The organism is Streptomyces sp. NPDC090127, from assembly GCF_044746945.1.
In the GTDB taxonomy this organism is placed as follows: Bacteria; Actinomycetota; Actinomycetes; order Streptomycetales; family Streptomycetaceae; genus Streptomyces.
On the sequence record NZ_JBIVDE010000006.1, the window covers coordinates 541698 to 586691 of the forward strand.

Consider the following 44994-nt stretch of genomic DNA (forward strand, 5'->3'; position numbering starts at 1 on the left):
TCTCGCCGTTGCCGGCGCCGCCGTTCTCCGTCTCACAACCAGCGGGGTCCGTCTCGCAGCCCGGGTCGTCGCCGACCTGGACCTCGACGCCGGCGCCGAGGCCGGCGATCTCGATCTCGGCACCCACGGCCTGCGCCGCGCCGGCCGCCGTGAGCGAGGCGCCGGCGGCGATCACCGCACCAGCAGCGATCCGGGCAAGGCGGACGCGCGTCTTCTTCGTCATCTGGCTGCTACCCCCAGTAGCTCAATCTCGTCATTGGAGCAGCGCTCGGGGCCTCGGGCATCGGGAGCGGCGTGTCACTCAGCCAGCCCCCGTTAACACACGCCCCAGAGATTCGCATGCCGCGTGCCACCCTTCCGAGTTTCCGAGTACGCGTCAAGGACGTTGCGCGTGCGATGCCCGAAAGATCAGTAGTTGCGCACCATGTGGGGATGCAACTGTGACGTAAACGTGGAACTACCGCTGCCCCAAGGGCGGTTACCTTGTCGACAAAGCGTCAGGTGCGGTGGCTTCCCGCTTGCGCTCGCGAAGATCCCGGGCCCGGGCGCGCGGACAGGGCGCGCGCGAACGACGTCGGGCCCCCGCGTGCGTACACGTGGGGGCCCGGCGTCGTGGTGAGCGGGAGGCTACTTCTCCTGCTGCTTGCGCCAGCGGATGCCCGCCTCCAGGAAGCCGTCGATCTCGCCGTCGAGGACCGACTGCGGGTTGCCGACCTCGAAGTCCGTGCGGAGGTCCTTGACCATCTGGTACGGGTGCAGGACGTACGAGCGCATCTGGTTGCCCCAGGAGCTGCCGCTGTCCTTCAGCGCGTCCATCCGGGCGCGCTCCTCCTGGCGCTGGCGCTCGAGGAGCTTGGCCTGGAGGACGTTCATGGCGCTCGCCTTGTTCTGGATCTGGGAGCGCTCGTTCTGGCAGGAGACCACGATGCCGGTCGGCAGGTGCGTGATGCGCACCGCGGAGTCCGTGGTGTTGACGCCCTGGCCGCCCGGGCCCGACGCGCGGTAGACGTCGACGCGCAGCTCGGACTCGTCGATCTCGACGTGGTCGGAGGACTCGACGACCGGCAGGATCTCGACGCCCGCGAACGACGTCTGACGGCGGCCCTGGTTGTCGAACGGGGAGATGCGCACCAGACGGTGCGTGCCCTGCTCGACCGAGAGCGTGCCGTACGCGTACGGCGCCTTGACCACGAAGGTGGTCGACTTGATGCCGGCCTCTTCCGCGTACGAGGTCTCGTAGATCTCGGTGGCGTAGCCGTGCCGCTCGGCCCACCGCAGGTACATGCGCTGGAGCTGCTCCGCGAAGTCGGCGGCGTCCACGCCACCGGCCTCGGCGCGGATGTTGACCAGCGCCTCGCGCTCGTCGTACTCGCCGGAGAGCAGCGTACGGACCTCCATCTCGTCCAACGCCTTGCGGACGGAGGTCAGCTCCGTCTCCGCCTCGACGCGGGTGTCCGGGTCGTCCATCTCCTCGGCGAGCTCGAAGAGCACCCCGACGTCGTCGATCCGGCCGCGCAGGGCCTCGGCCTTGCGCACCTCGGCCTGGAGGTGCGACAGCTTGCTGGTGATCTTCTGCGCCGCCTCCGGGTCGTCCCAGAGGGACGGGGCCGCGGCCTGCTCTTCGAGCACGGCGATGTCTGCCCTCATCTGATCGAGGTCCAGTACGGCCTCGATCGACCCCATGGTCGAGGAGAGGGACTTCAGCTCTTCGGATACATCGACGACTGCCACGCGTCCAGCGTAACGGCTCGCCGCGAATCCCCCGCCCCCCAGGCCCCGACGGCCCGCAGGGGGTGGCACCCCCTGACCTCAGGCGGCCCGCAGGGGTTGGCGCCCCAGGCCCCGATGGCCCTCAGGGGTTGGCGCCCCAGGACCTCAGCCGGCCCTCAGGGGTTGGCGCCCCAGGACCTCAGCCGGCCCTCAGGGGTTGGCGACCCCGGACCTCAGCCGGCCCGCAGGGGTTGGCGACCCAGGACCTCAGCCGGCCCGCAGGGTGCGTCGACCCCCGGGCCCCCTAAGGCCCGACGCCCCCTACGGCTCCGTCGACGTCTTCGAGTCCTGCGGCGGTACGTCCGACTCCTCGGCCGTCGCCAGGTAGCCGCCGACGCCCAGGGCGCCCGCGACCACGACCGCCGCGATCGACAGGGTGATCCGGCGCTTGCGGACCTGCTCCGCCTTGTGGCGGGCCGAGCCGGGGCGCCGGGCGCCCGAGGGGCGTGGGGCGCGGGCCGTGCCGAGGGGGCCGCCCGCGAGCTCGTCGGGGGCGGGGACGCGCATGGAGGTGTGGGTGTCCCGGTTGGAGTCCGGCGACGCGCCGGGCACCAGGGGCACGGCGGCCCTGCGCGGCGCGTTCGCTCCACCGGCCGCGCCCGCGCCCGTGCCCGCGCCCCCGCCCGTCGGGTACGGGTCCTCCTCGCGCGGCTCCTGCCCCTGCTGGTCCGCGTCGTCCGGCTCGTCCACGTCCAGCGGCGGCAGCCCCGCGAGCAGCGGCAGGCACTCCCGCAGCCGGCTGCCGAGCTCCGAGGCGCGCAGCCGGGAGGCCGGGGCCTTGGCCAGGCACTGGACGATCAGCTGCCACAGCTCCTCGGGGATGCCCGGCAGCGGGACGACCGTCTCCGTGACGTGGCGGCGCAGCACCGCGCCCGGGTGACCCCCGCCGAAGGGCGTGAAGCCGGCCAGGAGTTCGTACAGGACGGTCGCGAGGGCGTAGATGTCGACGGCGGCGCGCGGCGGCAGGCCCTCGACGATCTCCGGGGCGAGGTAGTCCGGCGTGCCGATGATCCGCGTCGCCTTGGTCCGGCCCGGCGTGTCGATGAGCTTGGCGACGCCGAAGTCGGTGAGGAGCGCCGGGTGGGCGCCGCCGGGGCCGAGCGGGCCCTCCATGTCGAGCAGGATGTTCTCGGGCTTGACGTCCCGGTGGACGACTCCGGCGGCGTGCGCGGCGGCGAGGCCGTCCGCGACGTCGGCGATGATCGCGACGGCCGCCTCGGGCGCGAGGCGGCGCTCACGGTCGAGCCGGGTCCGCAGGTCGGTGCCGCGCACCAGGTCCATGACGAGCGCCAGGTCGTTGCCGTCGACGACGAGGTCGCGGACGGCGACCACGTGCGGGTGGTCGAGGCCGAGCAGGGCGGTGCGTTCCTGGACGAAGCGGCCGACGAGCTCCTGGTCCGAGGCCAGGTCCTCGCGCAGCAGCTTGATGGCGACGGGGCCCTCGGGGCCCTCGCCGAGCCACACCGTGCCGGCGCTGCCCCGCCCGAGGATCTGGTGGGCCGTGTAGCGGCTGCCGATATTCCGTGCCAAGACTGCTCCCTCAGCGGCTGGCGGACGCGTCAAAGTTACGCGTCCTCAGCCGCTGGTCGTCACTTCCGCGGGGAAATCACCCCTCGGAAGTCGATAAATCGGCAGTACTACTGCCCCGTACCGCCGGTAGTGGTACCGGTCCCGGAGCCCGAGCCCGAGTCCGCGAGGCCGGAGACCCAGTCGGTGAAGGACGAGATCCCGTCCCCGATGGCCTGCCAGTAGCTCTTGCCCTCGGCGATCCAGCTCTGGAGCGGGGTCAGCTCCCAGATGAGCCAGCCCGCGACCACGAACAGCAGGATCGAGAAGAGACAGCCCTTCAGGCAGCCGAGCCCGGGGATCCGCATCGGGTTGGCGCTGCGCTGGCGCGGCTGGCGCGGCTCGCGGGGAGCCGGCGGCTGCGGAGCCTGCGGCTGCGGCGGGCTGTACGCCTGCTGGGGCGGGTGGTACGCCTGCTGCGGGGCGGGCGCGTACTGCTGCGGCGGAGGCTGCTGCTGGTACGGGGGCTGCTGCTGGGGCTGCTGGTACTGCTGCGGCTGCTGCTGCCGGCCCTGCGGGGGCTGCCGGCGGGGCTGGTGCTGCGGAGGCTGCGGCTGGCGCTGCGGGCGGCGGCGCAGCGGGTCCTCGCTCGGGTCGAGGTACTGGATCTGCGTCTGCTCGTTGCGGTCGCGCGCGGCCGCGAGCTGGCTCTGCCAGGGGTGCGGCTGCTCCTCGTTCCCGGCGACGTGCGGCGGCTGCGGCGGTACGGGAGGCATGACCGCCGTCGGGTCGGCACCGCCCGTCGGGCCGCCGCCCGGGCCGCTGGTCTGCATGACGCTCGTCGGCGCGGCGGGGTCGTACTGTCCGGCGTTGCTCGGCAGCACCTGGGTCGGGTCGGCGGCGCCGGGCGCCCCCGGGACCGGCGCGGGCGCCGGATCGGGCGCGAGCAGCGCGCCGACGCCGTCGGCGGCCTCGATCTGCGCGGGGGTGGAGTGCACGCCGATGCCGGCGGCGACCGTACGCAGTCCACGGGCCAGGTTCTCGGCGCTGGGCCGACGGTCGGGGTCCTTGCTCAGGCAGCGCTCGATGACCGTCCACAGCGGGCCGGGCACGGTCGAGGGGCGCCGCGGCTCCTCGCTCAGGTGCCGGTGCAGCACTTCGAGGGCCGTGCCGCCGGCGAACGGCGGACGGCCGGTGACCAGCTCGTAGAGCAGGATGCCCGCGCCGTAGATGTCGACGGCGGAGGTCTGCGGGCGGCCCTCGGCGGACTCCGGCGCGACGTACGCGGGCGTGCCGACGAACTCGTGCGTCCGGGTCAGGCCCGGGGAGTCGGCGAGGCGCGCGATGCCGAAGTCCGTGAGCATCGGGTGCATCTGGCCGTGCTGCTCGGCGAGGAGCACGTTGGCGGGCTTGAGGTCGCGGTGGACGACGCCGTCGGCGTGGCTGGCGGCGAGCGCGTCGGCGATCTGCGCGGTGAGGAGCGCGGCGGCGACCGGGGTGAGCGGGCCGTTCTCGCGGAGGTACCGGTGCAGGTCCGGGCCGTCGACGAGGTCCATGACCAGGGCGAGGACGTCGCCCTCGACGACCAGGTCGCGGGTGCGCACGATGTTGGGGTGGGTGAGCCGGAGGAGCACGGACCGCTCGCGCAGGAAGCGCATCACGATGTCCGCGTCGTTGGCCAGCTCCTCCTTGAGGACCTTGATCGCCACGGTCTCCCCGGGCTGGCCCTGGACGGCCGCCTCGGCGCCGGCCGCCTCACGCTGGCGGGCTCGCCAGACGGTGCCCGTGGCGCCGCGTCCGAGCGGCTCCTCGAGCAGGTACTTGCTGCCGATTGGCCGCACGTCACGCGCTCCCTGCTGATCGTGGTCCTGGGGTTCCCGGGTTCCTGTCATGAGTTGTGACCCGTCCGGGGTGTCCGACCCACTTTAGTGCCGCCGAACGGGTCACCGGTCGACCACAGGACGGCTGATTCCGGCATCCGACTTGTCCGAAAACAAGACGCGGTTGTCGTACCGGTGGTTGCCGGGCACGTCGAAAGGCGTACTCAACCAGGCACTTTTAGGTCTACAGCCGACCATTCAAGATCACTTGGAGGCGACCCGCGGGCGGGTTGTCAGTGGCAGGTGCGAGGATGCACACAGCACGTCGCGTAGCGGGTCGGGAGCCCCCTGCGAGCCGTGCCGACCTGTACCGGACGACGCGTCCGTGCCGGGTGGGGGGAGGCACCGGGCGGTTCCCCTGCCGGCACCCGCGCAGAAGGGACCGCTGACGGCGATGCAGATCCGGCTGACCGTCCTCGCGCCGCACGCCGGGCACGGCGCCGGCCGAGCCTGCGACGTGCTCGTCACCGCCCCGGCGGGTACGGCCCTGGCAGCCGTGGCCTCCGGTCTCGCCGCGGCCGTCTCCGGTCCGGACACCTCCCTGTCGGGTTCCACCGTGCTGTACGCCGGTCGGGAGCGGCTCGACGCGCGACGGTGCTCGCTCGGAGAGCCCCCGCTGGTCGACGGCGCGATCCTGACCCTCCACGTCCCCGGCGAGGACGACCTCCCGGCCGAGGACCCCTCGGCCCGGCTGCACGTGGTCGCGGGGCCGGACGCGGGCGGGGTGCACCTGCTGCACGCGGGACCGATCAGAATCGGCCGCTCCATGGACGCGGACGTCCCGCTCGACGACCCGGACGTCTCCCGGGTGCACTGCACGGTGACGGTCGGGGCCGACGGCCGGGTCACCGTCGCGGACCTCGGCTCCACGAACGGCACGACGCTGGACGGCACCCCGGTCGGCGACCGCCCGGTCCGGCTGTCCCCGGGCGCCCTCCTGCGCCTCGGCGAGTCGGCCCTCCGCCTGACGGGCCCGGAGGACGGCGGTACGGACACGCTGCCGACGGCCCCGGACGGCGAGGGCCACCTGCGGGTGGGGCTCGCGAACCCGACGGACGCCGCGGGGACGGCAGCGGGGGCGGAGGCTGTGCCGTTCGGCGCTGGCGCTGGCGCCGACGCGGGTACGAGCGCGAGCGCGGGCGCTGGTACGAGTTCGGGTTCGGGTTCGGGGATGCGTACAGGTGCGGGTATGGGCCCGCGTACCGCTCCGGGTACGCGTGACGCACTCGGCGGAGGCGCGGTCTCGCCGGACGCCACCCACGCCGGTCCGCCCTCTTCCCCTCCGCACGCACGCGTGGCCTACTCCATGGACATGGCCACGGGCGCGGGCACGGGCACGGGCACGGGCACGGGCACGGGCATCGACAGGGGCGCGGGCCTGGACGCGGACGGCGAGGGCTCGGGCGAGGCGCACAGCAGGACCCGGCGGACCGAGCGCCAGGCGTCGACGGCGCCCCCGCGCGGCAGGCGGGGGATAGGAGCATGGGCCCGCCGGTTCACCGGCCCCAGGGAGGACGCCCCGGCCCCGGGCGCCCACGCCGGCGGTACGGCCCCGGGCGCCCGGCAGTCCGACGGGGACCCGGCCGCCGGGCCCGCGACGCCGTCCGCCGAGACCTGGCCGGACCCGGCGGCCGTGCTGCTCACGGCGCTCGGCCCCGGGCCGCGTCTCTGGGAGCGCGGGGCGGATCATCGCGAGGCCCTGGTCGTCCGGCTCGGCACGACCGACCGCGCGGAGCTGTCCGGGGTGCCCGTCACCGTCGGGCTGCGCGAGGCCGGTTCGCTCGGGCTCGCGGGCCCCGGCGCGCGTCTCGCCGGTCTGGCGCGCTCCGTGGTGGCCCAGCTCGCGGCCCTGCACTCCCCCTCCGACCTGGAGATCGTGCTGATCAGCGCGGACCGCGGCCGCTCCCTCGAGGAGCGTCGGCGCGCGTGGGGGTGGCTCGGCTGGCTCCCGCATCTGCGCCCGGCGCACGGCCAGGACTGCCGCCTGCTCCTCGCGTACGACCGCGATCAGGCCCACGCCCGTACGGCGGAGCTGACCCGGAGACTCGACGACGGGCCGCTCGGGCCGAGCTGGCCGAGCGCCGACCGCGCGGCGGTCGCCGAGGCGGCGGCGCGGTACGAAGGGCCGGTCACGGTCGTGATCGTGGACGGCGACCCTGGTTCGGCGGCGCTGCGCGAGACCACCGCGCGGCTCGCAGGGGCGGGCGCGGCCGCCGGGATCCACCTGCTCTGTCTGGCCGAGGCGCCGGCCGCCTCGCCGGTCTCCCCGGTCGCCGCGACGTACGAGAGCGCGTGCGCGGCCTCGCTGGCGTTCCGCGAGTGCGGGGCGGTCGCCCTGCTGAGCGGCGACGTGGCGACGGCGCTGCGGCTGCTGCGTACGGCGGGGGGCCGGGCGGCCGGCCACGGGACCGTGGGCGTGGTGGACGCGGTGTCGGTGGCCTGGGCGGAGCGTTTCGGACGGGCGCTGGCGCCGCTGCGCACGGACGCCCCGGCCGCGCGGGGCCGGACGGCCGCGACGGCGCTGCCCCGGTCGGCGCGGCTCCTCGACGAGCTGGGTCTGGCCCGGGCGACGCCCGCCTCGCTGCTGGCGCGGTGGGCGGCGGCCGGGGACGGTACGGCCGTCCTGGGCGCCGGGCCGCGCGGGCCGGTCTCCGTCGACCTGACGGAGGAAGGCCCCCATCTGCTGATCGAGGGGCCTGCGGGCAGCGGCCGCACGGAGCTGCTGCGTTCGATCGCGGCGTCCCTGGCGGCCGGGGGCCGCCCGGACCGACTGGGGCTGCTGCTGGTGGACGGCGCGGGCGGCGAGCGCGGCGAGGGGCTCGCGGCGTGTACGGAGCTGCCGCACGTCACCGAGCACCTGGTGGCGTCCGACCCGGTGCGGATGCGGGAGTTCGCGCAGGCGCTGGGCGCGGAGCTGAAGCGTCGGGCGGAGATCCTGGGCGACGGGCACTTCGCGGACCGACAGGCGGCGGCGCGCATGATCGGCCAGCGCGCGCCGAGCGCGGCGGAGTCGCTGCCTTCGGGCGGCCGGACCACGGCCCGCATCCCGGACGCCCGCACCGGCGACGCCGGCGACCGGCCGATCGGCCGCACCCTGCGCACGGGCGAGGGCCACGTCGGCGACCGCCCGGGCGACGACAGCCCGGCCGCCGGCCGCGCGCCCCGCACCGGCGCTGGCGCTGGCGCTGGCGCTGGCGACCTGACGTACCGCCCCAGCGGACGGACCGCCCGCACGGGCGACGGCTCGATCGGCGACCGCCCCAGTGGGCGCCTGCCCCGCCCCGGCGACACCGGCCTCGGCGACCGCACCCCCCGCCCCGGCGACACCGGCTTCGGCGACCGCCCCGGCAGCCGAACCCCCGCCCCGGGCGCCGACGACCTCACCTACCTCCCCAGCGGCCGCACCCCCCGCACCTCCGCCGACGACCTGGGCGACCGCCCCAGCAGCCGGGCCCCCCGCCCCGGCGATACCGGCCTCGGCGACCGCCCCGGCAGCCGGACCCCCGCCCCGGGCGCCGACGACCTCACCTACCTCCCCAGCGGCCGCACCCCCCGCACCTCCGCCGACGACTTGATCGACCGCCCCAGTGGGCGCCTGCCCCGCCCCGGCGGCGAGGCCGGCCCGCGCGGGACGTCGGAACCTCACCGCTCATGGTCGGAGCCGGGCGACGAGGCGGCCGCGCTCCCCCGGCTCGTCGTGCTGGTCGACGACTTCGACGCGCTCGTGGCGCCCGCGCTCGGCTCCCCCGGGCGGCCCGCCGCCGGCTCCGTCGTACGGGCGCTGGAAGCCGTCGCGCGCGGCGGAGCGCGCCTCGGGGTTCACCTGGTCGTGACCTCGGCACGCCCGGACCGTACGGCGGACACGGAGCTGGCCCACGGCGCCCGGCTGCGGATCGTGCTCGACGCGTCCCCCGCCGCGCCCGGCCCCGACGACCCCGCGCCCGGCAGGGGACGGCTCGGGCACCCGGACGGCCGGGTCACGCCGTTCCAGGCCGGCCGGGTCACCGGCCGCATCCCGCGCACCGCGACCCTCCGGCCGACCGTCGTCCCGCTGGAGTGGGAGCGGATGGGCGACCCGCCCACCCGCAGACCCGTCCGCGAACTGGGCAACGGCCCGACCGACCTGGCTCTCCTCGCGAGCGCGCTCGACCGCGCCGCCCGCTCCCTCGACGCCACCCCGATCTCGCCCCTCACGCCGGCGACGCGCGCCTGACCCACGGCCGACGCGAACCGGTCGCCCACCGACAGCACCACCCACACCCTCACCGACAGCACCACCCGCCGCACCACCCACGCCCCCCACCGACACCACCCGCCGCACCACCGACAGCACCACCCACGCCCCCCACCGCACCACCGACAGCACCACCCACGCCCCCACCCACACCACCCGCCGCACCACCGCCGCCCCACCCCAGCCCCCGCACCCCCTCCCCCTCCCCCTCCCCCTCCCCCGCAGCCTGACGGCACGTCACGAGCCCATCACGATCTCCCCGTCGGCACCGAAGGCGGTATTGCGGCGCCCGGTCCCCCGGCGTAGACCTGAGCGCACGGGACACGCACCGCGCACAGGAGAGACGGGGCAGAAATGCGTACAACTCCTCGTACACGCAGGGCCGTACGGGCCGCACGGACCGCCGCCGCGGTCACCGCGCTCGCCCTCGCCGCCACCCTCGCCGGTTGCGGCGGGGGCGAGGACAAGGACTCGGGCACGAAGGAACCGGGTCCGCCGGCGACCTCCGGCGGCTCGCTCGCCCTGCCCGACCTCAAGGGGCAGAAGATCGAGGTCGCCGCCGTCTGGACCGGCCCCGAGCAGGAGAACTTCACCAAGGTCCTGAAGGAGTTCGAGAAGCGCACCGGCGCCACCGTCACCTTCGTGCCCGCCCAGGACCCGATCGTGAACTTCCTCGGTACGAAGATCGCCGGCGGCTCCCCGCCCGACATCGCGATGCTCCCCCAGGTCGGCGCGATCCAGCAGGCCGCCGCCCAGAAGTGGCTCAAGCCGGTCGGCCCCGAGGCCGAGGCGCAGCTCGCCAAGAACTTCTCACAGGGCTGGCGCGACCTCGGCGCGGTCGACGGCACGCAGTACGGCGTGTACTTCAAGGCCGCCAACAAGTCCCTGATCTGGTACAACAACGCCGCCTTCGAGAACGCGGGCGCCACCGAGCCCACGACCTGGAAGGAGTTCCTGACCACCGCGGAGACGATCTCGGCCTCCGGCGTCACGCCGGTCTCCGTCGGCGGCGCGGACGGCTGGACGCTCACCGACTGGTTCGAGAACATCTACCTCTCCCAGGCGGGTCCGGAGAAGTACGACCAGTTGGCCAAGCACGAGATCAAGTGGACGGACGCGTCCGTCAAGCAGGCCCTCACCACCCTCGCCGAGCTGTTCGGCAAGCCGGAGCTGATCGCGGGCGGCGCGGACGGCGCGCTCCAGACGGAGTTCCCCGTCTCGGTGACCCAGACCTTCACCGGCGGCGACCAGCCCAAGGGCGCCATGGTCTTCGAGGGCGACTTCTCCGCCATCAACATCGCGCAGACGAGCGCCAAGATCGGTACGGACGCGAAGGTCTTCCCGTTCCCGGCGGTGGGCGCGGAGTCCCCGGTCGTCACGGCGGGCGACGCGGCGGTGGCCCTGAAGGACACCAAGGGCGCCCAGGCGCTGCTGACCTTCCTCGCCTCACCGGACGCGGCCGCGATCTGGGCGGGCGCGGGCGGCTTCCTCTCCCCCAACAAGAACCTGGACCCGAGCGCGTACCCGAACGACGTCCAGCGCGAGATCGCCAAGGCGCTCCTGGAGTCCGGGGACGACTTCCGCTTCGACATGTCGGACCAGATGCCGCAGTCGTTCGGCGGCACGCCCGGCAAGGGCGAGTGGAAGGCGCTGCAGGACTTCCTGAAGAACCCGAAGGACATCGCGGGGACCCAGGCGCGCCTGGAGGCCGACGCGGCCAAGGCGTACAAGGGCTGACGCCGTGGCGACCGCTCCCGAGGTCACTCCCGGGGCCGCCGGGGCTCCCAAGCCTCCCGGCGCCGCCCGCGGCGGCCCCTCCAGGGTCACCGGCTCGCGCAGGACGATCGCGGTGGGGTTCCTGCTCCCCGCCCTGGTCCTGCTCGGCGCGCTCGTCGTCTACCCCATCGGGTACTCCGTCCAGCGCTCGTTCTTCGACAAGTCCGGGGACTCCTTCGCGGGCCTCGACAACTACATCGCCCTCTTCACCGACGACACGATCCTCACCGCCGTCCGCAACAACGCGATCTGGGCGGTGGCCGCGCCGGCCGTGGCGACCGCCCTCGGCCTGATCTTCGCGGTGCTCACCGAACGGGTCCGCTGGGGGACGGCGTTCAAGCTGCTCGTCTTCATGCCCATGGCGATCTCGATGCTGGCGGCCGGGATCATCTTCCGGCTGGTGTACGAGCAGGATCCGGACCGGGGCGTGGCCAACGCCGTCTGGGTCGGCGTCCACGACACCTTCGCCGAGTCCTCCGGCTTCCCCCGGGCGCGCCCGCTGCCGGTCCATCCGCTCAAGGCGGCGGGGGGCGGTGCGTACATCACGAAGTCCCCGGTCCGTTCGGGGGAGGTGGCACGGCTCCCGTTGATCGGCGTACCGCCCGCGCAGATGCCGGGGGACGCCCGGCCGGCGCACGAGCCGGACGCGGCGTCCGGGCAGGGCGGCGGGATCACCGGCACGGCCTGGCTGGACTTCACCCGGGGCGGCGGCGGGAAACCGAACGCCGTCGACCCGAAGGAGGTCGGCCTCAAGGGGCTGCGGATCGAGGCGGTGAAGGACGGCACGGTGGTGGCCACGACGCAGGCGGCGGCCGACGGCTCGTTCACCCTCCCGCCCTCCGCCGACGGCGCCCTGCTGCGGCTGCCCGCGAGCAACTTCCGCGAGCAGTACAACGGGGTGGAGTGGCTGGGCCCGTCGCTCGTCACCCCGGCGATCATCGGCAGTTACGTGTGGATGTGGGCCGGGTTCGCGATGGTTCTGATCGCGGCCGGTCTCGCGAGCGTGCCACGGGAACTGATGGAGGCCGCGCGGGTCGACGGGGCGAACGAGTGGCAGGTCTTCCGCCGGATCACCGTGCCGCTCCTCGCGCCGGTCCTGGCGGTCGTCCTCGTGACGCTGATGATCAACGTGCTGAAGATCTTCGACCTGGTGTTCATCATCGCGCCGGGCTCGGCCCAGGACGACGCGAACGTGCTCGCGCTCCAGCTGTACCGCTCGTCGTTCGGGACGGACGCGGATCTCGGGGTGGGCTCCGCCATCGCCGTGCTGCTGCTTCTGCTGGTGATCCCGGTGATGGCGTTCAACATCCGCCGGATGCGACGGGAGGCCCGCAGGTGACGGCGTCGAACGAAGGCGACCTCGGCCCCGAGCGAGGCTCGGGACCCGCTGCCGGGGTCGGTACCGAGGGCTCCGGCGCACTGCCGTCGCCACGGCTCGGCTCGCCCGCGTCGGGGCGGCCCAAGGCACCGCCCGCGCCGAGCCCCGCCACGGCGGGGCTCGGTTCCCGGCTCGCGGCGCGGGCCGCGGGTGGCACGATGCGGGTCTTCCTCGTCCTCGTGGCACTGTTCTGGCTGATGCCGACGATCGGGCTGCTGCTCTCCTCCCTCCGCGGCCCCACCGACATCAGCGAGAGCGGCTGGTGGCAGGTCTTCAGCTCCCCCGCCCAGCTGACCCTGGAGAACTACTCCTCGCTGCTCTCCAACGAGACCATCACCCGTTCCCTCCTCTCCACCGTCCTCATCACCGTCCCGGCCACGCTCCTGGTCCTCGTCATCGGCTCGCTCGCCGGATACGCCTTCGCCTGGCTGGACTTTCCCGGCCGCGACTGGTGGTTCCTGCTGGTCGTGGGGCTCCTGGTGGTGCCGGTGCAGGTCGCGCTGATCCCCGTGTCGAAGCTGTTCGGCACGATCGGCATCTTCGAGACGACCCTCGGAGTCGTGCTCTTCCACACCGCCTTCGGCCTGCCCTTCGCGATCTTCCTGCTGCGCAACTTCTTCGCGGAGATCCCGAAGGAGCTGCTGGAGGCGGCCCGGCTGGACGGGGCCGGCGAGATCCGGCTCTTCACGCGGGTCGTCATGCCGCTCGGCGGGCCGGCGATCGCCTCGCTCGGCATCTTCCAGTTCCTGTGGGTCTGGAACGACATGCTCGTCGCGCTGATCTTCGCGGACTCCGAGTCGCCGCCGATCACGGTGGCGCTGCAGCAGCAGGTCCGGCAGTTCGGCAACAACATCGACGTGCTCGCACCCGGCGCGTTCCTGTCGATGCTGATCCCGCTGGCGGTCTTCTTCGCCTTCCAGCGACAGTTCGTCTCGGGGGTGATGGCGGGCGCGGTGAAGTAACCGCGGACCCCGAGCGCGAGCCGGGCGGCTACGCCTCGGACGAAGCCACCCGGCACGAGCGGGCCGACACCCCCGCCCTCGGACGAAGCCGCGGGCCCGCTCGGCCCGGCGCGTTTACGCCTCGAGTCGGCCCGGCGGCTACGCCTTGAGCGCCGCCACCGCCGAGCGCGCGAGATCGTCCACGTACCCCTTCGGCAGCTCGCCGCGCACCACCACGAGCCGCCAGTAGAGCGGGCCCACGACCAGGTCGAGGGCCCGGTCTGCGTTCGCGTCCGCCGGCAGCTCGCCGCGCTCCACGGCCTCGCGCACGATCTGCGCCACGACGCCCTGCTGGCTGTCGAGGAGCGCGGCCTTGATCGCCTGGGCGATCTCCGGCTGCCGCGCGGCCTCCACCAGCAGGTCCGGGATGACCTGGGAGGCCACCGGGTGGCGCAGGGCGTGCGAGGCGACCTGGAGGAGCGCGCGGACGTCGCCGTCCAGCGAGCCCGTCGCCGGCGCCGGCAGCCCCTGCGTCGCGAAGGCGCCGAGCAGGTCGAGGACGAGCGAGAGCTTCGACTTCCAGCGGCGGTAGACGGCGGTCTTGCCGACCCCCGCGCGGCGCGCGATGCCCTCGATGGACATCCGGGCGAACCCGACGGCTGCCAGCTCCTCGAAGACGGCGGCGCGGATGGCTTCGGTCACGTCCTCCCGGAGCACGGCGGCTCCCGCGGGGGCGCGTCGGGGGGTTCCGGGGGGCGTCGTCATGAGCGGGATCCTAACCAACGGCCCCTTGGACGTCACGACGAAACGGTTGCGTTGCGACGTGCACCCGTCCTACTCTCCCCGTAGCGACGATACGGACCCGTTCCATCGTCGAGGACGTTCGACCCCCCTCACGCCCACCCTCCACCCTCGTCGAAAGCGACCTCGTGACCACCGAGACGCTCACGAAACCCGGCTCCGGGTCCGCCCCCCGGACCTCCACGGACACCCCGACGGCCGCCCCGGCGCACACCCCGGAGGACCTCCGCGCGCTCGCCCTGCGGCACGGTCTGTCGGTCAGCGGGGCCCGCCCGAGCCTCCCCGCGTACGTCCGCGGGCTCTGGTCCCGCCGGGCGTTCATCACCGCCTTCGCGACGGCCCGGCTCACGGCCCAGTACAGCAACGCGAAGCTCGGCCAGCTCTGGCAGCTGATGACCCCGCTGCTCAACGCGGCGGTCTACTACCTGATCTTCGGCATCCTGATGAACGTGCAGGAGGGCATCCCGGACTACGTCCCGTTCCTGATCACGGGCGTCTTCGTCTGGACCTTCACCTCCCAGTCGATCACGGCCGGCACCCGCGCCATCAGCGGGAACCTCGGCCTGGTCCGCGCCCTGCACTTCCCCCGCGCGAGCCTCCCGCTCGCCCTCGCGCTCCAGCAGCTCCAGCAGCTGGTGCTCTCGCTCGCCGCCCTGGTCGGGATCCTGTTCTGCTTCGGCGAGCTCCCCCGCCCGAGCTGGCTGCTCGCCGTCCCCGCCCTGTTCCTGCAGGCGCTCTTCAACGCCGGCGTCGCGCTCGTCGTGGCCCGGCTGGCCGCCCGTACGCCGGACATCGCGCAGCTGATGCCCTTCCTGCTGCGCACCTGGATGTACGTCTCCGGTGTCATGTGGTCCCTCGACCACCTGGCACGCAGCGGCCGGCTCCCGGAGCTGGTGATCACGGCGCTCCAGTGCAATCCGGCGAGCGTCTACATCGACCTGATGCGCTTCGCGCTGATCGAGAGCTTCACCGCCGGCCAACTGCCGTCCCACGTCTGGGCGCTCGCCGCCGGCTGGGCAGCGGTGGCCTTCGCGGGCGGGTTCATCTACTTCTGGAAGGCAGAGGAGACGTACGGCCGTGGCTGAACAGACCCTTGACACGCCCCTGGCCGCATCGCCGGCCCCGGCGGACGAACGCACCCCCACCGTCGTCGCCGACGGCGTCCACATCACCTACACCGTCAACGGGGCCCGTACCGGCAAGGGCAGCGCCACCGCCGCGCTGAACCGGATCTTCGCGCGCCGCGCCACGCCCGGCGCCCGGAAGGTCCACGCGGTCAAGGGTGTCAGCTTCGCCGCGTACCGAGGCGAGGCGATTGGCCTGATCGGTTCGAACGGATCGGGGAAGTCCACCCTCCTCAAGGCCGTCGCGGGCCTGCTGCCCGTCAACCAGGGCAGCGTCTACACCCGCGGCCAGCCCTCGCTGCTCGGGGTGAACGCGGCACTGATGAACGACCTGACCGGCGAGCGCAACGTGCTGCTCGGCGGGCTCGCGATGGGCATGAGCCGCGGGGAGATCGACGCCCGCTACGACGACATCGTGGACTTCTCCGGGATCAACGAGAAGGGCGACTTCATCTCGCTGCCGATGCGGACGTACTCCTCCGGCATGGGCGCCCGCCTCCGCTTCTCCATCGCGGCGGCCAAGAGCCACGACGTGCTGCTGATCGACGAGGCACTGTCCACGGGCGACGCCCGGTTCCGCCGCCGCAGCCAGCAGCGGATCGACGAGCTGCGGGCCGAGGCGGGCACCGTCTTCCTCGTCTCCCACTCCAACTCCACCATCACCGAGACCTGCGACCGGGCGCTGTGGCTGGAGGCGGGCACCCTGCGGATGGACGGTCCGGCGAAGGAGGTGGTGGCGGCGTACGAGGCGTTCACCAAGAAGGGCTGACAAAACACCGCATACGCCCACAGACCGCCATAGAGTGCGGTTTCGATGACGACGCATCGAGACCGCACCCCGCAGCCACCGTCCGACCCGGGATCCGAGCCGGGAGTCGGCCCGGGCACCGACCCCGGAACCGGCGCCCGAGCCGCCCCGGGACACGAGCGGACCCCCGACACGTCCACGTCCCGGTCCGCACGCGGATCCACCTCCGCACCCGGATCCACGTCCGCACCCGGATCCATGTCCGCATCAGCATCCACACCCGGATCCACATCCGCATCCACATCCGCATCCACGTCGACCTGCGCCCCCGCGCCCTCCGCCCTCACCGGCTCCCCCTTCGAGTCGGACACGTTCACCTCCGCGACCTTCGTCAACGTCGGCCGCGGCTCCGCACTCGCCCTCGCCGTCGTCTGGTCCCTCACCCGCGCGGGCATGCTCCTGCTCCTGCTGCGCGACAGCCTGGGCGTCGGCGGGGTCGGCCGCGAGGTGTACGTGCTCTACCAGATCTGGTACCGCCAGTTCGCCCAGGGCACCTTCCCCGTGGACGACGTCACCTGGCAGTACCCGCCCGGCGCCGGCCTGGTCATCATGTCCCCCGGCGTGCTCCCCTGGCTCACGTACTTCCAGGCCTTCGTCGCCCTCACCCTGCTCGCCGACGCGGCCGTCGCCCTGGCCCTGGCCCGCGCCGACAGCCACCGCGTCACGCACGGCGCCTGGATCTGGGTCGCCGGGCTCCCGCTCCTCCTGCACATCCCCCTCGCCCGGTACGACGTCCAGGTCACCGCGCTCGCCGTGCTCGGCCTGCTCGCGCTGACCTCCCGCCGGGCCGTCGGACACCGGATCGGCGGCGTCCTCGCCGGGCTCGGCGCGCTGGTGAAGGTGTGGCCGGTGCTGACCCTGATCGGCACGCCCCGGGGTCGTACCACCCGCGACGCCTGGACCGCGGCCGCCGCCACCGTCGCCGCGCTCCTCGCGACCCTCGTGCTCTGCTTCTCCCACTCCCTCGACTTCCTGCGCCAGCAGGGCAGCCGGGGCATCCAGATCGAGTCGCTGGGCGGCACCGCGCTCTCCCTCGCGCGGGCGGCCGACATCTGGCCGGGCACCGTCCAGTACCGTTACGGCGCCTTCGAGTACGTCGGCCCCTACGTCTCCAGCGTGGGCCGACTCGCGCTGCTGCTGACCGCCCTCGCCTTCGTCTGGCTGCTGGTCTGGCGCCTGCGGGCGCGCACCTGGACCGAGGCCACCCCGCTGGACGCGGCGCTCGCCGCCGTCCTGCTCTTCACGGTCACCAGCAGGGTGATCAGCCCGCAGTACATGATCTGGCTGCTGGGCCTCTCCGCCGTCTGCCTGACCTCGCGCCGGACGGTGATGCGGCCGGTGGCCCTGCTGCTCCTGCCGGCGGCCGGGCTGAGCTCACTGGCGTATCCGGTCCTCTACGACGAGGTGGTGACCGGCACCGGGGAGGGCGTGACGGTCATGGTGGTCCGCAACGCGCTGCTGCTCGCGGCGGCCCTGCTGGCGGCCCGCCGGCTGTGGACGTCGACGACGGCGACCGAGTGAACGCACGGACCCGAGGAACGGCGGGGCCCCGCCGGAGAATCGATGAACGGCTGGGCCCACCGGAGACCCGATGAACGGCTGGGCCCCGCCGGAGAACCGGCGGGGCCCACCCCTTCGTACGTACGTACGGAGGGCGACTAGCTGTGCGTCCGCAGCAGCTGCCGCATCGTCCGCATCGCCACCGACAGGTTCGCCAGGTCGAAGGTCTCCGAGCTCTGGATCTCCTCCAGCGTGGTGCGCGCCCGGCCGAGGATCGCCGCGTTCTTCTGCTCCCAGGCCTTGAACCGCTCCTCCGGCGTCGAGGTCCCGTTGCCCGCCGACAGCACGTCCGCGGTGAGGGCGGCGTGCGCGGCGAAGAGGTCCTCGCGGATGGAGGCGCGGGCCATCGACTGCCACCGGTCGGCGCGCGGCAGCTCGATGATGCGGTCCATGAGCTGCGTGATCCGAAGCCGGTCGGCCAGGTCGTAGTAGACCTCGGCGACCGCCATCGCGTCCTTGTCGGTCCGGTCCGCGATCGCGACGATGTCGAGCGTCGGGAAGGCGGAGGAGAAGCCGGCGACCCGCAGGGCGAGCTCCTCCGGCACGCCCACCCCGGTCAGCTCGTCCAGGATCGACTGGTACCACTCCAGGTCCGCGCCGCGCAGCAGCTGCGGCAGCTGGGCCCAGACCTCCCGCACCCGCTCGCCGAAGAAGTCGATGGTCTCGGCGAGCTGGACCGGCTGCGGGCGGTTGCCGAGCAGCCAGCGCGTGCCGCGCTCGACCAGTCGGCGGGAGTGCAGCCGCATCCGGGTCTGGACGTCGGCCGGGACCCGGTTGTCGAGCGCCTCGACGGCGTCCCAGACCTCGCCGAGCCGGAAGATGGCGCGGGCGGCGGTCTGCGCGCGGACGATCTCCTCGATCGACGCGCCGGTCTCCTCGCGGAGGCGGTGCAGGAAGGTCGAGCCGCCGGTGTTGACGGTGTCGTTGACCAGGACCGTGGTGATGATCTCGCGGCGCAGCGCGTGGCCGTCGACCGCGTCGGGGAACTTCTCGCGCAGCTGCGTCGGGAAGTACGCGTGGAGCAGCCCGCGCAGGTGCGGGTCGTCCGGCAGCTCGGTGTGGATCAGCTCGTCGGCCACCGTGATCTTTGTGTACGCGAGGAGGACGGCGAGCTCCGGCTGGCTCAGGCCCTTGCCGTTGTTGAGCAGCTCGCGGATCTGCCGGTCGTTGGGCAGGAACTCCAGCGAGCGGTCCAGGGCCCCGTCGCGGCCCAGCCGGCGCATGAAGCGCTGGTGGGCGTGGAGCAGGGACGGCGACTGGGCGACGGCGTTGGCGAGGGCCACGTTCTGCGCGTAGTTGTTGCGCAGCACGAGCGAGCCGACCTCGTCGGTCATCTCGGCGAGGATCTTGTTGCGCTGCTTGACGGTCATGTCGCCCTCGGTGACGAGCCCGTTCAGCAGGATCTTGATGTTGACCTCGTGGTCGGAGGTGTCCACGCCGGCGCTGTTGTCGATGGCGTCGGTGTTGACCTTTCCGCCCTCGCCCTCGGGGCCGCCCTTGCGGGCGAACTCGATGCGGCCGAGCTGGGTCAGACCGAGGTTGCCGCCCTCGCCGACGACCTTGACGCGCAGGTCCTCGCCGTTGACGCGGATGGCGTCGTTCGCCTTGTCGCCGACGTCCGCGTTGGACTCGGTGGACGCCTTGACGTACGTACCGATGCCGCCGTTCCACAGCAGGTCGACGGGTGAGTGCAGGATCGACTGCATCAGCTCGGCCGGGGTCATCTTGGTGACGCCCGCCTCGATGCCGAGGGCCGCGCGCATCTGCGCGTTGACCGGGATCGACTTCGCGGTGCGGGGGTGGATGCCGCCGCCCGCCGAGAGCAGCTCGGTGTCGTAGTCGGCCCAGGAGCTGCGGGGCAGCTCGAAGAGGCGGCGCCGCTCGGCGTACGAGACGGCCGCGTCCGGGGTGGGGTCGATGAAGATGTGGCGGTGGTCGAAGGCCGCGACGAGCCGGATGTGCTCGCTCAGCAGCATGCCGTTGCCGAAGACGTCGCCGGACATGTCGCCGACACCGACGACCGTGAAGTCCTCGGTCTGGGTGTCGTGGCCGAGCTCCCGGAAGTGCCGCTTGACGGACTCCCAGGCGCCACGGGCGGTGATGCCCATGCCCTTGTGGTCGTATCCGGCGGAGCCGCCGGAGGCGAAGGCGTCGCCGAGCCAGAAGCCGTAGGAGACGGCGACCTCGTTGGCGATGTCGGAGAAGGTCGCGGTGCCCTTGTCGGCGGCGACGACGAGGTAGGTGTCGTCCTCGTCGTGGCGGACGACGTCCGTGGGCGGGACGACCTCGCCGGCGACCAGGTTGTCGGTGATGTCGAGTAGCGCCGAGATGAAGGTCTTGTAGCTGGCGATGCCCTCGGCCATCCAGGCGTCCCGGTCCACGGAAGGGTCCGGGAGCTGCTTGGCGACGAAGCCGCCCTTGGCGCCGACGGGCACGATGACGGTGTTCTTCACCATCTGCGCCTTGACCAGGCCGAGGATCTCGGTACGGAAGTCCTCACGCCGGTCGGACCAGCGCAGCCCGCCTCGGGCGACCTTGCCGAAGCGCAGGTGGACGCCCTCCACGCGCGGGGAGTACACCCAGATCTCGTACGCCGGGCGGGGCGCGGGGAGGTCGGGGATGGCCTGCGGGTCGAACTTCATCGACACGTAGGCGTGCGGCCGGCCGTCGGCGGCGTTCTGGAAGAAGTTCGTCCGCAGGGTCGCCTTGATGACGGTGAGGAAGGAGCGCAGGATGCGGTCCTCGTCGAGGCTCGCGACCTGGTCGAGGGCGGCGTCCAGCTCTTCCAGGAGCGCGTCGGTCAGCTCGACACCGGCACGCTGCCGCTCGGGGGCCATCCGGGCCTCGAAGAGGGAGACGAGCAGCCGGGTGGTGTGGACGTTGTTACGGAGGGTGTCCTCCATGTAGTCCTGGCTGAACGTGGAACCGGCCTGGCGCAGGTACTTGGCGTAGGCGCGCAGCACCATGGCCTGCCGCCAGGTCAGCCCGGCGGAGAGCACCAGCGAGTTGAAGCCGTCGTTCTCGGCCTCGCCGGTCCAGGTGGCGGCGAACGCCTCCTGGAACCGCTCACGGGCGTCGTCGGAGAAGGACTGGCCGTTGGCGGTCGGCGCGGGCATCCGCAGACCGAAGTCGTAGACCCAGGCGTGCGTACGGTCGGAGCAGCGCAGCTCGTACGGGCGCTCGTCGATGACCTCGACGCCGAGCCGGTTGAGCACCGGGAGCACGGCGGAGAGGGAGATCTGGTCGCCGGACTTGTAGATCTTGAAGCGGCGCTCGCCGGGGGCGGAGCCGACCGGCTCGTACAGCGAGAGCGCGAACTCCTTGCCGGTCAGGGTCAGCTGCTCCAGGTGGCCCAGGTCGGCGACGGCGGCACGCGGCGAGTGGTCGGCCTTGTAGCCCTCGGGGAAGGCGTTGCCGTACTTGCGCAGCAGCTCGGCGGCGCGCTCCTCGCCGGTCTCGGCGTTGAGGGCCTCGGCGAAGCCGTCGGCCCAGGAGCGGGCGGCCTCGACGAGCCGGGCCTCGACGCGGTCCTTGTCGGCGTCGGTGAGCTGGCTCAGCTCGGTGCCGGGGGCGACGCGGACGACGAAGTGGAGCCGGGTGAGCACCGACTCGGTGCTCATGAGCGTGAAGTCGACGCTCGTACCGTCGAGCTCTTCCTTGAGGATGTCGGTGAGCCGCTCGCGGACCGTGGTGTTGAAGCGGTCGCGCGGCAGGTAGACGAGGGCCGAGTAGAAGCGGCCGTACTCCTCCTGGCGCAGGTAGAGCCGGAGCCGGCGGCGCTCCTGGAGGTACAGGACGCTGGTGACGATCTCGCGCAGCTCGTCGGGCGGGGTCTGGAAGAGCTCGTCGCGGGGGTACGTCTCCAGGATCTGGAGCAGGTCGCGGCCGTCGTGGCTGTTCGGCGAGAAACCGGCGCCGTCCAGGACCTCCTGGACCTTGCGGCTGATGACCGGGACGCGACGGACGGACTCGGTGTACGCGGCGGACGAGAACAGGCCCAGGAAGCGGCGCTCGCCGACGACGTTGCCGTCGGCGTCGAACTTCTTGACGCCGACGTAGTCGAGGTAGGAGGGCCGGTGCACGGTGGAGCGGCTGTTGGCCTTGGTGAGGATCAGCAGCTTGTGCTCGCGCGCCTTGGCGCGGGCGTCGGCGGGCAGCCGGCTGAAGGACGGCGAGACGGGGTGGGCGTGGTTCTCGTCCTCGCCGCTGTGGTGCGGGTCGGAGCGCAGGACGCCGAGTCCGGTGCCCGGGACGGCGGCCAGCGCGTCTCCGTCGACCAGCTCGTACTCGCGGTAGCCGAGGAAGGTGAAGTGGTCGGCGGCGAGCCAGCGCAGCAGCTCGCGGGCCTCGTCCACCTCGGTGGGGCGCAGGTCGTCGGCGGTGGGCTCGTTCGGGAGCTCGTCGGCGATGCGCAGCGCGGCCTCGCGCATCTTCTCCCAGTCCTCGACGGTCTCGCGGACGTCGGAGAGGACGCGGAGCAGGTCCGTGGTGATCTGCTTGAGGTCGGCGCGGTCGGTCTCGCGGTCGATCTCGACGTGGATCCAGGACTCGACGAGCGCGTCGTGGGGCAGGTCGCCCTTGGGCTCGGTGGTCAGGACCTCGATGAGCTTGCCGGTCAGGTCACGGCGGACGAGGACCTGCGGGTGGATGACGACGTGGATGCCGCGCCCCTGGCGCGACAGCTCGTTCGTCACGGAGTCGACGAGGAACGGCATGTCGTCGGTGACGACCTCGACGACGGAGTGGCTGCAGGTCCAGCCGTTCTCCTCGACCGTCGGGGTGTGCACGCGGACGTTCGCGGTGCCCTGCGGACGGTTCTCCGCGAGCCGGTAGTGCGAGAGCGCGCTGCCGAAGACGTCCACCGGGTCGCGGTACGTGAGGTCCTCGGGCGCGGTGTGCAGGTAGTAGCGCTGGAGGTAGTCGAGCACGGTGTCCCTGTCCGGGCGCTTCCCGTTCTCGGGTCCCGTCGGAAGTTGCCCCCCGACCGGACCGGTCTCAGCTACCCGGGCGGCCCGTGCGAGCAGCTCGGCCTTGGCTTCGTCCAGCTTGGTCTGCATGTCCTCTGGCTCCTGTCGCGCGCCGTTGCGTGACGTCGGTGGAAGAAAGGACACAACGCCACGACGCGGTGTTACCGGTCGGAGACGACGTTATGCCGCGATGGGAGATGTCCGAGCCGTTATCGGCCATTTCTGGCGCGGTGCTCAGGACGGGAGATTCAGCGAACGCCATGTCGGCCCGGCCGCGGAAGCGCTCCGGGCGATGGCCGGGGGCTTCGCTGCCCCCTCGGCGTATCGCGCTGATCACGGGAAAAGCCTATCGCTCCCGCCCCCCCGGTCGTCATGAGCCGTATGTGTACAAAAGCAGGGGTGGAAGTTTGACGAATTGGACAGCAGCGCAGTGTCCTGGGGCAGGGAACCGAGATCCGAGACCGGGGAGCCACCATGGCCAAGATCTTGATCGTGACCGGGGACGCGGCGGAGTCGCTGGAGGTGATGTATCCCTACCAGCGCCTCCTGGAGGAGGGGTACGAGGTCCACATCGCGGCCCCGGCCCGCAAAACGCTCCGCTTCGTCGTCCACGACTTCGAGCCGGGCTTCGACACGTACACGGAGAAGCCCGGCTACACCTGGCCCGCCGACCTGGCCTTCTCGGAGGTGGATCCGGGCGACTACGTGGCGGTGGTGATCCCGGGCGGCCGCGCCCCGGAGTACCTCCGCAACGACCCGGAGCTCCGCAAGATCCTGAAGTCCTTCTTCGACGCGGACAAGCCGGTGGCCCAGATCTGCCACGGCCCGCTCCTGACGGCGGCGATCGGCAGCCTGGAGGGCCGCCGGGTCACGTCGTACCCGGCCCTGGAACTGGACATGCAGGCGGCGGGCGCGACCTTCCAGGACACGGAGGCGGTGGTGGACGGCACCCTGGTCTCCTCCCGCGCCTGGCCGGACCACCCCACGTGGATGCGCGAATTCCTGAAGGTACTGAGGGCGACGGGCTGAAACGGTGGGCCGGGGCGGCCGAGACGGGTGACTGAAGCCGTCGGCGAGGGTGCGGAGCCGGCGGTACGCACGGGTGGAGCCTCCCCGCCCGCGGGCGGGAGGCCCGCGGGCTGAGGCGGCCGGGCGGAGGCGGCCGGGGCCACGCGGCCGGAGCCACCCCGGCGCACGCGGGTGGAACCGCCTTCGGCCCTCGTCCGCGTGCCCCCTCGCCCCGTTCGCTCAGCGGCGGACGTTCACCGTCACCCGCAGCCCGCCACCACCGGCGACGGCCACACCGACCGCACCGACCGCACCGACCGCACCGACACCCGGCCTCACCGAGACACGCGCGTCCCCTCCCCCGCTCGCGCCCCCTAGACCAGCTCCTCCGCCACGGCCACCGCGTCCGCGAGGGAGTCGACGACCGGCACTCCCACCGCCTCCAGAGACGCCCGGCTGTGCGACCCGCCGGTGTACAGCACCGCCCGCGCCCCCACGTACGCCGCCGCCCGGGCGTCGTCGGCGGCGTCCCCGATGACGACGATCCTCTCGGCGGGCACACCGCGCCCCAGCGCCTGCAGATGACGGACCATGTGCGTCGACTTCCCCTCCGTCGACGACCCGATCCGCCCGTCCACCCGCACGAACCGCTCCTCGATCCCGTGCCGGCGCACGAGCGGCACCAGCTCCGCGTGCGGCGCCAGCGAGAGCAGCGACTGCGTGAACCCCGACGCCTGCCGCGCGGCGAGCAGCTCCGCCGCCCCGACGGTCAACACGCACGCCTCGGCGCGCTGCCAGTAGTGCCGGTGGAACGCGCCGTCCATCAGGAGCCACTCGGCATCCGTGGGCAGCCGCCCCATCAGCCGCTCGTAGAACTTCGGCACCGGCACCGTGTACAGGTCCCGGTAGCGCGTGAGCGTGATCGGCTCGAGCCCCAGCTCGGCGAAGGCGGCGTTCGTCGCGCCGATGACTGCCTCGATGTCGTCGAGGAGTGTGCCGTTCCAATCCCAGACCAGGTGCTTCCCGTGCTTCCCCATGCGAAGACGGTACCGGCCCCCACCGACAGAGCCCAGGTCAGACGTCGTCAGACGTCATCAGGGGCCGTCAGCCGAGCAGCCCGGGAATCTCCTGCACCCCGAACCACAGCAGCTCGTGGTCCTCCGCCCCGTCCACCGTGAACTGCGCGTCGTCGTCGCCCTGGTCCGCCGCGCCCAGCGCGTCCGCCGCCGCCGAGACGTCCGCCTCGGCGTCGTCCGCGTCGGCGTGCACGGCAGCGGCCTTGGCCAGCGGTACGGCTCCGGCGATACGGACCTCGCCCAGCGAGCCGGCGTCCAGACCCCGGTCGGGGTCGACGACGGCCTCCTTGTCCGGCACGTCGACGGCGACGACGATCCGGCGCCGCGCGGCCGAGGGGTCCCCGGCGAGCAGTCGGAGCGAGGCGGAGGCGGCCCGGCTGAGCGCCGCGTACTCGAGCTCCTCGATGTCGTCGGAGACGTACCACTCGCGCAGCACGGGGGTGACGGCGTAGGCGGTCAGCGGACCGGGCCCGAGCTCGCCCGCCTTGTGCGCCTGTGCGAGACCGGGGAGGGTCAGTGGAACGTACACGCGCATGGCTGGCCGCTTTCGTAGTCGGAAACGCCCTCAGGATACGTGTGGAGTCCCCCTTCGGGGTCTCCAGGCCGCCGTCCCGTCGGTCCACCCGAGGGATCCCCTCGCCCCGTCCCGGCAGACCGGGAAGCCCCTGCCGTCACCCTGATAGGTGAATCTGCCGGACCCCCGCCCGGCGACCCTCGCCACCTTGCGAAGCCACGAAGCGCCCCCGTACAAGATCCCCAACAGAAGTTACTGCCCGGTAGACCGCTGGGCACAAGGGAACGGGGACGCTCATGGCCACCATCACGACACCGCACACGCCCACCCACCCGCACACGCCCCCGCCCCCATCCACGCCGTCCCCCACCCGCGCCACGCCCACCGCCCCCGCCACCGACACCACCCCCGCCGCCGCGAACCCCGCCACAAGGGCCGCCGCACCCCCGGCCCCGGACGCCGCCCCCGGAGCCACCACCCGCCCACGAACCCCCCGCCCCCGCTCGGCCCCACGTGGCCCCGCGGGCACCGGGCCGCGCGGCTCCGCCGGGACGCGCCCCGGCGGAGCCGCTCCCCGCGCCCGTACGGCCCCCCGCGTGCTCCCCACCCACACCCACTTCGCCGAACGTCTGCTGCTCGTGCTGAGCGGCCGGAGGCCCGTCCACTGGATGCTGGGCCAGACCGTGGGAGAGGCGTACGAGCAGCTCGTCCAGCTCGCCCCCACCACCCCCTTCGGGGGCCCCGGTATCCGCCCCGTACTCCGCGGCTGCCGCGCCCAGCCCACCACGGGCGGCGCCCTGGAGGCCTTTGCCAGCGTCGCCACGGGCCGGGGCGTACGCGCCATGGCCTTCCGCCTGGAACTCGGCCCGGACCGCCGCTGGCGCTGTGCCGCCGTGGAGCTGGACGGCCTCCACACGCGCGTGCCGACCCAGCCCACCCACGCATGACACGGGCCCCCCGACCCAGCACCCACGCTCGACACCGACACCGACGCCGACCCCGACTCCGGCCCGGCCCGGCCCGGCCCCACCCCGCGCACGACGAAGGGGCCGGCCACCACCCAGGTGACCGGCCCCTTCTCCCCGAGGGGAACCTCCGGGGTTACTTCTTGCGGCGACGCCCGCCCGTGCTCTTCTGGGCCTTGCGTCGCTCCGCCCGCGTCAGGCCGTCACCACCGGCGCCGGCGTCCTCGCTCACGAAGTCGCCCTCCACGACGCTTCCGTCGCCGTCCACCTTCGGCGCGGTGAAGTGGAGCCGGTCCGGACGCTGCGGGGCCTCCAGGCCCTTCGCGCGGATCTCCGGACGTCCGTTGCCCGCGGGCACGGCGTCCTGCTTGCTGAGGGACGGCGCCGCGTCCTGCACCGGGACCTCCTCGACCTGCTGCTCGACCTGGACCTCCAGGTTGAACAGGTAGCCGACGGACTCCTCCTTGATGCCCTCCATCATCGCGGTGAACATGTCGAAGCCCTCGCGCTGGTACTCGACCAGCGGGTCCTTCTGGGCCATCGCGCGCAGGCCGATGCCCTCCTGGAGGTAGTCCATCTCGTAGAGGTGCTCGCGCCACTTGCGGTCGAGCACGGAGAGGACCACACGGCGCTCCAGCTCGCGCATGATGTCCGAGCCGAGCGACTTCTCACGGGCCTCGTACTGCTCGTGGATGTCGTCCTTGACGGTCTCGCCGATGAACTCGGCCGTGATGCCCGCCCGGTCACCGGCCGCGTCCTCCAGCTCCTCCACGGTCGCCTTCACCGGGTAGAGCTGCTTGAACGCGTTCCAGAGCCGGTCGAGGTCCCACTCCTCCGCGAAGCCCTCGGCGGTCTCCTGGCGGATGTAGTCGTCGATCGTGTCGTCCATGAAGTGCTGGATCTGCTCGTGCAGGTCCTCGCCCTCCAGGACGCGGCGACGCTCGCCGTAGATGACCTCGCGCTGGCGGTTGAGGACCTCGTCGTACTTCAGGACGTTCTTACGCGTCTCGAAGTTCTGGGTCTCGACCTGGGACTGCGCGGAGGCGATCGCGCGCGTGACCATCTTGTTCTCGATCGGCACGTCGTCCGGCACGTTGGCCATGGCCATGACGCGCTCGACCATCTGCGCCTTGAAGAGCCGCATCAGGTCGTCGCCGAGGGAGAGGTAGAAGCGGGACTCGCCCGGGTCGCCCTGACGGCCGGAACGACCGCGCAGCTGGTTGTCGATACGGCGCGACTCGTGGCGCTCGGTGCCGAGCACGTACAGCCCGCCGAGCTCCTTGACCTCCTCGAACTCCGCCTTCACGGCCTTCTCGGCACGCTCCAGGGCGCCGGGGAGGGCCGCGGCCCACTCCTCGACGTGCTCGACCGGGTCCAGGCCCTGCTGGCGCAGCTCGGCCTCGGCGAGGTCGTCCGGGTTGCCGCCGAGCTTGATGTCGGTGCCTCGGCCGGCCATGTTCGTGGCGACGGTGACGGCGCCCTTGCGGCCCGCCTGGGCGACGATCGTGGCCTCACGGTCGTGCTGCTTGGCGTTGAGCACCTCGTGCTGGATGCCGCGCTTGGAGAGCTGCTGCGAGAGGTACTCGGACTTCTCGACCGACGTCGTACCGACGAGGATCGGCTGGCCCTTCTCGTGCTTCTCCGCGATGTCGTCGACGACGGCGGCGAACTTGGCGACCTCGGTCCGGTAGATCAGGTCCGACTGGTCCTTGCGGATCATCGGCCTGTTCGTCGGGATCGGGACGACGCCCAGCTTGTAGATCTGGTGGAACTCGGCGGCCTCGGTCATGGCCGTACCGGTCATGCCGGAGAGCTTGTCGTAGAGGCGGAAGAAGTTCTGCAGGGTGATCGTGGCGAGCGTCTGGTTCTCGTCCTTGATGTCCACCCCTTCCTTCGCCTCGATCGCCTGGTGCATGCCCTCGTTGTAGCGGCGGCCCGCGAGGATACGGCCGGTGTGCTCGTCGACGATCATGACCTCGCCGTCGATGACGACGTAGTCCTTGTCGTTCTTGAACAGTTCCTTCGCCTTGATGGCGTTGTTCAGGTAACCGACGAGGGGGGTGTTCACCGACTCGTAGAGGTTGTCGATGCCGAGCCAGTCCTCGACCTTGGCGACGCCGGACTCGTGGATGCCGACGGTCCGCTTCTTCTCGTCGACCTCGTAGTCGCCGGTCTCCTCGATGCCCTTCAGCGGGTTCCCCGCCTCGCCGCGGGTGAGCCGGGTGACCAGCTTGGCGAAGTCGCCGTACCACTTGGTGGCCTGGTCGGCCGGGCCGGAGATGATCAGCGGCGTACGGGCCTCGTCGACCAGGATCGAGTCGACCTCGTCGACACAGGCGAAGTTGTGGCCGCGCTGGACGAGCTCCTCCTTCGACCACGCCATGTTGTCGCGCAGGTAGTCGAAGCCGAACTCGTTGTTCGTGCCGTACGTGATGTCGCAGGCGTACTGCTCGCGGCGCTGGGCCGGGGTCATGTTGGCCAGGATGCAGCCGACCTCGAGGCCCAGGAACTTGTGGACGCGGCCCATCATCTCGGAGTCGCGCTCGGCCAGGTAGTCGTTCACCGTGATCAGGTGGACGCCCTTGCCGGACAGCGCGTTCAGATAGGCCGGGAGCGTACCGACGAGGGTCTTGCCCTCACCGGTCTTCATCTCGGCGACGTAGCCGAGGTGGAGGGCGGCGCCGCCCATCAGCTGCACGTCGTAGTGACGCTGGCCGAGGACGCGCTTGGCGGCCTCGCGGACGGTCGCGAACGCTTCGGGGAGCAGGTCGTCGAGGCTCTCGCCGTCGGCGTACCGCTGCTTGTACTCATCGGTGAGCGCCCGCAGGTCGGCGTCGGAGAGGTTGACGAAGTCCTCTTCGATGGAGTTGACCTGGTCCGCGATGCGGTGCAGTTTGCGCAGGATCTTGCCTTCGCCTGCACGCATGAGCTTGTTGAAGACGGACACTGAGGCTGGTCTCCTTGCCGGTCGGGCCTGGCACTGGGTCGTGTGATGGACTCGGGCGCGGGCACGGCAGGTGGTCCCCACCGCAACGGCCATCGTAAGCGAGACCGCCGCCGCGCCGGGAGGCCCGAAGGGCCGGAGCGTCACCGCTGCCCGGAATGAGAACGCACGAGACGCGCCGAAGGTGCCGCAGCACCCGAAAAGTGTTCGCTTCCGGACGCCGCCGGCAGGCGGCGATCCCGCACCCCGAGACGCGAAAAACGTTCGCCGCCGCCCTCTCGACTGACCAGAATTCCGTCATGGAGCCGACCACACTCACCACGGACCGCCTGAGCCTCGTCACCTTCGAGCCCGAGGACGTCGACGAGGTCCTCGCCCACTGCCAGGACCCCGACATCCAGCGCTGGACGACGGTGCCCTCGCCCTACGTGCGGCAGGACGCCGAGTTCTTCCTGAACCGCATCGTCCCGGACGGCTGGCGGGACGACACCGAGTACACCTTCGCCGTACGGCTACGGGAGGGCGGCCCGCTCCTCGCCGCGGTCGCGCTGCATCACCCGCGCTCGGGCAGCTGGGAGGTCGGCTTCTGGACGGCCAAGGAGCACCGGGGTCGCGGCTACATGACGGAGACCGTCCTCGCCCTCGCCCGCTGGGCCTTCACGGACCTGGCCTGCACGCGCCTGGAGTGGCGGGCCGAGGTCGGCAACGTGGGCTCGCTGGCCACGGCCGAGAAGGCCGGTTTCCGGATGGAAGGCGTACTGCGGGCGGCCCTGCCGAACAAGGGTGTGCTGCGGGACTCCTGGGTGGGCTCGCTGCTGCCTTCGGACCTGGGGCTGCCCGGCGCCCTCCCGTACCTGCCGGCTCCCCGCCCCACGCCCCCGACCGCCTGACAGCAGCGCGCGAGCAGCTCCCCGCGACGGCCTGGCCGCCCGCGAGCAGCTCCCGCCCGGTCCGCGAGTCCTGTGCAGACCGTGTGCGGGCGGCCCCTGCGCAGCCCCTCCACCGTCGTCTTCGCCGTCCGGCCCCTGAGTGTCGGTGGCGCCGTCTAGGGTGCGGATCATGACCACTGTGGAGCCGCCCGTCGCCGAACTGTCCGCGGACGAAGCCCGCCGGATCGCCCTGCGCGCCCAGGGGTTCCTGGGCGCGCCCGACCGCCGCGCGGGCGTGCGGGGCGTCCTGCGTCGGCTCGGCGCCGTCCAGTTGGACACGATCTCCGTCCTGGCCCGCTCGCACGAGCTCATCCCGTACGCCCGCCTGGGCGCCGTGGGCCGTACGACGGTCGAGGACGCGTACTGGACCGAGGGCCACGCCTTCGAGTACTGGTCGCACGCGGCCTGCGTCCTGCCCGTCGAGGAGTGGCCGCACTTCGCCTTCCGGCGCCGTGCCTACCGGTCGCGCCCGCAGTGGTCCCACGGCCTGGCGGACGGGGCGTACGACACGGTGATCAAGCAGCTGCGGGCGGAGGGCCCGCAGACCGCGACGGAGCTCGGCGGCGCGAAGAACAAGGGCGAGTGGTGGGACTGGTCCGAGTCGAAGATCGCCGTCGAGCGGGCGCTGATGTACGGCGAGGTGGTGTGCACGGAGCGGCGCGGCTGGAAGCGGGTCTACGACCTGGCCGAGCGGGCGATCCCGGACGCGCTGCTGCACGACGACCTGGACGACACCGAGTGCCTGCGGCGGCTGGTGCGGCAGGCGGGCGAGGCGCTCGGCGTGGGCACGCGCTCGGACATCGCCGACTACCACCGGCTGAGGAACGAGCAGTTCGACGCGGTCGTCGAGGCCGCGGGCCTGGTCCCGGTCACGGTGGCGGGCTGGTCCAAGCCGGCCTGGGCGGACCCGGCGGCGCTGGCGAGCGAGCCGCGCGGCCGGCACCGCACGACGCTGCTGTCGCCCTTCGACTCGCTGATCTGGGAGCGGGCGAGGACGGAGCGGATCTTCGGCTTCACGCACCGCCTGGAGGCGTACGTGCCGAAGCAGAAGCGCGTCCACGGTTACTTCGCGATGCCGCTGCTCGCGGGCGGGAAGCTGCTGGGCCGGGTCGACCCGGCGCGCGAGGGCCGCACGCTGGTCGCCCGGCAGGTGTCGCTGGCGTCCGCCAAGGCGGTCGTGCCGATGGCTCAGGCGCTGCGCGAGGCGGCCGGGTGGGTGGGCTGCGACGCGGTGCGCGTCGAGCGCGCGGACACCCCGTCCGTGGCCCAGGCCCTGACCGCCGCGCTCACCTGATCTCCAGGATCTTCTCCCGCATCGCGTAGACCACGGCCTCCATCCTGGAGTGCAGCTGAAGCTTCTCCAGGATGTTCCGGACGTGGTTCTTCACCGTGTTCTCGGAGATGAAGAGTTCCTTCGCGATGTCCCGGTTGTTCATTCCGGTCGCGACGAGCTTGAGGACTTCCAGCTCGCGGTCGGTCAGCCGGGGCGCGGGCACGAGACGGCGTTCGTCGGTCCGCTGGATCATCGACTTGAACTCGGTGAGGAGCTTGGACGCCATCGAGGGGCTGATCTGGGACTGCCCGTCGGCCACCGCGCGAATCGCGGTGGCGACCTCGTCCGTGGAGATCTCCTTCAGGAGATACCCGGTCGCGCCCGCCTTGATCGCGTCGTAGAGATCGGCCTCCTCGTCGCTGATCGTCAGCATGATGATCTTCGCACTGGGGGCCACCTCCTTGATGGAGGTACAGGCCTCGATGCCACCGCGTTTCGGCATCCGCACATCCATCAGCACGATGTCGGGCAGGAGATCCGCCGCCTTGTCGACCGCCTCGGCCCCGTCACCCGCCTCTCCGACGACCTGGATGTCCTCTTCCTGGGCGAGGACGATCTCCAGACCCCGGCGAAAGAGGGCGTGGTCGTCCACCACGAGGACCCGGATCGGCTCTTTGCGGGAGTTCCCGCTGTCCGAATCCGATCCCTCGGGGATGGCCGCGCCATCGGGCTCCCGCCCGCTGTGCACCGGCCCGAAGCTGTCCGCCATCGTTCCTCCCCCTGAAGGCCGTGGCCTGAATTCGTGTTCGGTCCTCCAACCGCTGCTCTTGGAGCACCGGTTGGCGTGCACGTCATGATTTCATGCCCGGACGGCAACGCGGCGATCCCGTGGCCGCACGGGGGTGCCCCTGGGGGCGCACGGGGCGCTCCAGGGGCACCGGGAGGATCAGTCGTGAGTGTGGGGTGAGGTGCCTGCGGGCTGCGGGTCAGCCGCCGAGGGCACCACCGGCGCCGCCGGCCTCGGCGAGCGGGTCGCTCTCCAGGTGGATGACACCGTAGTCGTACGCGTGTCGCCGGTAGACGACACTCGGCTGCTTCGTGTCGGAGTCGACGAAGAGATAGAAGTCGTGGCCGACCAGCTCCATCTCGTAGAGCGCCTGGTCGAGGGTCATCGGGGCAGCCCCGTGCGTCTTCTCGCGGACCACCAGGGGGCCTTCGCCCTGGACTTCGATGGAGCCCATCATCGTGGTGGGCACGTCGCCGGCCTCGTCGGCGATCAGCTCGCCGTTTCCGTTGAGCTGGGCGACACCCGGCACCACGTCGCCGACCTCGGCCGCCGACAGCCTGCCGCTGCCTCGGCGGGTGTACCTCTTGTCGTGCTGCTTGCGCAGTCGGGCCTCGAGCTTGCCGTGCGCGAGGTCGAGCGCTGCGTACGGGTCGCCCGCCGCCGCTTCGGCCCGGATCACCGGGCCTCGGGAATGGACGGTGATCTCCACGCGGTCGGACCGGTCGGCCTGCCGCGGGTTGTGCTCCTTGGACACCTCGACGTCGAGGCTGATCACCTTGCCGTCGAGCTTCTGGATCTTCTCCAGCTTCAGCTTCTCGGCCACGTGCTTGCGGAACCGCTCGGGCACCTCGGTCTTGCGGCCCTTGACGACGATGTCCACGCAGAACTCCGTTCCCGGATCGCTCAGCTCGGCTCCTGGGCCTCTGAGCTTCTCCCTTTGCACCAGACTCCGGTGAATACCGGAGACTCGGACTTGGCGACGTTCACCTCCTCCTCCCCAGTCGGCAAGATCCCCACCCCACCAACCTGAGGTTAATTCGCCCTGAACTCCTGTCCTGTCGGCGCACCTGTGCATTTGGCGAGGCGTAGCATTCGCCATTCCTCACAACCGAACATAGCTCGTTCGGTCGGGTGTCGGCACCCGCTGCAGCCACATACCTCCGTACGGGTGTTTTCACCTCTCACCACCTGCAACGATGCAAGTCGCCTGTCAGTTCCGGTTTATACGAACGACGACGGTGAACAGGCAACCACCGCAGCCGCCGGCTGTACGAATCCCCTTTCCACATCGCCTCCGCTCAATCCCGGAATGAACGACGGGTGTACGGCACTCAGTGCCCGGGCCGCCTCGGCCAGCGAGGCGCCCGTGGTCATCAGGTCGTCGACGAGGATCACCCGCCCGCGCTCCGTGAGCCGCGCGCCGCCGGCCACGACCTCCAGCGCCCCGGCCAGATTGGCGAACCGCCCAGAGGCGCCGAGCTCCGACTGGTCCGCGACGGGACGGCGCTGGCGCAGGAGCGGAATCACCCGTGCGGCCCTCCCCCGACGCCGCAGCCGCCCTGCCGCGGCCAGCGCGATGCGTCGGGTCGGATCGTGGCCACGCGCCCGCACCGAGCGCCGCGACGAGGGCACGGGTACGAGGAGAAGGGGGCCGCCCCCCGGGCCGTCACAGCGCCCGGCAGCGGCCTCCACGGCGTCCGCCAGAGCCGAGCCGAGCGGTCCGGCCAGCCAGAGCGCGCCGCGTTCCTTGTGGGCGAGCAGCACGGACCTGACGGCGTCGGCATAGGGCGCGGCGGCATGCACCAACGGCAGCCCGGCCGGCTCGGGCCGGGGCCTGACCCGGCGCGGCCCCGGACCCCTCAGCTCGTCCCGGCACGGCGGGCACAACTCCGTACGGGCCCTGCCGCAGCCTCCGCAGGCGACCGGCAGCACCAGCCCGGCGATCTCGCGCCACCACCCCCGCATGGCTCCACTGTCCTCCTGCCGGGCACCTCCGGCCACCCCTGTGGACAACGCCCGGGAGGCGGCGGGCTACCCCGGGTAGACCGGAGCCGTGCCCGCGATCTTGACGAGCCGCTGCCAGTTCGCGCCCGGCATCAGCCGCACCAGGCCGTCGTTGCCGGAGTCCGCGACCACCGGCGCCTTGTCGTCGTTGGGCGCGGCCACCGCCGTCACCCCGTTGAGGCCCGGCAGCACCGACGCCGTCGACGTCGCGCCGTCGGTCTGGATGTAGCGGACCTGCTGGACGCCACCGGACTCCTTGCCGACCACCACGAGCCGGCTCGGACCGGCCCAGGACACGGCCGTGACCGTCTCCATGCGCGGGGCGACGGGCTGGAGGTCGACGACCGACACGGTCGGCCGCGACGCGTCGCCCTCGCGCTCCACGCGCCCGATCTTCAGGGTCGTCCGGCCGTCCTTCTCCTTCAGGAGCAGGGCGATCCGCACGCCGTCCGCGGAGACCCGCAGCGACTCCACGCGCGCGCCGCCGGTCATCCAGGGCGCCCGCACCTCGACGGGCGTGCCCTCGCCGTCCGGCACCGTCCACAGCTTCGGCTCCACGGGGTTGCGGTCCGCGACCCACAGATCCCCACGACCGTCCCAGCTCGGCGCGGACAGCCGGTCCTCGGGCCGTGCCGCGGTGCTCGTCAGGAGCGCGGGGCGCAGCTCGTGGTCGGAGAGGATCGACGCCACGCGCAACTCACGCCCGTCCTTGCCGACCCCGGCCGCGCGGCTCTCGTCCCGGTCGATCGCGACCGACCGCAGCGGCGTCGCGCCCTTGCCGAACGGCCCGAGGGTCGCGTCCGCCTGCGCGTCCTCCTTGCCACCGATCGGCAGCGTCTTGAGCATGCCTTCCTCGTCGACGAAGAACGGGTTCTCCGCCCGGCCCGAGTCGCGCACCGGGGCGAACTCCTCGGCCTGCGCCTTCGACAGGACACACAGCCGACTGCCGTCGGAACCCCGCTGGAGCTCGACCTGTTCGACCCGTACGGACGTCAGATCGCCGAGCGTGAAGAGCAGCTGGGCCGCCATCTCCCGGCAGACCTCGCCGCCCACGCGGTCGGCCTTGGAGTTGAGCGGCACCTTCAGCGTGGACTGGTCGTCCGTCGCGAGCGTGGTGACGCCCTCCTTCAGCTGCGTACCGGAAGGGAAACGCGAATCGACGGCCGGTTTCAGCCAGTTCGTCGGCCCTTCCAGGAGCGACTTCACGGTCTGCGTCACCGGATCCATCTTGGTCACCGGGTCCTGCCGCTGCCGGATGTACACCGGGTCGGCGACGACCCAGTCCTCTCCGGACGCGAAGTAGTAGGTGTTGACGGAGCGGTAGTTCCGCTGGAAGTCGGCCTCACTGAGCACCAGTCCGGGCGGCAGGTGGTCGATGCGCCACTCCTTGCCCTTGCCGTCGACGGCCGGCTGCTGCACGACGTGGATGAAGTCCCGGTACTCGGTCGGCTTCCTCGGCTGGTAGGCGTGCCGGCCGTCCACGGTCGCGACCTGCCGGCCGCGGATCGGGTACGACCGCCCCTGGGTCTCCGGGTCGGGCAGCCGGTCGGCCTGCTCGCGGTCCGGCGCCGTGGTGAGCACGTTGATGCTCTGCTCCGGCTTCCAGTTCCGCGCGGCCTGCTTCGTCAGGTACTTCCGGGCCGTCGCGAACCCCGGGTCGTCACTGGTCATGGCCTCCAGGAAGCCGTCGACGATCTCGTCGGGCTCCGCGTTCTCGCGCGGCTGCACCGCGTAGACGCGTACCTGCGAGTCGCCCGGGTTGGACGCCTTGACCTGCCGTACGTCCCCACTGTCGGGCATCGTCGCGCACCCGGCCACCAGCAGCCCGCCGCAGGCGAGCACGAGGCTCGACCGCAGGGCGCGCGCCGAGGGACGGGCCGGAGCCCCGGCCGACGTACGGACGGAGGCCGCGGCCGACGAGCGCACGGCCGCGGCCGCTCCCCCGCCGACGCTGGCCGCCTTCCGTCCGCCTCGGAAGTCAGCGCCCACGTGTCCCGTCCTCCCCCTCGGCGTGCGTCGACGCCATCGCCTCACCGCTGTCGGCCTCCGCCGTCGCCCGTGCCACCACCCGTGCCCCGCTGCCCGGCAGGGCCGTCGGGTCCACCGTGGCGCGTGCCGCCGGCGGCACGCGCGGCGGACCGGGCAGGGCCGGCCGGTCGCCGTGCGGCTGCACCGGGACGGACACCTGGCGTGCCACGCCGTCCTCCCGCGTCTCCCCCCGGGCCTGCGCCCGGGCCCCGGGCAGGACCTGGGCCTGCTCCCGGTTGCGCCGCGAGTCCTCGGGCTCCAGTGGGATCGGCGACCCGCGCAGCGGCTCGTCCGCGGTGCGCGGCAGGGTGAGCCGGAACTGCGAACCGCCACCGGGCTCGCCCCATGCCTGCAGCCAGCCGCCGTGCAGCCGCGCGTCCTCCACGGCGATGGAGAGGCCCAGGCCCGTTCCGCCGGTGGTACGCGCGCGTGCCGGGTCGGCCCGCCAGAACCGGTTGAACACCCGGGTCGCCTCGCCCGGCTTGAGGCCCACTCCGTAGTCCCGTACGGCGACCGCGACGGCCCCGCCTGCGGCGGCCAGCTTGACGACGACGTCCCGGCCCTCACCGTGCTCGACCGCGTTCACCACCAGGTTGCGCAGCACCCGCTCGACCCGCCGGGCATCCGCCTCGGCGACGACCGGCTGCTCGTCGCCGACGACCACGATCCGCCCGCCCTTGCGCTCGGCGAGCGGCTCGGCGCCGCCGATCACCCGACGCACCACCTGCCGCAGATCTATCGGCTCGGCCTCCAGGGCCGCCGCGCCCGCGTCGAAGCGGCTGATCTCCAGCAGATCGGAGAGCAGCGACTCGAAGCGGTCGAGCTGGTCGCCGAGCAGCTCGGCGGAGCGCGCGGTGACGGGGTCGAAGTCGACGCGCGCCTCGTGGATGACGTCGGCCGCCATCCGTACCGTCGTCAGCGGGGTGCGCAGCTCGTGCGACACGTCCGAGACGAACCGCCGCTGCATCCGCGAGAGCTCCTCCAGCTGCTGGATCTTGAGCTGGAGGTTCTGCGCCATCTTGTTGAAGGCCTCGCCGAGCCGGGCAATGTCGTCCTCGCCGGTGACCTTCATCCGCTCCTGCAGTCGCCCGGCCGACAGCCGCTCGGCGACCCCTGCCGCCATCCGCACGGGTGTGACGATCTGCCGCACCACGAGCCAGGCGATGGCGCCGAGCAGGACGACCACGAACAGTCCCGCGGTCGCCAGCGTGCCCTTGACCAGGGTGAGGGAGTCCTCCTCCTGCGTCAGCGGGAAGAGGTAGTACAGCTCGTACTGGGTGCCCTCGGCGTCGTTGAGCCGCTTGCCGACCACGAGCCCCGACTCGGCACCCTTGCCGTTGGTGTAGTGGATCCGGGTGTACGTCTGGAAGGTGCCGGCGCCCTGGCCGACGGAGAGCCGCAGGCCCACGGGGATGCTCGTGGCGGGATCGACCTCGCCCGAGGCGCGGGCACCCCGGCTCGCGGGCCCGTCCGAGTCCTCCAGGGAGAGCGCGACCACGTTGTAGGCGCTCTGGCCACCGCTGGCGAGCTGCTCGACCAGCGTGGAACGCCAGGTGAGCGAGGACCCCGCGCGGCCGCCCTCCTGCCCGCCCGGGCCCGCCGACGTGGTCGCCGCCTTGTCCTGGGCGGCGGAGAATCCACCGGCGGCCTGGCTCTGGGCGGCCTTCTCCTTGGCGTCGAGGAGCCCGTTACGGACCTGGCCGATGACGACCAGGCCGAGCAGCAGCACCACGCCGAGCGACATCAGCAGGGTGCCCGCGACCACCCGCAGCTGAATGTTCCGCCGCCAGAGCCGTACGCCCGGCAGCAGCGGACGACGCACCCAGCGCGCGAGGAGCCGGAGCGCCGATCCACCCGGCGCCCCGTCCTGGAGCAGACGGCCGAATCGCGAGCCCCCCCGCCCCGGTCCGGCAGCCCGCCCCGACCGGACTCCTCGGTCCCCGGCCTTAGGAGCAGCACTGCCCTTACTCATGTCAGCTCGGCCCCGCCTTGTAACCGACGCCACGGACGGTCACCACGATCTCCGGCCGCTCCGGGTCCCTCTCGACCTTCGAGCGCAGCCGCTGGACGTGCACGTTCACCAGCCGGGTGTCGGCCGCGTGGCGGTAACCCCAGACCTGCTCCAGCAGGACCTCCCGGGTGAACACCTGCCACGGCTTGCGGGCCAGCGCGACGAGCAGGTCGAACTCGAGCGGCGTGAGCGCGATGGACTGCCCGTCCCGCTTCACCGAGTGCCCCGCCACGTCGATGACCAGATCGCCGATGGCGAGCTGCTCCGGCGCGGGCTCCTCCGACCTCCGCAGCCGCGCCCGGATCCGGGCGACGAGCTCCTTCGGCTTGAACGGCTTGACGATGTAGTCGTCCGCCCCGGACTCGAGCCCCACCACGACGTCGACGGTGTCGCTCTTGGCCGTCAGCATGACGATGGGCACGCCGGACTCGGCCCTGATGAGCCGGCACACCTCGATGCCGTCCCTTCCGGGCAGCATCAGGTCCAGCAGCACCAGGTCCGGCTTGGCCTCCCGGAATGCGGCGAGCGCCTTGTCGCCGTCCGCGACGAACGACGGCTCGAACCCTTCACCCCGCAGCACGATGCCGAGCATCTCGGCCAGTGCGGTGTCGTCGTCGACGACGAGAACGCGTCCCTTCATATCGACATCATCCCATTTCCGTATCAGTCTCAAGGCGGCTGGTGAGATACCTCACTGACCTGCGGTGACGTCCGCGGTTGCCCGCCGTTGACGGTCGGTGCCTGTGGGTGTCGATGTCAGACATGGATGTCACCCCCGTAGCCCCCGTCGGCCGTGCTGAACCGTACCCCGAGCCGCCTCACTCGGCCCACGGAACGACCCGGACCGGATCATCACCGCCCCTCCGGCCGCGGTCACCCCCCGCCGTCGACTCCGGTACGCGACCGGGAGAACGGCCCCACGCCCCCACCCGCCCGCCCGGGGCAGCGGCAACGAACGAAGAAGGTGGTAGCGGCCCCCGCCCACCGGCGGGCCCCTCGTGGCACGATGGCTCACGGCCCGCCGCCCCGACCGGGGAACGGCCACTGTGACCGTGCCGGCTCGCCGATCCGGCCCCGCGACCCTTCCTCGAGGTGGACCACCGTGAACGACACTCCGGGCTGGACCTCGCCCGGATCTGCTCCCTCCGACGGCCAGGACGGTTCCGGGGTTCCCCGGCCCGCGACGCCCGGTGACGCGAACGGCTCCGCTCCCCAGTGGTCCAAGGACCAGCCGCCCGCCGGACAGTGGTCCCCGCCGACCGCACCGGTCCCCGGTCAGGCCCCCGGACCCCACCGCGCCGGCCCGGGCTGGGGCGGCCCGCCGCCGCAGGGGAACTGGGGTAGGCCCCCGGCCGCCAAGCCGGGTGTGATCCCGCTCCGCCCGCTGGGCATGGGCGAGATCCTCGACGGCGCGGTGTCGACGATGCGCACCTACTGGCGCACCGTCCTCACGATCACGGTCACCGTCGCGGTGATCTCCCAGACCGCCGACGTCCTCGTCCAGCGCTTCCTCGCCCCGACGATCCCCGAGATCAGCTCGGACGCCACCCCGGACGAAGCTCTGGCCCAGCTCGGCGAGACCATGCGGGCGAGCCTCGTCGGCTCCATCCCGGCGATCCTCATCCTGGTGATGGCGACCCTGGTCAGCGCCGCGCTGCTCACCGTGGTGATCAGTCGCGCGATCCTCGGCCGCCCCGTCTCGCTCGGTGCCGCCTGGCAGGAGGCCCGCCCCCGGCTGCTGAAGCTGGCCGGGCTGACCCTGCTGCTGCCGTTGATGAGCGCGGGCATCATGCTCGTCGCCCTGCTGCCCGGGCTGCTCATCGGATCCGTGGCCGGCGGGCTGCTCGTCGGCCTCGGGGCGCTGGGCGGACTGGCCGTGGTCATCTGGCTGATGGTCCGCTTCAGCCTGGCCTCCCCCGCCCTGATGCTGGAGCGGCAGGGGATCATCCCCTCGCTGAAGCGCTCCGCCAAGCTTGTGCAGGGCGCCTGGTGGCGGATCTTCGGCATCACGGTGCTGACACAGCTGATCCTCTTCCTCGTCGCGATGATCATCGCGATCCCGTTCTCGGTCATCGGCATCGCCGTCGACGGGGAGGGCTTCGGCGGTCTGCTCTCCGGATCCACCCCCCAGTTCGGCTGGCCGTTCCTGATCATCACCGGCATCGGCGGCGTCGTCATCAACGCGATCTCGTACCCGATCTCGGCCGGCGTGACCGTCCTGCTCTACGTCGACCAGCGCATCCGCCGCGAGGCCCTGGACCTCGAACTCGCCCGAGCCGCCGGAGCCCCCGGCTACGGCCCCGCCCCCGGCGATCCGGCCGCCGGGAACTGACGGGGTGATCGCCACGGGGGGCACGATCACGACACGGCGGCCGGTCCTCGGCGCCGACGACGTACCGGTGGACGTTCCCCGCCTCCCCGCCCGGGAGGCGGCGGAGCGGGAACTGTCCAAACCGATGTACCACGAGAACGACCCCAACCTCCTCGAACGCGGCCTCGACCGCTTCTGGGAATGGGTCGGCGGCCTCTTCGACGCGGCTGCCGGTGCGACCCCGGGCGGGCTGCTCGGACTTGTCGTGATCGTCGTGGTCGTGATCGCCCTGGCCGGTGGGCTCTGGTGGCGCCTCGGCACACCCACCCGTACCCCCGCCACGGCGGACTCCCTCTTCGCGGACGGCCCCCGCACCGCGGACGACCACCGGGCCGCCGCCACCCGGCACGCCGCCGCGGGCCGCTGGAACCAGGCCGTCCAGGAGCGGATGCGGGCCATCGTCCGCTCCCTGGAGGAGCGCACCCTGCTCGACCCCCGACCGGGCCGGACCGCCGACGAGGCAGCCGCCGAAGCCGCCCGTGCGCTGCCCGCGCACACCGACGAACTCCGCGCGGCGGCCCGCTCCTTCGACGACGTCACATACGGCGGCCGCACAGCCGAAGCGAGCGCGTACCGCCGCATCGAGGACCTCGACACGGCCCTGGAGCGGACCAGGCCGACCCTCGGCACCACCACGGCGGGAGCGCCCGCATGAGCCGGCCGCGCACCAGCACCACCTCGACCTCGCTCGCTCCTCGCCAGATCTGGACCCGGGCCCGTGGAGTGCTCCTCGTCCTCGCCCTGATCCTCATCGGCGGCGTCGCCCTGGCGACCGTGCGCTCCGCCGACCACCACGGCCACCTCGACCCGCGCTCCGCCGACGCCAACGGCAGCCGAGCCGTCGCCGAGATCCTCAAGGCCCAGGGCGTCACCCTCCAGGTGGTCACCAGCCTCGACGAGGCCACCGCAGCCGCCGGAGCCGACACCACCCTCCTGGTCACCACGCCGGACCTGCTGACCGCCCGTCAACAGTCCACCTTGCACCGGACCATGACGACCTCCGGCGGCCGCACGATCCTCGTCGGCGCCGGAGCCTCCTCCCTCGGCACCCTCGCCCCCGGCGTCACCGCCGCCACCAGCGCATCGGTGAAGGTCCGCGAACCGGACTGCTCGCTCCCCGCCGCCGTCCGCGCCGGCAGCGTCGACATCGGCGGCGAGCGCTACCGCCCCGTCGCCGCCGACGCGACCGCCTGCTACCCCGCCGACGGGCAGTCCACCCTCGTCGTCCTCCCCGCCTCGCAAGGCGGCGACACGGTCCTCCTCGGCTCGCCCGACCTGCTCTTCAACGAACGTCTCGACCAGCAGGGCAACGCCTCGCTCGCCCTGCAACTCCTCGGCTCCCGCCCTCATCTCCTCTGGTACCTCCCTTCGCTCTCCGACGCATCCGCCACCGAGGGCACTCCCGAGGGCGAGACCCCCACCGGCACCACCGACAGCTTCTTCTCTCTCGTCCCCTCGGGCTGGCTGTGGGGCGCACTCCAACTCGCCCTCGCCGCCGTCCTCGCCGCCATCTGGCGAGCCCGACGCCTCGGCCCCCTGGTGACCGAGCCGCTCCCGGTCGCCATCCGCGCCTCCGAAGCCACCGAGGGCCGCGCCCGCCTCTACCGCAAGGGCAACGCACGCGACCGCGCCGCCGCCGTCCTGCGCACCGCGACCCGCACCCGCATCGCCCCGCTCCTCGGCCTCGCCACCCAGGACGCCCACGCCCCCGAGGCCCTGCTCCCCGCGCTCTCCTCCCGGCTCACCGCCACCGACGCGAACCCCAGCGACCTCCTCTTCGGCCCGGCGCCCACCGACGACGCCGCACTCATCCGCCTGGCAGAACAACTCGACGCCCTCGAACGAGAGGTACGCACCTCATGAGCGCCCCGACCCCCGAGACCGCTACGACCCCGGACAGCGCCCGCGCCTCCCTCGAGGCCCTGCGCACCGAGATCGCGAAGGCCGTGGTCGGCCAGGACCCCGCCGTCACCGGACTCGTCGTCGCCCTCCTCTGCCGGGGCCACGTCCTCCTCGAAGGAGTCCCCGGCGTCGCCAAGACGCTCCTGGTCCGCGCGCTCGCCGCCACGCTCGAACTCGACACCAAGCGCGTCCAGTTCACCCCCGACCTGATGCCCAGCGACATCACCGGCTCGCTGGTCTACGACGCCCGCACCGCCGAGTTCTCCTTCCAGCCGGGCCCGGTCTTCACCAACCTGCTGCTGGCCGACGAGATCAACCGCACTCCTCCCAAAACCCAGTCCTCCCTCCTTGAGGCCATGGAGGAGCGTCAGGTCACCGTCGACGGAACCCCCCGCCCACTCCCCGAACCGTTCCTCGTCGCCGCGACCCAGAACCCGGTCGAATACGAGGGCACCTATCCCCTCCCCGAGGCCCAACTCGACCGCTTCCTCCTGAAGCTGACGGTCCCGCTGCCCTCGCGCGAGGACGAGATCAACGTCCTGACCCGGCACGCGAACGGCTTCGACCCGCGCAACCTCAAGGCCGCCGGAGTCCGACCGGTCGCCGGCCCCGCCGAACTCCAGGCCGCCCGCGATGCCGTGGCGAAGACCTCGGTCTCCCCCGAGATCACCGGCTATGTCGTCGATATCTGTCGTGCCACGCGTGAATCCCCCTCGCTCACCCTCGGCGTCTCCCCCCGAGGTGCCACCGCCCTGCTCTCCACCGCCCGCGCCTGGGCCTGGCTCACCGGCCGGGACTACGTCACCCCGGACGATGTGAAAGCCCTCGCGCTCCCCACTCTCCGCCACCGCGTCCACCTGCGGCCCGAGGCCGAGATGGAGGGCGTCACCGCCGACTCCGTCATCACCTCGATCCTCGCCCACGTCCCCGTACCCCGCTGAGAACGGCGCCCCATGGCCCTCACCGGACGAACCGCCCTGCTCGCGGCCCTCGGATCCCTCCCCGTGGGCGTCCTCGCCCCCAGTTGGGCGGGGATGCTCGCGGTGAACGCGCCCCTCTCACTCGCAATTCTGTGCGACTACGCGATGGCCGCGCCAGTACGAACGCTCCAATTCACCCGAAGCGGTGACACAACAGTTCGACTGGGTGACGGCGCGGAGGTCCAGCTCACCGTCACCAACCCCTCCCGTCGCCGCCTCCGCGCCCAGCTCCGTGACGCCTGGCCGCCCAGCAGCTGGCTCCCCGGCAGCGATCAGACCGAATCACGTCAGAAGTTGACCGTGCCGGCCGGCGAGCGCCGACGCCTCACCACGTCCCTGCGCCCCACCCGCCGAGGCGACCGCCACGCCGCCCGCGTCACCGTCCGCTCGTACGGCCCCCTCGGCCTGGCCGCCCGCCAGGGCAACCACACCGTGCCGTGGACGCTCCGCGTCCTGCCCCCGTTCACCAGCCGCAAGCACCTGCCGTCCCGACTGGCCCGCCTGCGCGAGCTCGACGGCCGCACCAGCGTCCTCACCCGCGGTGAGGGCACGGAGTTCGACAGCCTCCGCGAGTACGTCCCGGGTGACGACACCCGCTCCATCGACTGGCGGGCCACCGCACGCCAGACCACGGTCGCCGTCCGCACCTGGCGCCCCGAGCGTGACCGCCACATCCTGATCGTCCTCGACACCGGCCGCACATCGGCGGGCCGCGTCGGAGACGTCCCCCGCCTCGACGCCGCGATGGACGCCGCGCTCCTCGTGACCGCCCTCGCCTCCCGCGCCGGCGACCGCGTCGATCTCCTTGCCTACGACCGCCGCCTCCGCGCCCAGGTCCAGGGCCGCTCCGCCGGCGACGTCCTGCCGGCCGTGGTCCACGCCCTCGCACCGCTCGAACCCGAGCTCGTGGAGACGGACGCCCGCGGCCTCGCCGCCACCGCCCTGGCCACGGCCCCCCGCCGCTCGCTCCTCGTCCTGCTGACCGGCCTCGACGCCGCCCCGATCGAGGAGGGTCTCCTCCCGGTTCTCCCTCAGCTCACACAGCGCCACACGGTGCTCGTGGCCTCGGTCGCGGACCCGCACACCGACCGCATGGCCGCCCACCGGGGCACGATCGAGGGCATCTACGAGGCAGCGGCCGCCACGCAGGCCCAGGCCCAGCGCCACCGTACGGCGGACCAGCTCCGCCGCCACGGCGTCACGGTCGTCGACGCCACCCCGGAAAACCTCGCCCCCGCCCTGGCAGACGCCTACCTCGCCCTCAAGGCAGCCGGCCGTCTCTGACCACCACGTGGGGCCCCGGAAAAGGGTCGTGAACGCAGAAAAGCCCCGCACCATAAGGTGCGGGGCTTTCCCACAATGATTGTTCGGCGGCGTCCTACTCTCCCACAGGGTCCCCCCTGCAGTACCATCGGCGCTGAAAGGCTTAGCTTCCGGGTTCGGAATGTAACCGGGCG

At 72.4% G+C, this 44994-nt stretch carries 29 protein-coding genes, 1 rRNA gene and 2 pseudogenes; 16 read left to right on the top strand and 16 right to left on the bottom strand.

The window, feature by feature from the left end; translation table 11 throughout:
- The 4 genes and pseudogenes from ACIPPS_RS24440 to ACIPPS_RS24455 form a co-directional block, all read right to left on the bottom strand.
- Positions 1-223: pseudogene (locus ACIPPS_RS24440) on the bottom strand (hypothetical protein); the annotation flags it as partial.
- Positions 224-627: 404 nt separating this feature from the next.
- Positions 628-1731: a peptide chain release factor 2 gene (prfB, locus tag ACIPPS_RS24445; protein ID WP_401435730.1), complete on the bottom strand. Its 1104-nt coding sequence runs from the start codon at positions 1729-1731 to the stop codon at positions 628-630.
- A gap of 300 nt (positions 1732-2031) precedes the next feature.
- Positions 2032-3300, bottom strand: coding sequence for a serine/threonine-protein kinase (locus ACIPPS_RS24450; RefSeq protein WP_401435733.1), 1269 nt, complete (start codon positions 3298-3300; stop codon positions 2032-2034).
- A gap of 107 nt (positions 3301-3407) precedes the next feature.
- Positions 3408-5117: a serine/threonine-protein kinase gene (locus tag ACIPPS_RS24455; protein WP_401435735.1), complete on the bottom strand. Its 1710-nt coding sequence runs from the start codon at positions 5115-5117 to the stop codon at positions 3408-3410.
- Positions 5118-5550: 433 nt separating this feature from the next.
- On the opposite strand from ACIPPS_RS24455, the gene ACIPPS_RS24460 reads away from it, so the two are divergent.
- From ACIPPS_RS24460 to ACIPPS_RS24475, 4 genes are all read left to right on the top strand, one after another.
- On the top strand, positions 5551-9369 hold the full coding sequence (locus tag ACIPPS_RS24460; protein ID WP_401435738.1) for an FHA domain-containing protein: 3819 nt from the start codon (positions 5551-5553) through the stop codon (positions 9367-9369).
- A gap of 375 nt (positions 9370-9744) precedes the next feature.
- Entirely contained in the window at positions 9745-11127 is a 1383-nt protein-coding gene (locus ACIPPS_RS24465) for an ABC transporter substrate-binding protein (RefSeq protein ID WP_401435741.1), read from the top strand.
- A gap of 4 nt (positions 11128-11131) precedes the next feature.
- Positions 11132-12505 (top strand): carbohydrate ABC transporter permease, encoded by a 1374-nt coding sequence (locus ACIPPS_RS24470; protein ID WP_401435744.1) that lies wholly within the window; start codon positions 11132-11134, stop codon positions 12503-12505.
- 197 nt (positions 12506-12702) lie between these two features.
- Positions 12703-13506 carry a carbohydrate ABC transporter permease gene (locus ACIPPS_RS24475; RefSeq protein WP_401435852.1) on the top strand — a complete coding sequence of 268 codons (804 nt, stop codon included), beginning with the start codon at positions 12703-12705 and terminating at the stop codon, positions 13504-13506.
- A gap of 138 nt (positions 13507-13644) precedes the next feature.
- Here the strand turns inward: ACIPPS_RS24475 and ACIPPS_RS24480 are convergent, their stop codons facing one another.
- Positions 13645-14250, bottom strand: coding sequence for a TetR/AcrR family transcriptional regulator (locus ACIPPS_RS24480; RefSeq protein WP_401435746.1), 606 nt, complete (start codon positions 14248-14250; stop codon positions 13645-13647).
- A gap of 164 nt (positions 14251-14414) precedes the next feature.
- Between ACIPPS_RS24480 and ACIPPS_RS24485 the strand changes: the two genes are divergently transcribed.
- The 3 genes from ACIPPS_RS24485 (at position 14415) to ACIPPS_RS24495 (ending at position 17739) form a co-directional block, all read left to right on the top strand.
- Positions 14415-15371 (top strand): ABC transporter permease, encoded by a 957-nt coding sequence (locus ACIPPS_RS24485; RefSeq protein WP_401435748.1) that lies wholly within the window; start codon positions 14415-14417, stop codon positions 15369-15371.
- Positions 15364-16179, top strand: coding sequence for an ABC transporter ATP-binding protein (locus ACIPPS_RS24490; RefSeq protein WP_401435750.1), 816 nt, complete (start codon positions 15364-15366; stop codon positions 16177-16179). The genes ACIPPS_RS24485 and ACIPPS_RS24490 overlap by 8 nt, the downstream gene beginning before the upstream one ends.
- A gap of 432 nt (positions 16180-16611) precedes the next feature.
- Positions 16612-17739, top strand: a complete 1128-nt coding sequence (locus ACIPPS_RS24495) for a glycosyltransferase 87 family protein (RefSeq protein ID WP_401435855.1) — start codon at positions 16612-16614, stop codon at positions 17737-17739.
- A gap of 137 nt (positions 17740-17876) precedes the next feature.
- On the opposite strand, the gene ACIPPS_RS24500 is transcribed toward ACIPPS_RS24495, so the two are convergent.
- The gene (locus ACIPPS_RS24500; protein ID WP_401435752.1) at positions 17877-22835 is read right to left on the bottom strand and encodes an NAD-glutamate dehydrogenase; all 4959 of its coding nucleotides are present in this window, start codon (positions 22833-22835) and stop codon (positions 17877-17879) included.
- 384 nt (positions 22836-23219) lie between these two features.
- Here ACIPPS_RS24500 and ACIPPS_RS24505 point away from each other — a divergent pair, with 384 nt between their 5' ends.
- Positions 23220-23774 carry a DJ-1/PfpI family protein gene (locus tag ACIPPS_RS24505; protein WP_401435755.1) on the top strand — a complete coding sequence of 185 codons (555 nt, stop codon included), beginning with the start codon at positions 23220-23222 and terminating at the stop codon, positions 23772-23774.
- A gap of 353 nt (positions 23775-24127) precedes the next feature.
- On the opposite strand, the gene ACIPPS_RS24510 is transcribed toward ACIPPS_RS24505, so the two are convergent.
- Together ACIPPS_RS24510 and ACIPPS_RS24515 are read right to left on the bottom strand one after the other, a co-directional pair.
- Positions 24128-24790 carry an HAD family hydrolase gene (locus ACIPPS_RS24510; protein ID WP_401435758.1) on the bottom strand — a complete coding sequence of 221 codons (663 nt, stop codon included), beginning with the start codon at positions 24788-24790 and terminating at the stop codon, positions 24128-24130.
- Between the two features lie 67 nt (positions 24791-24857).
- A complete protein-coding gene (locus ACIPPS_RS24515; protein ID WP_401435761.1) occupies positions 24858-25364 on the bottom strand; it encodes a DUF6912 family protein in 507 nt (168 codons plus the stop codon).
- Between the two features lie 275 nt (positions 25365-25639).
- On the opposite strand from ACIPPS_RS24515, the gene ACIPPS_RS24520 reads away from it, so the two are divergent.
- On the top strand, positions 25640-26290 hold the full coding sequence (locus tag ACIPPS_RS24520; protein ID WP_401435764.1) for an Rv3235 family protein: 651 nt from the start codon (positions 25640-25642) through the stop codon (positions 26288-26290).
- A 154-nt stretch (positions 26291-26444) separates the two neighbouring features.
- Here ACIPPS_RS24520 and secA read toward each other — a convergent pair whose 3' ends face one another.
- Positions 26445-29255: a preprotein translocase subunit SecA gene (gene secA, locus ACIPPS_RS24525; protein WP_401435766.1), complete on the bottom strand. Its 2811-nt coding sequence runs from the start codon at positions 29253-29255 to the stop codon at positions 26445-26447.
- A gap of 296 nt (positions 29256-29551) precedes the next feature.
- On the opposite strand from secA, the gene ACIPPS_RS24530 reads away from it, so the two are divergent.
- Both ACIPPS_RS24530 and ACIPPS_RS24535 read left to right on the top strand, forming a co-directional pair.
- Positions 29552-30142 carry a GNAT family N-acetyltransferase gene (locus tag ACIPPS_RS24530; RefSeq protein WP_401435769.1) on the top strand — a complete coding sequence of 197 codons (591 nt, stop codon included), beginning with the start codon at positions 29552-29554 and terminating at the stop codon, positions 30140-30142.
- 169 nt (positions 30143-30311) lie between these two features.
- Positions 30312-31475, top strand: a complete 1164-nt coding sequence (locus ACIPPS_RS24535; protein ID WP_401435771.1) for a winged helix-turn-helix domain-containing protein — start codon at positions 30312-30314, stop codon at positions 31473-31475.
- Here ACIPPS_RS24535 and ACIPPS_RS24540 read toward each other — a convergent pair.
- The 6 genes and pseudogenes from ACIPPS_RS24540 to mtrA all read right to left on the bottom strand — a co-directional run bounded on the left by ACIPPS_RS24540 (position 31468) and on the right by mtrA (position 38924).
- Positions 31468-32223 carry a response regulator gene (locus tag ACIPPS_RS24540; protein ID WP_401435774.1) on the bottom strand — a complete coding sequence of 252 codons (756 nt, stop codon included), beginning with the start codon at positions 32221-32223 and terminating at the stop codon, positions 31468-31470. The two genes, ACIPPS_RS24535 and ACIPPS_RS24540, sit on opposite strands and share 8 nt — an antisense overlap.
- A 217-nt stretch (positions 32224-32440) precedes the next feature.
- Positions 32441-33121 (bottom strand): ribosome hibernation-promoting factor, HPF/YfiA family, encoded by a 681-nt coding sequence (hpf, locus tag ACIPPS_RS24545; protein ID WP_401435777.1) that lies wholly within the window; start codon positions 33119-33121, stop codon positions 32441-32443.
- A gap of 330 nt (positions 33122-33451) precedes the next feature.
- Positions 33452-34206 (bottom strand): annotated as a pseudogene (locus ACIPPS_RS24550) (ComF family protein).
- 66 nt (positions 34207-34272) lie between these two features.
- On the bottom strand, positions 34273-36045 hold the full coding sequence (locus ACIPPS_RS24555) for an LpqB family beta-propeller domain-containing protein (protein ID WP_401435858.1): 1773 nt from the start codon (positions 36043-36045) through the stop codon (positions 34273-34275).
- A 178-nt stretch (positions 36046-36223) separates the two neighbouring features.
- Positions 36224-38245 carry an MtrAB system histidine kinase MtrB gene (gene mtrB / locus ACIPPS_RS24560; RefSeq protein ID WP_401435780.1) on the bottom strand — a complete coding sequence of 674 codons (2022 nt, stop codon included), beginning with the start codon at positions 38243-38245 and terminating at the stop codon, positions 36224-36226.
- A gap of 1 nt (position 38246) precedes the next feature.
- Entirely contained in the window at positions 38247-38924 is a 678-nt protein-coding gene (mtrA, locus tag ACIPPS_RS24565) for a two-component system response regulator MtrA (protein ID WP_016640737.1), read from the bottom strand.
- Positions 38925-39386: 462 nt separating this feature from the next.
- Here mtrA and ACIPPS_RS24570 point away from each other — a divergent pair, with 462 nt between their 5' ends.
- Genes ACIPPS_RS24570 through ACIPPS_RS24590 form a run of 5 tightly spaced genes read left to right on the top strand, consistent with a single transcriptional unit; the run spans position 39387 to position 44821 of the window.
- Entirely contained in the window at positions 39387-40616 is a 1230-nt protein-coding gene (locus tag ACIPPS_RS24570; protein WP_401435784.1) for a hypothetical protein, read from the top strand.
- A gap of 7 nt (positions 40617-40623) precedes the next feature.
- Positions 40624-41310: a DUF4129 domain-containing protein gene (locus tag ACIPPS_RS24575; RefSeq protein ID WP_401435860.1), complete on the top strand. Its 687-nt coding sequence runs from the start codon at positions 40624-40626 to the stop codon at positions 41308-41310.
- On the top strand, positions 41307-42518 hold the full coding sequence (locus tag ACIPPS_RS24580; protein WP_401435786.1) for a DUF4350 domain-containing protein: 1212 nt from the start codon (positions 41307-41309) through the stop codon (positions 42516-42518). Before ACIPPS_RS24575 ends, ACIPPS_RS24580 begins: the two co-directional genes overlap by 4 nt.
- Positions 42515-43498: an AAA family ATPase gene (locus ACIPPS_RS24585; protein WP_401435788.1), complete on the top strand. Its 984-nt coding sequence runs from the start codon at positions 42515-42517 to the stop codon at positions 43496-43498. The genes ACIPPS_RS24580 and ACIPPS_RS24585 overlap by 4 nt, the downstream gene beginning before the upstream one ends.
- A 12-nt stretch (positions 43499-43510) precedes the next feature.
- The gene (locus tag ACIPPS_RS24590) at positions 43511-44821 is read left to right on the top strand and encodes a DUF58 domain-containing protein (protein WP_401435790.1); all 1311 of its coding nucleotides are present in this window, start codon (positions 43511-43513) and stop codon (positions 44819-44821) included.
- Between the two features lie 81 nt (positions 44822-44902).
- Here the strand turns inward: ACIPPS_RS24590 and rrf are convergent.
- A 5S ribosomal RNA gene (gene rrf / locus ACIPPS_RS24595) occupies positions 44903-44994 on the bottom strand; the annotation flags it as partial.

Excerpts from the sequence above, each read along its gene's own strand:
- ACIPPS_RS24510 (WP_401435758.1), bottom strand. The coding sequence starts at position 24,790 with ATGGGGAAGCACGGGAAGCACCTGGTCTGGGATTGGAACGGCACACTC.
- mtrB (WP_401435780.1), bottom strand. The coding sequence starts at position 38,245 with ATGAGTAAGGGCAGTGCTGCTCCTAAGGCCGGGGACCGAGGAGTCCGG.
- ACIPPS_RS24500 (WP_401435752.1), bottom strand. The coding sequence starts at position 22,835 with ATGCAGACCAAGCTGGACGAAGCCAAGGCCGAGCTGCTCGCACGGGCC.
- ACIPPS_RS24590 (WP_401435790.1), top strand. The coding sequence starts at position 43,511 with ATGGCCCTCACCGGACGAACCGCCCTGCTCGCGGCCCTCGGATCCCTC.
- ACIPPS_RS24585 (WP_401435788.1), top strand. The coding sequence starts at position 42,515 with ATGAGCGCCCCGACCCCCGAGACCGCTACGACCCCGGACAGCGCCCGC.
- ACIPPS_RS24515 (WP_401435761.1), bottom strand. The coding sequence starts at position 25,364 with ATGCGCGTGTACGTTCCACTGACCCTCCCCGGTCTCGCACAGGCGCAC.
- ACIPPS_RS24520 (WP_401435764.1), top strand. The coding sequence starts at position 25,640 with ATGGCCACCATCACGACACCGCACACGCCCACCCACCCGCACACGCCC.
- ACIPPS_RS24530 (WP_401435769.1), top strand. The coding sequence starts at position 29,552 with ATGGAGCCGACCACACTCACCACGGACCGCCTGAGCCTCGTCACCTTC.
- ACIPPS_RS24495 (WP_401435855.1), top strand. The coding sequence starts at position 16,612 with ATGCTCCTGCTCCTGCTGCGCGACAGCCTGGGCGTCGGCGGGGTCGGC.
- ACIPPS_RS24555 (WP_401435858.1), bottom strand. The coding sequence starts at position 36,045 with ATGCCCGACAGTGGGGACGTACGGCAGGTCAAGGCGTCCAACCCGGGC.
- ACIPPS_RS24460 (WP_401435738.1), top strand. The coding sequence starts at position 5,551 with ATGCAGATCCGGCTGACCGTCCTCGCGCCGCACGCCGGGCACGGCGCC.
- ACIPPS_RS24540 (WP_401435774.1), bottom strand. The coding sequence starts at position 32,223 with ATGGCGGACAGCTTCGGGCCGGTGCACAGCGGGCGGGAGCCCGATGGC.
- ACIPPS_RS24465 (WP_401435741.1), top strand. The coding sequence starts at position 9,745 with ATGCGTACAACTCCTCGTACACGCAGGGCCGTACGGGCCGCACGGACC.
- ACIPPS_RS24505 (WP_401435755.1), top strand. The coding sequence starts at position 23,220 with ATGGCCAAGATCTTGATCGTGACCGGGGACGCGGCGGAGTCGCTGGAG.
- ACIPPS_RS24480 (WP_401435746.1), bottom strand. The coding sequence starts at position 14,250 with ATGACGACGCCCCCCGGAACCCCCCGACGCGCCCCCGCGGGAGCCGCC.
- ACIPPS_RS24475 (WP_401435852.1), top strand. The coding sequence starts at position 12,703 with ATGCGGGTCTTCCTCGTCCTCGTGGCACTGTTCTGGCTGATGCCGACG.
- ACIPPS_RS24580 (WP_401435786.1), top strand. The coding sequence starts at position 41,307 with ATGAGCCGGCCGCGCACCAGCACCACCTCGACCTCGCTCGCTCCTCGC.
- mtrA (WP_016640737.1), bottom strand. The coding sequence starts at position 38,924 with ATGAAGGGACGCGTTCTCGTCGTCGACGACGACACCGCACTGGCCGAG.
- ACIPPS_RS24535 (WP_401435771.1), top strand. The coding sequence starts at position 30,312 with ATGACCACTGTGGAGCCGCCCGTCGCCGAACTGTCCGCGGACGAAGCC.